Source organism: Parafrankia elaeagni (assembly GCF_000374165.1).
In the GTDB taxonomy this organism is placed as follows: domain Bacteria; phylum Actinomycetota; class Actinomycetes; order Frankiales; family Frankiaceae; genus Parafrankia; species Parafrankia elaeagni.
Genome location: NZ_KB893705.1, coordinates 57,672 through 115,342, shown reverse-complemented (window position 1 = coordinate 115,342; position 57,671 = coordinate 57,672). Strand labels below are relative to the sequence as shown.

The window sequence follows — 57,671 nt, the reverse complement described above, 5'->3', positions numbered from 1 at the left end:
GCAGGACGATGCGCCGTGGTCGGCCTGTCGTACCGGCTCGCGGAGAGCACCGTTGACATGGTCAACAGCCACGGACCTGTACCCACGGTCTCCGACAACCCGCACCAGTAACCCGCGCCAGCGGTCCTCCGCGACTGTCGCCGCGGACCATGGTCAAGCGGTCCTCGAAGCCTGGGACATCCGCGCCGGGTCGGGCCAGCCGGCCCCGACCACGAGCATCCGCCAGATCTCCCGGGGCGGCCCGCTCCACGTGCGGCCCGCCCCGGGGCGACGGCGGGAAGGTGCCTCAGCCCTTGGCTGGCGCCTCCTGCTCCTCCCCCTTGTTCGGGCCGAGCAGCTTGAAGACGGCCCCGGTCGGGTCGGTCGCGATCGCGAGACGCCCGTAGGGGGTGTCGGTGGCCGGCTGGACGGTGGCGCCACCGAGCTTGCCGGTAAGCGCGAGGGCGGCGTCGGTGTCCTCCACCGCGAAGTACACCCCCCAGTGCGACGGCACGCCCTCCGGGAGGAAGGCCGACGCGTCCATGATCCCCGCCTGCTCGTCGCCGGAGTCGTCGACCTGGACGGTGTACCGGAAGTCGTCGCCGTCACCCATGATCTTGGTGTGCCACCCGAAGACCTCCTGGTAGAACGGCACGGAGCTGCCGAAGTCGCGGGTCATCAGCTCGAACCAGCCCGGCGCGCCCGGTTCGGCCAGCAGCTCGAAGCCGCGGTGCGCTCCCGGCTGCCACATACCGATCACCGCGCCGGCCGGATCCGTCACCACGGCCATGGTGCCGAGATCGGCGACCGCCATCGGCGGGATCATGACGCTGCCGCCGTGCTCGGGAACCGCGGCCACGGTCTTCTCCGCGTCCTGCGTCAGCAGGTAGACGGACCAGACGTCGGGCAGCTCGGGCTGCTGCTTGGGCATCCCGCCCGCGACGCGGCGACCGTTGCGGGTGAAGTTGAAGTACCCACCGAACTCGGCGTTCGGCTCCTCGGCGGTCCAGCCGAACAGCTCGCTGTAGAAGCGGCGCGCCCCGTCGACATCGGCGGTCATCAGGTCGACCCAGCAGGGGGCTCCGGTCAGGGTGGTCTCGTGAGCGGGCATCACGGGCTCCTTCGCCGTCGTGGCACATGGCGCGCGGGACGCGGAGTGCGCCCGTCGTTCGCCGTTCGCGTGCTGTCGACACCTTGGACCCGACCACCGACAGAAACTCATCGCCGCACGGCCGCCCCGCCCAGAAGCAGGCAGAAGAAGGCGGCAGCCGCGGGCGGAGGCCCGGTTCCGCCCGCTGTCACCCGCGGCGGGCGTCAGCCCTTCGGCTGTTCCTCCTTGTTCGGCCCGACGAGCTTGAAGACGGCGCCAGTCGGGTCGGCCGCGATCGCCAGGCGGCCGTAGGGGGTGTCCACCGGGGCCTGGGCGGTGAAACCGCCGAGCTTCTCGGCCAGCGCGACGGCGTCGTCGGTGTCCTCCACCGCGAAGTACACGCCCCAGTGCGACGGCACGCCCTCCGGGAGGAAGCCGGCGGCATCCATGACCCCGGCGTACTGCTCGCCGGCGCCGTCGACCAGCACGGCGTAACGGAACTCGTCACTGTCACCGACGACCTTCGCCTGCCAGCCGAAGACCTTCGTGTAGAAGGGCACGGCGGCCCTGAAGTCGCGGGTCATCAGCTCGAACCAGCCCGGCGCACCCGGCTCGGCGAGCACCTGGAACCCGCGGTGCGTGCCCTGCTGCCACATGCCGACCACGGCGCCGGTCGGGTCGGTGACCACCGCCATGGTGCCCAGGTCCGCGATGGGCATCGGCGGGACCATCACGGTGCCGCCGTGCTCGGTCACGGCCGCCGTGGTCCTCGCCGCGTCCGGGGTCAACAGGTAGGTGGTCCACACGTCCGGCGCCTCGGCTGCCTGCTTCGGCATCCCGCCGGCGATCATCCGGCCGTCCGGGGAGAAGAACATGAAATACCCGCCGAACTCCTCGGACCGCTCGCCGGGGACCCAGCCGAACAGCTCCGCGTAGAAGGCGCGGGCGCCGTCGACGTCCGAGGTCATCAGATCGATCCAGCAGGGGGCGCCGGTCAGGGTGGTGTCGTTCGCGGGCATCGCGGGCTCCTTCGCCGTCGGGCGCACGGTGCGCGGGGCGTGCAGGGTGCGCCCGCGCCGTTCGCGTGGTGTCGACACCAGGGACCTACCCACCGACAGAAACTCATCGCCGCCGCGGAGTCCTCCTACCCCGCGGGCGAGTCCTCCCCCGCGGCCTCCAGGTCACCTTCCAGCTCCAGGTAGGTGGCCTGCAGACCGGCCAGCGTGCTCTCCTCGGGCGCCTCCCACAGGCCGCGCTCGGCGGCCTCCAGCAGACGCTCGGTCATGCCACGCAGAGCCCACGGGTTGGACGTCCGGAGGAACTCCCGGTTCTCCGGGTCGAACACGTAGGAGGCCGCCAGCGACTCGTACATCCAGTCCTGGACGACCCCGGCGGTGGCGTCGTAGCCGAACAGGTAGTCGACGGTCGCGGCCAGCTCGAAGGCGCCCTTGTAGCCGTGCCGGCGCATCGCGGCGATCCAGCGCGGGTTCACCACCCTGGCGCGGAACACCCGGTGGGTCTCCTCCTGCAGGGTGCGGGTGCGCACCGCGTCGGGCAGCGCGCTGTCCCCGACGTAGGCGGCGGGAGACGTCCCGGTCAGCGCCCGCACGGCGGCGACCATCCCGCCGTGGTACTGGAAGTAGTCGTCCGAGTCGACCAGGTCGTGCTCGCGGGTGTCCTGGTTCTTGACCGCGATCTGGATGCGGCGGAACGCCGTCTCCATGTCGGCCCGGGCCTCGGCGCCGTCCAGGCCGCGGCCGTAGGCGTAGCCGCCCCACACCGCGTACACCTCGGCGAGGTCGGCGTCGGAGCGCCACTGCCTCGAGTCGATCAGGGGCAGCAGGCCGGCGCCGTAGGCCCCGGGCTTCGACCCGAAGATCCGCGTCGTCGCCCGCCGCAGCGCCGCCGGATCGACCGCACCCGAGGAACCAGGCGAACCGGGCGAACCGGAGGAACCAGCCGGATCCGCCGAGCCGGGCGGGCTCGCCGGGCGCAGGGCGCCGGGGAGGCCGAGGGCGGCCAGGTCCGCACGGACGTGCGCGGCCAGAGCGTTGACGTCGTCCGGCTCGTCGAGCGCGGCCACCGCCCGCACCGCGTCGTCGAGCAGGGCGACGACGTGCGGGAACGCGTCGCGGAAGAACCCGGAGATCCGCACCACCACGTCGACCCGCGGACGCCCCAGCTCCGGGCCCGGCACGATCTCGAAGCCGGTCACCCGCCGGGACGCGTCGTCCCAGGTCGGGCGGCAGCCGAGCAGCCAGAGCACCTCGGCGATGTCGTCGCCCTGGGTACGCATGGCGGAGGTCCCCCACACGGTCAGCCCGACGGAGGCCGGGTAGCCGCCGGTGTCGGCGAGGTAGCGCTCCAGCAGCGAGTCGGCGAGCGCGCGGCCGGTCTCCCAGGCGAGCCGGGAGGGGATGGCCTTCGGGTCGACGGAGGCGAAGTTGCGGCCGGTGGGCAGCACGTTGACCAGACCGCGGGTCGGCGAGCCGGACGGGCCGGGCGGGACGAACCGGCCGTCGAGCGCCCGCAGCGTGTTGCCGATCTCGTCCGGGGTGCGGTCCAGCCGGGGGACGACCTCCGTCGCCGCGAACGCGAGGACCCGCTCGACCTCGCTCCGCGCCGCGGCCGGCACCCCGACACCGCCCCCCGGCTCGCCGGCACCGGCACCGGCACCGGCACCGGCGTCGGCGTCGGCGTCGGCGTCGGCGTCGGCGTCGGCTGGGGAGATCACATAACGGGCCACGACGTCGCGGACGGCGTCCGGCGACCACGCGGCGGACTCCAGCGCGGCGACCAGCGAGCGGGCCGTCTCCTCGAACGCGTCCACCTGTGCCCGGGACGCGTCGAGGTCGCCCTCGGTGTGCCCGAGCGCCGTGCGCAGCCCCGGAACGGCGCCTGCGCTGCCCGCCCACATCTGGTTCGCGCGCAGGATCGCGGTCACCAGGTTCGTCTGCGCCTCCCCCGCCGGCGCCACCCCGAGGATGTGCAGACCGTCGCGGATCTGGGTGTCCTTCACCTCGCACAGATAGCCGTCGACGTGCAGCAGGAAGTCGTCGAAGTCGTCGTCGCTGGGCCGGTCGGCCTGGCCGAGGTCGTGGTGCAGCTGGGCGGACTGGATCAACGTCCAGATCTGGGCGCGCACCGCCGGCAGCTTCGCCGGGTCGAGGGCGGCCAGCGTCGCGTACTCGTCCAGGAGCTGTTCCAGCCGGGCCATGTCGCCGTAGGAGTCGGCCCGCGCCATCGGCGGCACCAGATGGTCGACGATCACCGCGTGCGCGCGGCGCTTGGCCTGGGTGCCCTCCCCCGGGTCGTTGACCAGGAACGGGTAGACGAACGGCAGGTCGCCGAGGACGGCGTCCGGCGCGCAGCCGGCCGACAGGCCGAGCCCCTTGCCGGGCAGCCACTCCAGCGTTCCGTGCTTGCCGAGGTGGATGACGGCGTCGGCGCCGAAGACCTCATCCAGCCAGCGGTAGGCCGCCAGGTAGTGATGGGACGGCGGCAGATCGGGGTCGTGGTAGATCGCCACCGGGTTCTCCCCGAACCCCCGAGGCGGCTGGATCATCACGACGATGTTGCCGAACCGCAGCGCGGCCAGCACGATCGCCGGCTCCGCCGCCGGCGTCCCCGACCGCGCCCCCGCACCGTTCGCGGCGCTGTTCGCCGCGCTGTTCGCCGCGCCGGTCCCGACCAGCGGGCTGCCGTCGTCGACGTAGAGCGAGCCGGGCGGCGGGCCCCAGTGCCGGGACATCGCCGCGCGCAGCGACTCGGGCAGGCGGGCGAACCAGCGCTCGTAGGCCGATGCGGGCACCCGCGCGGGCGCGGCGGCGAGCTGTTCGGCGGTCAGCCATTCGACGTCGTGGCCGCCGGCGGCGATCAGCGCGTGGATCAGCGTGTCCCCGACCGAGGCGTCCGGCCTGGTGATCTCGTCGGTGGCGGCGCGGCGCAACTCCTCCCCCGGGTAGCCGTCACCGAGGTCGTAGCCGGCGACGCGCAGCGCGTCGAGCAGCAGCACCGCCGAGGCGGGGGTGTCCAGGCCGACGGCGTTGCCCACCCGCGAGTGCTTCGTCGGATACGAGGAGAGCACGATAGCGATCTTCTTCTCGGCGGGCGGGGTGTGCCGCAGCGCGGCCAGCCGCGCGGCGATCCCGGCGACCCGGGCGGTGCGCTCCGGATCCGCCGCGTACACCGGGACACCGCCCGGCCCCTCCTCCTTGAACGAGAACGGCACGGTGATGATCCGGCCGTCGAACTCGGGGATGGCGACCTGCATGGCGGCGTCCATCGGCGACAGGCCGGCGTCGCTGCCGTCCCAGACCGCCCGGGAGGACGTCAGGCACAGCCCCTGCACGACCGGGACGTCCAGCGCGGCGAGCGCACCGACGTCCCACGCCTCCTCGTCACCGCCGGCGGAGGCGTCCGCGGGGCGGGTGCCGCCGGCGGCGAGCACCGTCACGACCAGGGAGTCCACCCCGACGAGATCGCGCAGCACCCCCCCGGCGGCCGCGCCGCGCAGCGTGGAGCAGAACACCGGACGCGCGTTCGCACCCGCGCCCTCGAGCGCGTCACACAGGGCGTCGACGAACGCCGTGTTGCCGGAGGTCGCGTGCGCCCGGTAGAAGACGACACCGACGGTGGGCCGGTCGGCCTTGACCGCCCACTCGCCGTGCCTGCCGTGCTCGGGCAGCACGACCGGCGCGGCGAAACCGAGGCCGGTGAGCAGCAGTGTGTCGGAGAGGAAGCGGTAGAGCTCGGCGAGGTTGGCGACACCGCCCTCGACCAGGTAGGCGAGCGCCTCGGTGGCGACACCGGCCGGCACCGTCCCGCGGGCCATCAGCGCGGCGTCCGGGGTCGCCTCGCCGCCGAGGGCGACGACCGGCAGCCCACTGGCCACGACGGCGGCCAGGCCGTCGGGCCAGGCCCGCTCCCCGCCGAGGAGACGCAGGACGACCACCTCGGCACCGGCGAGGAACGCGGGTACCGCCTCGGCTTCGAGCCGTGCCGGGTTCGCGACCCGCCAGGGCGCTGGGCAGGCACGCGCGGCGAGGAGCTCGGTGTCCGCCGTCGAGATCAGAGCGATCACCGGATCCACCTGCTCGGCAGGGCTCAGCTGCTCGGCAGGGCTCGGCTGGTCTGCCGGGCTCGGCTGCTCCGTCGACATTCAGGGTGCTCCCGGGGGGACGAAGGGAAGACCGGCCGGTGCGCCGCGCTCCAGCAGTGTGCGCACCGCCCGCAGGTCAAGATGGTCGGCGACGAGGTCGCCCAGGGCATCGAGGCGGCGGGCCCGGACATCGGCGAAACAGGTCTCGGCCGGGCGGAACGACCGGCCGGCAGCCGCCGCCACACCGGCCAGGTAGGCCCGCCGGAACTGGTCGTTCTCCAGCAGCCCGTGCCAGCTCGTCCCATGGACGCCGCCGACCCGCGCGCCGTCGACGGCGAACCGCTCCACCGCGGTGAGACGGGAGCCCGTCCCGCCGGGTCGCAGCGACTCGTCGAGCACCGGTCGGCCGTGCCGGATCTCGTAGCCCGTGACGGGATGGCCGTCCGCGCTGACCCCCGACCGCTGCCCGAGCACCTTGTCCGGCGCGAAGCGGGTGATCAGTGGCAGCAGACCCAGGCCGGGCACCTCCCCCGCCCGGGACTCGACGTCGTCGTCGATGCGCACCCCGAGCATCTGGTAGCCGCCGCAGATCCCCAGCACGGGCAGACCCGCGGCGGCCCGGGCCACGATCGCGTCGGCGAGCCCGCGCCGCCGCAGCCAGGCCAGGTCGGAGACGGTCGCCCGGGTCCCCGGCAGCACCACCAGGTCGGCGTCGGCGATGTCGTCCACGCTGGTCGCGAGCCGCACCGACACCCCCGGCTCGGCGCGCAGGGCGTCCAGGTCGGTGATGTTCGACAGGCGCGGGAAGCGGATGACAGCGACCCGCAGCCGGTCCGGGCCGGTGTCCGCGCCGCCACCCGCGCCCGGCCCGGCCGACCCGTCGGCGGGGCCCAGGTCCGGATCCGGATGTGAGCGCAGGTCCAGCGAGTCCTCGACGTCGAGCCACAGGCCCGCCAGCCAGGGCAGGACGCCGAGGACGGGACGTCCGGTGAGTCCTTCGATCTGGCGCAGCCCGGGCTCGAGCAGCCGGGCGTCCCCACGGAAACGGTTGATCACCCAGCCGGCGACAAGGGCCTGGTCGGCCCGGTCGAGCAGGGCGAGTGTCCCGAACAGGGAGGCGAACACACCCCCACGGTCGATGTCGCCGACGACCAGCACCGGCAGGCCCGCCGCGCGCGCCAAGCCCATGTTGGCGATGTCGGTCGCCCGCAGGTTGATCTCCGTCGGCGACCCCGCCCCCTCGCAGATCACCGCGTCGAACCGGCCGCGCAGGTCGGCGAGGCAGTCCAGGACGATGCCGAGCAGACGCTCCTTGTACGGCCGGTACCCCAGCGCGTCGACCTCGGCGAGGGGACGTCCGAGCACCACCAGCTGGCTGTGGCGGTCGGAGCCGGGCTTGAGCAGCACGGGGTTCATCGCGGCCTCGGGCGCGACCCCGGCGGCCGCGGCCTGCATCGCCTGCGCCCGGCCGATCTCCGCGCCGTCGGCGGTCACCACCGAGTTCAGCGCCATGTTCTGGGCCTTGAACGGGGCGACCCGCACGCCCTCGCGGGCCAGCCACCGGCACAGCCCGGCGGTGAGGATGCTCTTGCCTGCGTCCGAGGCGGTCCCGGCGACCAGCAACGCCCCACCGACCGCCCCACGGCCGGCGCCACCGCCGGCGCCGCCGCCCGTGGCCGCGATGCGGCCGGTCACCGTGCTCTGCCCGCGGCGGGTCGGACCGCCGCCAGCCCGGCGGCGAGCCCGGCGCTCAGCCCGACGGCGGCCACCGTGACGGCGGCCGACAGGCGTGCTGCGACCTGCAGGTCCCGGGCACCCGGCCGGCGCCCCGACCCCAGCTCGGGGCGGTGCTCGACGCCGTGGGCGTACCGCAGCTCACCGCCGAGCCGCAGCCCGGCCGCTCCGGCGAACGCCGCCTCCGCCATGCCCGCGTTCGGGCTGGGGTGGCGGCGGCCGTCGCGACGCAGCGTCCGCAACGCCCGCGCCGGCGAGCCGCCGACCACCGGCGCGCAGGCACAGGTCAGCAGCGCGCAGACCCGGGCAGGCAGCAGGTTGGCCAGGTCGTCGGCGCGGGCCGCTGCCCAGCCGAAACGGCGGTAACGCGCGTTGCGGTAGCCGACCATCGCGTCGAGGGTGTTCACCGCACGGTAGGCGACGAGGCCGGGCAGACCGCCGACCGCGCCCCACAGCAGCGGGGCGACAACGGCGTCCGAAGTGTTCTCCGCCAGTGACTCGACGCCCGCCCGGGACAGCCCGCCGGTGTCGAGGACCGACGGGTCCCGGCCGCACAGCGAGGGCAGCCGGCGGCGCGCGGCAGCAAGATCCGACCGGGCCAGCTCACCGCCGAGCGCCCGGCCCTCCCGGCGCAGCGACGCGCCACCCAGCACCGACCACGTCACCACCGCGGTCAGCGCCGTCGCGGCCAGCCCGGCCCCGCGCCTCGCCCGGTGCTCGCCGCGGGAACCGGCCGGTGCGCGCGCCAGCCCGCGTTCCACCCGCCCGGCGACCACCGCCGGACCACCGACCAGGACCGCCGTGTACGCCACGCCGGCGAGCCGGCTGTCGCGGTAGGCGGCCCGCTCGAGGCGGGCCGCGACCCGCCCGAACCCCGCGACCGGATGGCCCCGGGCCGGATCGGCGAACAGCGTGTCGAGGACGACTCCGAGCAGCAGCCCGTACGCCCGTGCGCGGCCGCTCGCCCTCACCCCGCGGACGGGCTCGGTGACGCCGCCACCGCCGGGGTGCGCCGTGCGGGCGCCGGGTTGAGCACCCGGTCGGCGAGCGGCCCGAAGCCAAGCCCCAGCACCGCCCACACAAGAGTCTGCGTGCCCAGCGAGGACAGCCGGAAGCGCCACAGCAGCTCCGGCGGGAAGGAGTCCGGCACCTCGTTGACGACGGGGAGGAGGACCGCGGCCACCACGACGAGGACGGTGAACACCCCGGTCGCCGCCAGTGCCGCGTTCCAGGCACCGACCCGGGCGGCCACCGCGCGGCCGGCCTGCGCGGCGAGCAGGGCCGCGATGACGGCGACGAGCACCATGACCACGTAGAGGCCGGTGCGCCGGTCGATCGTGTCCGGATTCCCGACCGCCGGCGGGTTCGCCGGGTACTTCAGGAACGGGATGACCGCCACCACCACGAAACCGACAGCCGCGACCACCGCCGAGGTGGACCGCATCCCCGACGTGCCGACACGGCCGTAGGCGACGGCGCACGCGATCGCGAACAGGCCTCCCATCGCGACGCCGTAAAGGCCCGTCGCGACCGCCAGCCCGATGCCCTTCTGCGTCCCCCGGGATACCTCCTCGGGCTCGACGGGCTCACCGGGGACCGGCGGCGGCGCCGCGGCCTCCTCGATGGCGATCGCCGCGTCCACCTGAGGTTCGCCGGTGACCGAGGCGAACCCGAAGCCGACCAGACCCGCGACCAGACCCGCGAGCATGCCAAACACAAGAAGTCTGCGCATCATGAAAGAACGGCCTCCGCCGCCTGCCGGTGAACGATCCGCCGGAAAATCAGTGGATCAGTGGCAGGGGAAACCCAGCAGGTGCCGGCCGTCGTGCACGAACTCGTGGATCCAGGTGCCGCCCACCATGGAGAAAGCGCCCTCTTCCGAGCCGATGAAATAGATCGCCAGAAGCATCAACGCGCCCATGAGCACCGCCCAGGGGGCGATCTCACGCAGCGGAAGCTTCACCGGGCTGGCGGCACCGCCGACCAGCGGAGCAGGAACGGCGGACGGAGCGGCAGAATCGGCCATGCGAGGGTCCTCCCAGGGATCACGCGTCCAGCTGGTTCACTCGCGACGAAACGGGTCTGGCTTCCCGGCGAACCCTTGTGGTTCCCCTGGACACAGTGGCGCGGCCGCGCCGGAATCCCACCGGCTTCCTGTCAACATCACGACTAACGGGAGTCAGGCTACGAGGTGACCCAACTCATCGTCAACAGCGAGTTCCACCCATCACACCGGCACCCCGCTCACACCGACATCGAGTAGGCCACCACACCGCGGCGCACGGCGTCCATCGCCGCCCGCGCCACCCGGCCGACCTCGACAAGCCCCGCGCCACCCGCCGAGCCGCCGGCTCCCCGGTCGGCAGGCCCCTCGGCCCTCTCACCGCCGGGTCCTCCGCCCACCTCGCCTCCAGCCACGCCCTCCGCCTCGCCGCGCGCCCGGGCGCCGGCGGAGGCGACCGCGAAGGCCGGCGCGATCTGGGCTATCTGGTCGAGGAGATCGATGAGCTGACGCATCCAGCGGACGAAGTCGCCGGCCGTCAGGTCGGCGCCGGCCTCGGTGAGGACCCGCTCCAGCCCACGACCGGACGCCCAGCCGAAGGCCGCCGGCACGAACCCCAGGTCAGGCGCGCGCAGGAAACCGAGCCGGTGCTCGTCCTCCACCTCACCGAGACGGGTGTACACACCGGCCATGTCCGCGAGCGCGTCGCGCAGCGCCGGCCCGCCGGGAACGGCGGGCGGCGCCACGTCGTCGCCGCGCGGCTCGAACAGCAGCGTCGAGACGGCCGCCGCCAGCTCAGGCGGAGTCAGGCCCACCCAGACCCCGGTCCGCAGGCACTCGGCGACCTGGAGGTCCTGCTCGGTGTAGATCCGTGCCAGCATCGCGCCGGCCGGGGTCACCGCGTCGCCGTCCGCGCTGAGATAACGCAGCTCGGCGAGGGTGTCGCGAACGCGGTCAAACGTGCGAGCGACGGTGTTCGTCCGCCCCTCGACCTTGCGTTCCAGCCCGGCGGTCTCCCGGCGCAGCCGGTCGATCCGCTCGGCGGAGCGCAGGTGCTCCTCCCGCCGCGGGCAGTCGTGGACGGGGTGGGCCCGCAGCGCGCGGCGCAACCGGGCCAGCTCGGCGTCGTCCGCCGCGAGGGAGCGCATCCGCTCCCGACGGCCCGGCTCGTCCGGCACCCGGGTGTTGCGCAGCGACGAGGCCAGGTCACGCCGCGCCTGGGGCGACCTGGGGTTGAACGACTTCGGAATCCGCACCCGGGCGAGCGGCTCCACCGCCACCGGGAAGTCAATCATGGACAGCCGACGCACCTGCCGGTCGACGGTGAGCACCACCGGCCGCGGGCCCTCCGGCGAACCCGGATCGACACCGGCGTCCAGGACCACGACGAGGCCACCGCGGCGGCCGGCCGGCACCCGCACCACGTCGCCGCTGCGCAGCTTCGCCAGCGCCTCCGCCACCTCGGACTGGCGGCGCACCGTCCCCGCGCGGGACAGGTTGTTCTCCCGCTCCCGGATCTGCCGCCGCAGATCGTCGTACTCGAGGACAGCACCCCGGTCGCAGTCGAGCGCCGCCGCCAGCTCATCGATGGCGGTCTGGTTGCGGCGAACCGCCCGGGCGATGCCGACCACGGCCTTGTCCGCCTGGAACTGCGCGAACGACGATTCCAGGACGACCCGCGCACGGTCCGCGCCGAGGCGCCCGACCAGGTTGACCGCCATGTTGTAGGACGGCCGGAACGACGACCGCAGCGGATACGTACGGGTCGAGGCGAGACCGGCCAGCGCCAGCGGGTCCAGCCCCGGCTGCCACAGCACGACCGCGTGCCCCTCGACGTCGATGCTCCGACGGCCTGCCCGCCCGGTCAGCTGGGTGTACTCGCCGGGCGTGATGTTGGCGCGGGTCTGGCCGTTGAACTTCGTCAGGCGTTCCAGCACGACGGTGCGGGCGGGCATGTTGATGCCCAGCGCGAGCGTCTCGGTGGCGAACACCGCCCGAACCAGACCCCGGACGAACAGTTCCTCCACCACCTCCTTGAAGGTGGGGAGCATGCCGGCGTGGTGCGAGGCGATGCCGCGTTCCAGCCCGTCCAGCCACTGCCAGTAGCCGAGGATCTCCAGGTCGGCCTGCGGGATCCCGGCCGTCCGGGCCCGCACGTGCGCGTTGATCTCCCGACGCTCGTCGGACGTCGTCAGCCGCAGGCCCGCCTGGACACACGACGTCACCGCGGCGTCGCACCCGACCCGGCTGAAGATGAACACGATCGCGGGCAGCAGCCCGGCCCGGTCCAGCCTGACGATCACGTCCGGGCGGCTCGGCGGCCCGTAACGCCGTCGCCCACCGCCACCGCCGGGCCGTGCCCCCGGCCGCGACGACGACCGGGGGCCGCGCCCGCGGTCGTACACCGACTGGGACTCCTCCCGGGCCAGCCGCAGCAGATCGGGATTGACCGTGCGGCCGCCGGCAGCCTCCCCGTCGCCGCCCCGCCCCGTCGCCCCACCACCACCGGCGCCACCACCACCGGCGCCACTGCTGCCGGCACCACTGCCGCCGGCACCGTTCCGAGCACCCACCCGGCGACTGCCGTCCGCCCCGGGCCCGGCGCCGGCACCCCACCGGGCAGCGGGCCCGGCACCAGAGCCACCGCCCGCGCCCCGGCCGGGAAACGCGTCGGTGGACGCGGGCCCGCCTGGGCGCACACCCCTGCCGCCACGCGGGCCGGCGCGGTCCGGCTCGAGGACCAGCCCCGACGGCCCGAGCCCCCCGGTGCTGTCGACGAACAGGTCGTGCAGGGTGCGGTCAGCCAGGACGTGCTGGTAGAGCGGCACCGGGCGATGCTCGCTCACGATCACCCGGGTGTGGCCGCGCACGGTGACCAGCCACTCGGCGAACTCCTCGGCGTTGCTGACCGTCGCGGACAGCGAGACCAGCCGGACGTGGTTCGGGAGATGAATGATCACCTCCTCCCAGACGGCGCCGCGCTGGCGGTCCGCGAGGTAGTGGACCTCGTCCATGACGACATAGCCGAGATCGGCGAGCCGGCTGCTGTCAGCCGCCTCGGAGTACAGCATGTTGCGCAGGACCTCGGTGGTCATGACCACCACCGGTGCGTCCCCGTTGCGTGAGGTGTCGCCGGTCAGCAGACCGATCGAGGCGGCCCCGTAGCGGGCGACGAGGTCCGCGTACTTCTGGTTCGACAGCGCCTTGATCGGCGTGGTGTAGAAGCAGCGGGTGCCGGTCGCCAGCGCCAGATGCGCCGCGAACTCACCGACAATCGTCTTGCCGGCACCGGTCGGGGCCGCCACCAGCACACCTTCGCCACGGGCGAGGGCCTCGACGGCCTCGGACTGAAAAGGATCAAGCCCGAACGGATACCGGGCCACGAACTCCTCGACGGCGCCGGGCGCGGACGACACGTCACTCACCCTACGCTGCCCTGGCGCGGCGCAAAGGGCGGGTATCCGGCGGGGTCAGGTGATGTCGCCGTGCGTGCTGTCGGACGACGCCGACCCAGCCGTGCCGGCGCCCGCGGCGCTGCCGTGCGCGGCCCCCGAACCGGCCCTCGCGGGCTCGGCCGTCACCCGCGGCGCCGGCGGTACCTGGTCGGTACCGGTGTCGTCGAGATCGAGCGGGGAGGCCTCGTCGTCCGCGAGGTCGGCGTAGGGCGAGGTGTCGCCCCGTCTGGCCTTCCGTCGGTCGTTGACCCAGCCGATGACCAGCGCCACCTCGTAGAGCACGATCATGGGCAGGCCGAGGGCGAGCATGGTGAACGGATCCTGGCTCGGGGTGACGACCGCGGCGAAGACGAACACGAGGAAGATCTCGGCCCGCCGCCAGGACCGCAGCTTGGCGGTCGTGACGAGGCCGGCCAGGTTCAGCATCGTGACCAGCAGCGGGATCTCGAACGACAGCCCGAAGACCAGCAGCATCGCGATGACGTAGCTCAGGTACTTGCTTCCGTCGAGAACGCTGACGAGACCGTCACCGCCGAAACCGAGCAGCAGGTTCAGGCCGGTCTCGAGCGTGAGGTAGGAGAAGAGGCCACCGACGGCGAACAGCACCAGCGAGGCGCAGACGAAACTCAGCGACCAGCGGCGCTCGTGCCGGTGCAGGCCCGGCGTGACGAAGGACCAGAGCTGGTAGAGCCAGATAGGCGCCGAGAACACCGCACCCGCCAGCATGGAGATCTTCAGCCGGATCGTGAAGGCGTCCAGGATGCCGAAGAAGTAGAGCGTGCAGGAACCGTCACCGTCGAGGTCACCACGTTTGTCCGCGGGCAGCGCGCAGTAGGGCTCGATGAGCCACTGGAAGATGTCCGGCTCGACGATGAAACAGACGATCGATGCGACCGCGAAGGCGATGAGTGCCTTGGCCAGCCGGTTGCGCAGTTCACGCAGGTGCTCGGTGAGGGGCATCCTGCTGTCCTCGACCGTGCGGGCACGCCGATCGTGTACCGACGAGGCAAGCCTGCTCGGCGTTGGCAACCGTGGCACGGGGTGCGGCTCCTGCTCGATGAGGACGATGGATGCGGACGGCATGCGGACACGGCCGCAGCCAGGTGGGCACCGGCGCGAGAGACCCACAGCTACTACACACCGGGCCACGGGCGGAACCCGCGGACCGGCCCCGGACGGGCGGACCCCGTACGGGCCTGGTCGGTCGACCCAGACCACTGCCAACGCTGATCAGCCAACGCTGATCGGCGCGCGGCCGGTGCGGGGAACCCGCCACCGGCGTGCGCGGCGATCAGCGCGGCGAGTCAGCCCGAGCAGATGGCCTGGAGCGCCCCGGCACGGTCAGCGGCGCTCGGCGTCCACCGGCGCGGAGCCGTTGACCGAGGTGCCCGGCGCGGCGGCGGGACGGCCCTCGATCGGCAGCGGTGCGACCGGTGCGGCGGCGGGAGCCGTCGGGGCCGCGGCGGCCGGAGCAGCGCTGGAGGTGGCGTCGTCGTCGCGCAGACCCTTGGTCTCGGCCTTGAAGATGCGCAGGGACCGACCGAAGGAACGGGCCGCGTCCGGCAGCTTCTTCGAGCCGAAGAGCACCAGAATTACCAACGCGATGATAATGATCTCGGTCGTACCCAGGTTAGGCATGGCAGGCGTCCTCCAGTTACCGGTCCGTTCGGGAGACCGTGCGGCTCGATGCTACGTCGGCCAGCCTAGGAGGGTATAGACAGTAGCCGGGTATCCCACAGGTGACGTGTTCGCGAACGGGCCGGGGATGGCCCGTGTCACCAGTGCTTCTATGCCCCGCCCCTGCCGGCAGCGCTGCTGCTCGGGACACATTCCGGGCACGGTTTGAAGCCCTCGGCGCTCCTCCTGCCGGGGCTGGGAAGCGACTGCAGCGCCAGGCCCGGCACAGCGTGGGTGCCGGCACCGCAGAGCCGGGCCGGCCTGGGCCGGGCCGCGGCACGGCTGATGGCGGTGTGCGGCGGGCCGGGCGACACGCCGCGACCCGGACCCGGTCACCTGGTCTGGCTGGCGAACCGGGTGGCCACCTCCGCGGACTCGATGCGCCCCGCCAGCTCCCCGGACTTCGTGGCGAGATCGGCTGCCCGCTCCTTCAGCTCGAGCGCGGCCGTCTTCGTCGCCCGGACCTGCCCCCACAGCCGCAGCGCGCACAGCACCAGCACACCGAGCGAACCGACGATCAGGACGAGGTGAACGAGCAGCAGGGGCACACCGGTCACCTTACGAGCTCTCGGGATAACCGGCGAGCGCGCGGGCCGCCAGATCGTGGACACTCGCGGCCACCGAGGCCGGCTCCACCCTGCGCACCAGCTGCCCCAGGCCCAGGACCAGGCGGTTCAGCCACGCGAGGTCGGCTACCCGGAGGAGTACGGAGACCCCTCCGTCGGGCAGCTCCCGCACATCCGACACCGGGTAGTAGTCGACGACCCAGCGGGCCAGCGGGTCCAGGTCGAGGCGGACGGGAATGTCGTCCGGCCCCGGCTGGTAGATCCCCTCGGCGGTGTCACGGGGGGTGGCGTCCGGTGGCGGCTGCGCGGCGACGTCCAGCACCGTCACACCGTCCCGGCCGTCGATCCGATCGAGGCGGAAGAGCCGCACCGCCGCGGCCCGGTGGCACCAGCCCTCCAGGTACCAGTAGCCGCCACGGACCAGCACCCGCATCGGGTCGACGTCCCGCTCGGTCATCTCGTCCCGGGCCCACACCAGGTAGCGCAACCGCACCCGCCGCCGCTCCCGGATGGCGCCCTGCAGCACGGCCAGCACCTCGTCGTGAGCGTCGAGGGCGACCCGCACGTGCCGCGCCGACTCGTGGCCGACGGCGTCCTCGACCTTGCGCAGCGCGCGGTCCAGCGCCTCCCGACCGGACAGGCCCTGGATGTCGGTCAGCGCGCGGGCGGCGACGAGCAGCGCCATGGCCTCGTCCGCGGTCAGCCGCAGCGGGCGGTCGAGGGTCTGCGGGTCGACGACGGTGACCTGGTCACCGGAGTAGCTCACGTCGATCAGGTCGCCGGGCGCACCTCCCGGCAGCCCGCAGACGAACAGCAGGTCGAGGTCGGCGCGCAGCTGCCGGACGGTGAGGCCGAACTCGGCGGCGGCGGCCCCGAGGGACACCCCCGGGTGCGCCCGCAGCCACGGGACCAGCGCCAGCAGCCGGCTGAGACGGTCCGCCGACCCGCTCATCGCGGCCCGGACCCGGCCAGCGCGCCGCTCTGCCCCGCCGGCACCGGCGGGCCCGACCTGACGGTGGCCCCGGGTGCCGTCGCGGCGACAGTGGCCCGCAGCCTGCGGACGACCTCCCGGCGCAGGTCGGACGGCTCCAGCACGGTCACGTCGGGGCCATAGCCGACAACCCAGCGAGCGAAACGCTCGAGATCGGAGAACTCGACCTCGAGCAGATCGCCGTCACCGGACCGGCCGCGAGCGGTGGCGGACGCCGTGGTGGCGGACGCCGTGGTGGCGGGAACGGCCGACCCGAACCGGCCGGGGTCGGCTACCGACCGGGCCCGCCGCCGCAGCGCGTGCCCGCAGCCGCGCCGCACCCAGAGCACCGCCGTCACACGGGCCTCGGCAGGCTCCGTGGCGGAGATCATCGCCCGCAGGTCGACATCCGGCGGGACGGTGAAGGCCCCGGCGGGGCCGACCTCCCGTACCGGACCCGTCACCCGGGACAGCCGGAACACCCGCGGTGCCTCCCGGCGCAGGTCATGGCCCACCAGGTACCAGCGCCCACGCCACGACAGCACACCCCAGGGCTGCACGTGCCGTTCGGTGTCCTCGGTCTGCCCGGGGCGGCGGTACGGGAAGCAGACCTCGCGGCCCGCCTGCACCGCGGCGAGCGCGGCCTCGAACGCCGGCTCGGTCGCGTCGACACGGGGCTCGAACCCGTCGAAGCCCTCCGTACCGGAGGAGACCACAAGGGGATCCGGCCCGCCGAGCGCCACCGGGCGCACCGGCGCGCCGGCGGCGGCGAGCTTGCGCAGCGCGCTCGCCGCCGGCGCGGCCAGGGTCTCGGTGGACCACAGCGAGGCTGCCAGTGCCAGCACCGCGAACTCGTCCGGATCAAGCGCGATCTCTCCGAGGGCGTAGTCGCCCCGGGGGATCCGGTAGCCCTGCTCGTCACTGAACGCGGAATCCGACCCGACCTCGACCGGGATGCCGAGTTCACGCAGGTACTGCTTGTCCCGTTCGAACATCCGGCGGAAGGCCTCCTGGGAGTCCTCGGACTCCCCCGGCTCGTAGCCTTCCACCATCTCCCCGATCTGGGACACGGTGAGGAAGCGCGATGTGGCCATGAGGCACATCGTCAGGTTGAGCAGACGCTCCAGCCGTCGGCGGGACACATCGGATCAGGCTAGCCGCACTCGCCGTGAACGCGGTAACCGGCCCCGCCTGCCGCGATGCCAGAAAGCAGGCACTCAGAGCGATCCGGCAGGGGATTCCGCACCCCCCGCGGCGCCGTCACCGCCGCCCGCCTCGCCGCCACTCTGGCCGTCGTCACTCTGGCCGTCGTCACTCTGGCCGTCGTCACTCTGGCCGCCGCCGACTTCGAGCAGGTCGACGACGAACACCAGCGAGTCGTCGGCGAGGATCAGCGGCGGCTGCCCGCCCTCTGGGCCGTAACCCAGCTCCGGCGGGATCACGATCAGCCGGCGCCCGCCCTCCTTCATCCCGCTGATGCCCTGGCCGAAGCCGGGGATGGTGTTCAGGAGGGGGAACGAGTCGGGTGCGCCCCGGTCCCAGCTGGCGTCGAACTGCTCGCCGGACTTCCAGATCGTGCCGACGTACTGGATGGTCACGGTGCTGGTGTCGCTCGCCTCGGCCCCGTCGCCGGTCACCAGATCCTGGGTGACCAGCGTCGGCGGCGCGAGGCCGTTGCCCGCCGCGGCGATCGGCTTGCGGGTGAGATCAGTGGCGTTCTGCACCGCCGGCGGAGTGCCGACCTGCGAGGCCTGGGCCGCCGCGCTGGGCACGGGCGCGGCGGCGGTGCCGTCGGGGGCGACCGACGAGGAGCAGGCGGCAAGCGGCACCAGGAGTACGGCGGGCAGAACCAGGCCGACCAGCCGGCGACGATGACGGGCGGTGACACCATGGGAGATACAGGTCACGGAAACTGAGATCCTCTGGTTGCGCGCGACGCCGTCACGACGGCCGGCGCGGCCGCGACGCCGGCGTCACGCTCTCGACGAGCCAGTGCAGACCGACTGTAGAGGACCACATAGCGGGCATCGCCCGGGACACCGCCGCACTCCCCGAACACCCCACACCGCCCCGGACACCCCACACCGCCCCGGCGACATGACGCACCGTCCGTTCGCCGGACACGGGCGTCCCGTCCCGCGCTCCTGCGAACGGGCCGCTACATGCTCGCGATCAGCTTGTCGACACGGTCGTCGACCGAGCGGAACGGGTCCTTGCACAGAACGGTGCGCTGCGCCTGGTCGTTGAGCTTCAGGTGGACCCAGTCCACGGTGAAGTCTCGCCGCTTCTCCTGCGCCCGCTTGATGAACTCCCCACGCAGCCGCGCCCGGGTGGTCTGCGGCGGCAGTGACTTGGCCTCGAAGATGTCGAGGTCGCGCGACACCCGCTCGACCAGACCGGCGCGTTCCATCCGGTAGTACAGGCCACGGTCGCGGTGGATGTCGTGGTACTTCAGGTCGAGCTCGGCCACCCGCGGCGACGCCAGCGACAGCCCGTGGCGATGCCGGAACCGGTCGATCAGCACGTACTTGGTGACCCAGTCGATCTCCCGCGCGACCAGTTCCAGATCCTCGGTCTCGATCGCCAGCAGTGTGCGGCCCCACAGGTCGAGGACCCGCTTCGCCACCGCGTCCCCGCCGCGCCGATCCACGAACTCGACGGCCTTCGTGTAGTACTCGCGCTGGATGTCCAGCGCGCTCACCTCCCGGCCGTTCGCGAGCTTGATGCGACGCTGGCAGGTCATGTCGTGGGAGACCTCGCGGATGGCCCGGATCGGGTTCTCCAGCGACATGTCCCGCAGCACCACACCAGCTTCGATCATGCGCAGCACGAGGTCGGTCGAGCCCAGCTTGAGCAGCATCGTCGTCTCGCTCATGTTCGAGTCACCGACGATGACGTGCAGACGCCGGAAACGCTCGGCGTCGGCGTGCGGCTCGTCCCGCGTGTTGATGATCGGCCGCGACCGGGTCGTCGCCGACGACACCGACTCCCAGATGTGCTCGGCACGCTGGGAGATGCAGTAGACCGCTCCGCGCGGGGTCTGCAGCACCTTCCCCGCGCCGCACAGGATCTGGCGGCTGACCAGGAACGGCACCAGCACGTCCGCCAGCCGGCTGAACTCGCCGTGCCGGCCCACGAGGTAGTTCTCGTGGCAGCCGTAGCTGTTCCCGGCCGAGTCCGTGTTGTTCTTGAACAGGTGGATGTCGCCCGCGATGCCCTCTTCCCGAAGCCTGCGCTCGGCCTCGACGAGCAGACCCTCAAGGATGCGCTCGCCCGCCTTGTCGTGCGTCACCAGGTCGGGAACCGAATCGCACTCCGGCGTCGCGTACTCCGGATGGCTCCCGACGTCCAGGTAGAGGCGCGCGCCGTTCTTCAGGAAGACGTTGCTGCTACGCCCCCAGGACACGACACGCCGAAACAGGTACCGAGCCACCTCGTCCGGTGACAGCCGCCGCTGCCCCCGGAACACGCAGGTGACGCCGTACTCGTTTTCCAGGCCGAAAATGCGGCGATCCACGAGACCGACCCTATGCTCGGAAGCCCTCCTCGCGTGGCGAGACGCCAGGGCTGATCTCGAGTCCACCCTCTCGGGGGCGTGCGATCCGCCCGCTATGGGGCGGCACCCCCGTCTCCGCGACACCGGAATCACCCACGGCCGCGGCCTGCTGAGCGGGTACGGCCACGGCCACCGGGCGGCTGCGACCCCGACCGGTGATCAGCAACGCGATCCCGGCGACCGCCCAGATCGCCAGCACCGCGGCAGCACGGCCACCACCGGCCCCGTCGAAGTACAGGGTGGACCGCGTCAGGGTCACCCCCGCCCCGGGCGGCAGCAGCTGGCCGAGGCCGCCCCACGGCGTCGGCAGCATCTCCGGCGCGGACGACGCCCCGGAGAACGCCGCACCCAGCACGGCGACGGCGACCGCGGCCACCAGGCCGCGCGCACCGGCCACGGCGCCCAGCCCCAGGACCGGCGCCGTCACCGCCGCGGTCACCACCGCGAGCACGACCATGCACCGCAGAGCGTTGTCGGGCAGCACGTCGAGCCCGCCGCTCAACGCCACCGTGCCGGCGACGCCGCCGGCGACCATGAAGCAGAACAGACCGACGAGGCGTTCCTGGATCGACCGCACCCGGCGCGCCAGCAGCACACCGGCTGCCGTGGCGATCAGCACCAGCGGCAGGTAACCCGCCGACACCCCGCCGCCCTGGCGGTCCGCCACCACGTTGGGGACGACGTCGACGACCGGGATGCGCACGTCGGGGTAGGTCATCGCCATCCCGCGGACCAGCGCCTCGGCGACGGCGGGGCTGGCCGCGGAGGCCAGCCGCAGGGACAGACCGTCGTCGGTGAAGACGAAGGCCGCGTAGGCCTCGCGGTCCTTCAGCGCACGGTCGGCCGCCGCGATGTCCGCGACGACGCCGATGTCCATCGCTCCGGGCGATATCCGCTCGACCTCGGCGGCGAAGGCTTTGGCCGGCTCCGCGGGGCCGGCGACGACGACCGGCAGCCCGCGGGGGCGCACCGAGGTGACCGTCGAGCCGTAGAGGCAGACGACCAGCCCGAGCAGGACCGCCATCCCGACGGCGATGACTCCCGCCTGACGGGCCGCGATCACCTGCCGCGGGATGCGCGATCCTGCGCCCGGCCCCGATCCCCCGCCCAGGCCCGACGACCCGTCCGGGGCCGGCAGGGGGCCCGCGGAGGGCCCACTCCCGACGGCGCCGGAGCCGTCTCTCCCCGCGCCGCCTCCGCCGCCATTCGTTCGCCGGCGTGGCCATCGCCCGCGCTCCGCCGTCAGCATCATCGGCCCTCCCCTACGACTGGCCCCCGATCACGATCCCCACCCGGTCGCCACGGAGTGTCGCCACCTGAAGACACATGGCGACCGCCACCCAGCGTCGCGCAGGTCGGGGCACCACCGCCGGCTGGGGACCCGACGGCGGCGTGTCCAGGTGAGACCACCCGTCCGCGCCTATCGCCCGCATCACCCCCGACGGCGTCGGCACCCGGGTGAACAGGACGGTGGACCGGGCCACCCGTCCCGCTGAAGCGGCCCGGACGTGCCAGGAAGGCGACGCCCGGGCATCGCCCGGACCGGCCCGGAGAGCCCGGTGACAGGTCGGCACGCGAACATTCGCCCGGATGGTGATGCGTTCCCCTGCGCGGGGGAAGGATGGCCGTCATGACAGCAGAGGCCAACGAGAAGCACTCCCGCCACCTGCGCACCGAGGTGTCGGCCAGGGACCGCACCCCGGCGACGGTGATCGCCCCCGCCGCCGACGACCCGCCCCGCGGCGGCGTCGTGGTCGTCCAGGACGCCCGCGGGATCACTCCCTACCTGCTCTCCGTCAGTGAGGCCCTGGCCGACGCGGGCTACCTCGCGATCGCCCCGCACCTGTACCACCGTGACGGCATCGCCGAAGTCGACCCGAGCGACTCCTGGGCCAGCGCCATCCCCCGGATGGGCACCCTGACCGGCCCGGGCATCCACGCCGATGTCGACGACAGCCTCGGCCACCTGGCCGACGCCGGCATCGGCCCGGGGCAGACCGCCGTCATCGGCTTCTGCATGGGCGGGACGGTCGCGCTGGTCACGGCCACCCGCCACCCGCTGGCCGCAGCAGTGTCGTTCTACGGCGGATCGGTCAGCTCCGCGACCTGGCCCGGGGTGCCCCCGCTCCTCGACGTCGCGCCTTCGCTGCGGAGCCCCTGGCTCGGACTGTACGGCGAGGAGGACACCATGATCTCGCTGGCGGACATCGACAGTCTGCGGGCCGCCGCCGCCCGTTCGGGCCAGCTGACCGAGCTCATCAGCTACCCCGGAGCCGGCCATGCCTTCCACAGCCACGACCGGCCCGCCATCTACCGCCAGGAAGCCGCCGACGACGCCTGGAAGCGCACCCTGGCCTTCCTGGACGAGCGCCTGCGCCCATCCTGACCGGCGGCGTACCCGCTGGCCGACCGGCACGCACGCTGAACGACCGGCACGCACGCTGAACGACCGGTGCCGGGGCTGACCCACCAGCGGCCGTCGCGACCAGGCGGCGACCGATCTGCGGGCCCGACCCGACCCGGCTGAGCCCGACCCGGCCCGACCCGGCCCGGCCCGGAAAACCGGTTGGCCGGGGCGGGGCGCGGCGGTAGCGTCCCGCCCCGTCGCACCGGATCAGCCCACGCCCACGGACCACCAGGTTCCGGCGGCGGCCCCCGCGGCAGACGGAAACATCGACCAACGTCTGAGACGACAACCAGGAGAGGTGGCCATGGCCACGCGGACTGTGCCTGTTCCCGCTGACTCGTTCCGTCCCACCAGCAGGGCCTCCGCCTGACCTCACCGCCCCTTCACCCGCCCGCCGCCACCATCCCGGTACGGCCCCGCGGCGCTGGCTCCACGGGTGGAGAGGTCCCAGGAGGCCCCGAACCGAGGGTCTCCCAGTGTCTTCTCACCGCCCAGAACCGTCTTCTCCCCCAACGACATCGCCGTCCGCTGCACCGGCCCGCCCAGGCGCGCCGGAGATACCCGCGACGCTCGGCCATCACGGCTGGACCACTGCCGACGAGGCCGCCTTCGCGCCGCGGCGCCAGGCCGGGCTCTCGCCGGCCCGGGTGGTCCGACGTGACCGGGGCCGCTGCGAGCTGATCACCGAGCACGGCCCGCGCTTCGCCGAGATCGATCGGGCGATCCCGGCCGACCCGGTCAGCTCCCCCTGCACCGGCGACTGGGTCGCCGTGGGTTCGGCCACCCTCCTGGAAACGGCCCCAGCCCCGGGCGCGGCGGCGCCCGACGCCGTCACCCGCCCGGCCGAGCCGATGGTCATGGAGGTGCTCCCCCGACGCAGTGCACTCGTCCGATCCACCGCGTCACGCCGCTCCACGGGGCAGGTCCTCGCCGCGAACGTCGACCTCGTGCTGGTCGTTGCCGCACTCACCGAACCGCTACGGCCGGCCCGCCTGGAACGGCTGATCGCGCTGGCGTGGGAGAGCGGAGCCAGCCCGCTGATCGTCCTGACCAAGGCCGACCTCGCACCAGCGGGACACCCCACCGCCGGGCCGGATCCGTTCTGGCACACCGCGCTGGCGGCGCTCGCCCCGGGCGTCGGCGTCCGCACCGTCAGTACCCAGGACGGCCGCGGCCTGGACGAGCTGTGTGACGAGCTGGCCGGCCCGTCACCGGGCGGACGGACCGCCGTACTCGTCGGGCCGTCCGGGGTGGGCAAGTCCACCCTCGCCAACACCCTGGCCGGAGCCGACCGGCTCGCGGTCGGGGCCGTTCGCGGCAGCGACGGGAAGGGCAGGCACACCACCGTCCGGCGGGAACTCATCCCGCTGCCGTCCGGGGGTGTGCTGATCGACACGCCCGGCGTCCGCGGCATCGGGCTGTGGGGGTCCGGTGACGGGGTGGACACGGCGTTCACCGAGATCGTCGACCTCGCGGCGACCTGCCGGTTCACCGACTGCGAGCATCGCACCGAACCCGGGTGCGCCGTACTGGCCGCGGTCGAGAACGGCACGCTGCCCGAACGGCGGCTGGCAAGTTACCGGAAGCTGCAGCGGGAGAGCCACTGGATGCAGACCAGGGAGGACGCCCGGCTGGCCGCCGGCCAGCGGGCGCGATGGAAGCGCATCCACAAGGAGCAGCGACAGCTGTATGCCGACCGGGAGCGGCACGGCCGGCACCGGTAGGCGCCGGTAGGCACCCGTAGCGCCCTCCGCCTGGCCGGCAGGCCTGCGAGCAGCAGGCCCAGCAGCCAGGCGGAGAGGCCACAGAACGGCCCCGGCCACCACCTGCCAGGGTCAGGAGGCGGCGGGCGCCGTCTCCGTGAGCAGGCCGTCCAGCTGACTGCCGACGATCCGCTTGAACATCCGCCGGGTCCGCGTGCGGTCCAGCATGGCGACCTCGAGGTTCGCCGCGGTGAGGGTGCGCTCCCCGTTCTGCGACGAGCCGGGGGGCACCCCGGCGGTCAGCGCGTCGACCGCCACCCGCAGCGCGGCCGACAGCTGCTGGCCCTCCACGTGGTGCTCCCGCAGGGAGGTCATCACCTGCTCGGACTGCCCGCCGATGGCGATGAAGCCGCGCTCGTCGGCGATCGAGCCGTCGTAGGTCAGCCGGTAGATCTGGTCCTCGGCCACGGTGTCGCCGACCTCGGCCACGACGATCTCGACCTCGTACGGCTTGATGCTCTCGGTGAAGATCGCACCGAGCGTCTGCGCGTAGGCGTTGGCCAGCGCACGGCTCGTGACGTCCCTCCGGTCGTACATGTAGCCGCGAGTATCCATGATCCGGATCCCGGCGGTACGGAGGTTCTCGAACTCGTTGTACTTGCCGACCGCGGCGAACCCGACGCGGTCGTACATCTCACTGATCTTGTGCAGGGTCGTCGACGGGTTCTCGGCGACGAACAGGATGCCGTCGACGTAGGTGAGGACGACCACGCTCCGACCGCGCGCGATGCCCTTGCGCGCGTACTCGGACTTGTCCCGGACCTGCTGTTCGGGGCTTGCGTAGCCGAACGGCATGGTCACGTCAGCCTCCTGAGTTCTGGGCGCGGTCGGCGATGATCGACTCGACCACCGGCGCGACCTCGTCATCGGTGAGGCGACGGTATCCGTCCGCGGTCACCGAGGCGACGATCGGATACAGCTTGCGGATGAGGTCGGGGCCACCGGTCGCCGAGTCGTCGTCGGCGGCGTCGTAGAGCGCCTCGATACTGATCCGCACCGCGTCATCCGCGGTGTGGTCCGGCCGGAAGCGCTTCTTGAGCGAGCCGCGGGCGAAGACCGAGCCCGACCCGATCGACTCGTAGGTGCGCTCCTCGGACTTCGCGGCGGCGATGTCGTAGGAGAAGATCCGCCCCTGGCCGGTCTCGGTGTCGAACCCGGCGAACAGCGGAATGACGGCCAGACCCTGCATGGCCATCGGCAGGTTCCCCTTGACCATGAACGCGAGCCGGTTGGCCTTCGCGTCCAGGCTCAGGGTCGAGCCCTCGATCTTCTCGTAGTGCTCCAGCTCCACCTGGAACAGGCGGATCAGTTCGGCGCCCACCCCGGCCGTGCCGGCGTAGCCCACGCAGGAGAACTCGTCCGCGTGGTGGACCTTCTCGACGTCCCGCTGGGCGATCATGTGGCCCTGCGTGGCACGGCGGTCGCCGGCCATGATCACGCCACCGGGGAAGGCCACGGCAACGATGGTGGTGCCGTGAGCAGCGTCGGTCACCGGAGCGGGCAACGAGCCCCGAGCGCCCGGAAGCAGATCCGGCGCCGCCACGGACAGGAAATCGGCGAACGACGACGTTCCCGGTGTCATGAACACAGCCGGAAGACGCCCGACTCCCGTTGGATCAGGCACGCATCCCCCTTCAGATACTCGATCATCGACTGGCAGCGCGGGATGGCCCTGAAGGCCCAAGCCCATGCTGCGGGTGACGCACAACATGCCACGTGATGCCACGCGCCGGGTCGCTGGTGTGGCTGTGGCCCCGCCCCGTCCGGCGCGGGGCCACAGCGAGACCCAGGGCTGCCCCCTTGCAGCACCGGCCAGGACGGCCGGCAGCCGGGGCACGCAGGTCAGCCTCGCTGGCACCCACCGCCCGGATCACCCGAGCGGGTGCCACCCGCACTGGCCCGCAGACGCCCCACATGCCCGCCACAGCCGGCCCGGCCAGGCGGGGTGCCGCCCGACTCAGGCCACGGAGGACGCCAGAGCCTACTGGCCGCCCTTCTGGACGTATCCCTTCACGAACTCCTCGGCGTTCTCCTCGAGAACGTCGTCGATTTCGTCGAGCAGGGAGTCGACATCCTCCGAGAGCTTCTCGTGCCTTTCCTTCAGATCCGAGGAGGTCGATTCCTCGACCTCGGCCTCGCTCGTCTCGTCGTCGCGGCGGCCGGTGCGCTGCTGCCCGCCTCCGGTGTCCCTCTGGGCCATGGGAGCCTCCTTCGATCGCCTGGGGCGACACTATCCCGCTCCGCCGACTACTTCCGGTGGACCGGTGCGTGCTCCACTCCATCACGAACCAGGGACCACGTCGCGGCGTCCGCCGAGGGCGCAAAACACGCAGGTCCGTGGTGGCACCGTCCGCCATCCCCGGACGAACCGCCACTCCCGAGCGAACTCCGGGAATGCCACACCGAGGAACTGTCGATGTCAGTTTCCCGACAGGGCGTCCACCAGATCAGAGGCGGTCCGGCATCGGGCCAGCAGCTCACCCACGTGGGCCCTGGTGCCGCGCAGCGGCTCCAGGGTCGGCACCCGTTGCAGCGAGTCCCGGCCGATGTCGAAGATGACCGAATCCCACGACGCCGCCGCGACCTGCTGCGGGTAAAGCGCCAGACAGCGCCCACGGAAGTAGGCCCTGGTGTCCTCGGGGGGCTCCGTCATCGCCCGGACGACGTCGTCCTCGTCCAGCAGCCGGTCGAAGCGACCACGCTCCACCAGGCGGTTGTAGAGGCCCTTCTCCGGCCGCACGTCGTGGTACTGCAGATCGACAAGCTGCAGCCGGGGCGAGTCCCAGGCGAGCGAGTCCCGGGAGCGGTAGCCCTCCAGGATCGACAGCTTCGCCACCCAGTCGAGCTCGCGCGAACAGGACATCGGGTCGACCTCGAGCCGCCCGAGCACCGATTCCCACCGGGAGAGAACATCGGCCGTCTGCGGATCGACATCCGTGCCGAGCCGGTCCTCCACGAACTTGCGGGCCTGCTCGAAATACTCCATCTGCAGCTGGACGGCCGTCATCTTCCGGCCGTCCCGCAACGTCAGCAGGCGGCGCAGAGACGGGTCGTGGGAGATCGCCCGCAGCGTCGCCACCGGCGCGTCCACCGACAGGTCGACCTCCAGCCAACCCTCCTCGATCATCGCGAGCACCAGCGCGGTCGTGCCCACCTTGAGATAGGTGGCGATCTCGCTCATGTTCGCGTCACCGATGATCACATGCAGGCGACGGTACTTCTCCGGGTCGGCGTGGGGCTCGTCCCGCGTGTTGATGATGGGGCGCTTGAGAGTGGTCTCGAGGCCCACCTCGACCTCGAAGAAGTCGGAGCGCTGGCTGATCTGGAAGCCGGACTCCCGCCCGTCCTGGCCGATGCCGACCCGCCCCGCGCCACAGATCACCTGGCGGGACACGAAGAACGGCGTCAGGTGCCGCACGATCTCACCGAACGGCGTCGACCGGTTCATGAGGTAGTTCTCATGACACCCGTAGGAGACACCCTTGTTGTCGGTGTTGTTCTTGTAGAGGTGGACGGGCATCGTCCCCGGAACGGCGAGCGCCCGGCGGGCCGCCTCGGCCATCACCCGCTCCCCCGCCTTGTCCCAGAGGACGATGTCACGCGGGTTCGTCACCTCCGGAGTCGAGAACTCCGGGTGCGCGTGGTCGACATAGAGGCGTGCGCCGTTCGTCAGGATGACGTTGGCCAGCCCCAGGTCGTCCTCGTTCGCCGGCGCGCTCGGATCGACCGCGGGTTCCCTGGGCAGCTCGAAGCCGCGGGCGTCGCGCAGTGGGGACTCCTCCTCGAAGTCCCATCTGGCTCGACTTCCCCCGGTCGCCGCCCGGTTGGCGTATGAGTTCACCACCAAAGACGAAGCCAGCATCTGGTTTGTATTGGGCTGACCAGGCACGGACACGCCGTACTCGGTCTCAGACCCCATGATCCGGCGCACGCTCACACTGCAAGCGTAGGTGCTGGCGAGCCACAGGGTCGGCCGGACGCCGTCCTTGCTCCCTCCGACCCTGTTGCCGGGAAGCTCCCGGACGGGGCCGCGCGGGTCGCCCGAGCCCTGTACCGCCTCGTTCTCAGCGTTTCCGTGCGCCGGGTGACCAGATGGCCGGATCCGGCCATTCCATGATCGTTTCCCTGGTGAACTTGCGTCAACAGCGTTGACTATCTTGGATGTCGCTTCGGGCGGGCGCGTCGAACGATCCCGCCAGGCCTCGATGGACGGCCCCCGGGATCGGACCGGCGCCGCCCGCCGACTCTGGGCGATCAGGTCGCCCTGGTCGGAACAGCCGCCGGCCGGCTGCCCGGCTCCGCGCGGCAGCCCGACAGTGCGCGGAAATGGCGCGGCGGCCGCCTCGCAGGTGCGAGGCGGCCGCCGCGTGGGTCCGCCGGACGAGGCCGACAGTGGCCTCGTACCGCCTACAGGTACTGGCCGGTGTTCGCGATCGTGTCGATCGAACGGCCGGCTTCCGTACCCTTCGTCCCGGTGACCAGCGTGCGGATGTAGACGATCCGCTCGCCCTTCTTGCCCGAGATCCGGGCCCAGTCGTCCGGGTTCGTCGTGTTCGGCAGGTCCTCGTTCTCCTTGAACTCATCCAGGCACGCCGACAGGAGATGCTGCATGCGCAGACCCCGGACGCCGCTCTCGATGAGATCCTTGACCGCCATCTTCTTCGCCCGGGCGACGATGTTCTCGATCATGGCTCCGGAGTTGAAGTCCTTGAAGTACAGGACCTCCTTGTCACCGTTGGCGTAGGTGACCTCGAGGAACCGGTTCTCGTCGCTCTCGGCGTACATCCGCTCGACGACCCGCTGGATCATGCCCTGGCAGGTCGCCTCCCGGTTGCCGCCGTGCTCGGCAAGATCGTCGGCATGCAGCGGCAGTGCAGGCAGGACGTACTTGGCGAAGATGTCCTTGGCCGCCTCGGCGTCCGGACGCTCCACCTTGATCTTCACGTCCAGCCGGCCCGGCCGCAGAATCGCCGGGTCGATCATGTCCTCCCGGTTGGACGCGCCGATCACGATCACGTTCTCAAGCTGCTCGACGCCGTCGATCTCGCTGAGCAGCTGCGGAACGATCGTGTTCTCCACGTCCGAGGAGACACCCGAGCCACGGGTCCGGAAGATCGAGTCCATCTCGTCGAAGAACACGATCACCGGCATCCCCTCGGACGCCTTCTCGCGCGCCCGTTGGAACACCAGCCGAATCTGCCGCTCGGTCTCGCCGACGTACTTGTTGAGCAGCTCCGGGCCCTTGATGTTGAGGAAGAAGGCCCGGCCGGAGCCCTGGCCTGTCTGTGCCTCGACCTTCTTGGCCAGAGAGTTCGCCACCGCCTTGGCGATCAGCGTCTTGCCACAGCCGGGCGGGCCGTAGAGCAGCACACCCTTCGGGGGCTTGAGCTGATGCTCGAGGAACAGCTCCTTGTACAGGAACGGCAGCTCGACGGCGTCGCGGATCGACTCGATCTGACCCTTGAGCCCACCGATCTGCTCGTACCCGATGTCGGGCACCTCCTCCAGGACCAGCTCCTCGACCTCGGACTTCGGGATCCGCTCGAAGGCGAAGCCCGACCGCGTCTCGATCAGGAGCGAGTCACCGGCTCGGATCGGCCCGTCGAGGAGTGGCTGGGCCAGCATGACGACCCGTTCCTCGTCGGTATGACCGATCACCAGCGCCCGGTCACCGCTCTCGAGGACCTCCTTGAGCAGGACGATCTCGCCCTGCCGCTCGAACGCGCGGACTTCCACGACGTTGAGCGCCTCGTTGAGCATGACCTCCTGACCGGGCTGCAGGAGCTTGGCCTCGACGTTCGGCGACACCGTCACACGGAGCTTTCTGCCCTGCGTGAACACGTCGACCGTGCCGTCGTCGTACCCATGGAGGAAGACGCCGTACCCGCTCGGCGGTTGCGCGAGCCGGTCGACCTCCTCCTTCAGCGAGATGATCTGGTCACGTGCCTCCCGAAGGGTGGCGACGAGCCTGTCATTCTGACCGTTGGCAGCCTGTAGCTCCGCCTGGATCTGCGCCAGCCGCTCCTCCAGGACACGCGCCTGTCGGGGCGATTCAGACAGTCTCCGCCGCAGCATGGCCACTTCTTCCTCCAGGAAGGTGACCTGAGTCGTGAGTTCGTGTACTTCCTTCTCGGACGCCGACCGATGAGAATCGGCGTCGTCAGGACGACCCGTGCTCCCACCGGAGCCAGAGCCCGAACGGGGACCGGACACCGCGCCTCCACCTCCCCCGTGCCGACCGGGACGCACCCAACACTACCTTTGTCAGAGCCGCTGGCAGGCCAGTCGCGCGAGGACGACCCGGCTTTACCGTAAACAGCGGGTTACGGTGCCATGGTGACAGAAGATCGGAGCCCTGTGGCAACACCAATGAAGCCGGGCGATTCGCCTGGTCTCCGGGTCCGCATCGATCAAGACTCCTGCACTGGTGACGGATTGTGCGTACAGTATGCACCTTCCGTGTTCGAGTTCGACATCGACGGGCTCGCGTACGTGAAGGACACCGGCGGAGAGCTCCAGACCGATCCCGGAACCCACGTGCCGGTGCCCCTCCCCCTGCTGACGGAGGTCCGCGACGCCGCCGAGCAGTGCCCCGGCACCTGCATCTACATCGAGCACGCGGACGGCACCCTGGAGGCGGGCGGCCCGCAGGAGTAGCAGCCCCCACGCGCGGGACGAGCACGGTCACCCGGCAGACCTGTCCACCCACCACGCCAGGCAAACACCCGCCGGCCGCCGGCCGCACCCCGCGACGCGAACGCGCCCGGCCGGGGGCCCAGGCCTGGGCAGCGCTAGACACCTGGCAGCGCTAGACGGAGGTGCCGGTCGGCTCCCCGGACTCCTTCGGGTGGTCCTCCTGGCCGGATCCCTCGACCCGGCTCCCCCGCCCGGTGTCCTCCGGCCCGGAGCCGGACTGGGCGGCACCGGGCTGGGCGGCACCGGGCTGCTCGCTGACGGCGTCCGGGTAGGAGCCCTTGGCCGGCCGGCGGCGCCGCGGCGGTGCGGTCACCCCGTCGGCGAGGCGGCGGGCCGTCACCAGGAAGCCGGTGTGGCCGACCATCCGATGGCCGGGACGCACCGCCAGTCCTTCCACGTGCCAGTCCCGCATCATCGTCTCCCACGCCGCCGGCTCGGCGAAGGCTCCGTGCTCCCGCAGCGCCTCGACCGTGCGGGAGAGCTGGGTGGTCGTCGCGACGTAGGCGCACAGCACCCCACCGGGGACGAGCGCCGCGGCGGCCACGACGAGGACGTCCCAGGGGGCGAGCATGTCGAGAATCACCCGGTCCATGCCCCGTTCGGAGGAGTCGGCCAGGTCACCGACGTGGAGGGTGTGTGCCGGGTGCGGACCGCCGAAGAACGTCTCGATGTTGCGGCGGGCCACCTCGGCGAAGTCGGGCCGGCGTTCGTAGGAGACCAGCGCACCGCCGTCACCGACGGCGCGCAGCAGTGCGCATGACAGCGCACCCGATCCGGCACCCGCCTCGAGCACCCGCGCGCCGGGGAAGACGTCCGCGTACATGACGATCTGCGCGGCGTCCTTCGGATAGACCACAGTGGCGCCACGCGGCATCGACAGGACGAAGTCGGACAGCAACGGCCGCAGCGCCAGGTAGTCGGTGCCGCCGGTGCTGTGGACGACGATCCCTTCGGGGCGGCCCAGCAGATCGTCGTGCAGGACGGCGCCGCGGTGCGTGTGGAACTGTCGGCCGGGCTCCAGCACGAGCGTGTGGCGGCGCCCCTTGGGGTCGGTCAGCTGCACCCGGTCGCCGACGGCGAAAGCTCCGCGGCGAAGAGCGGCGCCCGTCGGCACCGCCCCCACCGGCTCGGCATCCGCCGTCGACTCCGCTGGCAGCGCCGCCTCGACGGCCTCGACGGGCTCGACGGGCTCGACGGGCTCAGAGGCCACAGCGTCCGGGCCGGGCCGCGTGGCAGCCTCGGGGGGCGCCTGCAGCGCCAGAGGGTCACTCGCGGCGTGCTCGCTCAGGGCCAGGTCGGCACGGGCGCCGAGCGTGGCCGTCGACGGCCTGGTCGGGTCAGTAATGATCGCGATGTCCTCTCGGCGCGCTGCCGTGACCTCGTCCGCGGGCCGGTGCGCGCCCTGTTCCTCGGGTGCAGTGGTCGCCAGGAGCGACGGGGCCCCGGCAGGGACGGGCCCCCACGGACGGCCGCCGGGCCGCTCTCGGACGGGTCGTCGGTTCGCCGGGCGGGCCGAAGCGGCCTCAGCCGCGGGGCAACGTCACCGAGATGAGACCATACGGGCCGCGGCCGCGGGGTCGATCCTCGCCACGAGATCAACCATCGCGAGCACGCCGACGGGACGCCCATGCTGGACGACGAGGTACTCCGGGGCGGGTACCCGCTGGACGGCGGCGAGCAGATCCTCCCCCTCCAGCTCGGCCTGCAGGGTCATTCCCGGGCTGATCGTGCGGCTGACCTCGTCCACGGTCGTCCACGGCCGGCGGTGCGGCGGCATGGCATCCACCGACAGGCCGTTCATGATCTTGACGGGTGTGCCGCCGCGGTCGATCACCGCCACCGCCGTCGCTCCGACCTCCTGCGCCCGGCGCAGCGCCTCGCCGAGTGGCACGGCGCCCTCGACCGGCAGAGTGCGGCGGGCCAGTCGGCCCGCGGACAGCCCGGGCAGCCGCTCCCGGACCTTCGCGAGCCGCAGCGACTGGTAGGCGCCGAAGGCCAGGAACCCGGCAAGGACGTAGGTGTACAGGACCCCGAAACCACCCGAGCCCGGCATCGAGCCCCACACCACCAGCCCGCCGGCGACGACGAAGCCGCCGTAGGCACCGGCCCGCAGACCACGCAGCCGGTCGCGCCCGAGCGCCCACACCGCGGCGACCACCAGCCGCCCGCCGTCGAGCGGCAGGCCCGGGGCCAGGTTGAACACGAACAGCACCAGGTTGGTGAAGCCCAGGTAGAACAGCACCGTGCCGACGCTGCCGTGCTCGGGTACGGCCAGCAGCCCCAGGTAGCAGGCACCGGCGAGGACGCCGTTGACGGCCGGGCCGGCAAAGGCGATCAGGAACTCGCGGGCGGGGGTGGCCGGTTCGGGCTCGAACTCGGTGAAACCCGCGAAGCCGTGCAGCGTCACCGACCGGACCCGCAGCCCGAAGTACTGGGCGGTCAGCGCATGCCCGATCTCGTGCGCGAGCAGTGACAGGAGGAACCCCGCCGACACCAGCAGGGCCAGCGCGAGCACGTGCCCGTCGGTGACGGGGGTGCTCGTCGCCGCGCGCAGCCGGTCGCCGATCGCGCTGACGAGCAGCGAGGTGATCAGCGCGGCGAAGACGAAGGCCAGCGGCGAGACGAAGATCGGAACACCGTGCACGTTCCCGACCCGCATCCCCTGCGGGCGCTCGGCCGGACGCCGCTCAGGCGGCTCCGTCCCGCCCGCCGCCGCGGGGTACCCCGGACCGGGCTGATCCTTCATAGGTGTAGATGCTACGGACCATCCGGCGCTGTGTCTGTCGCGGATGGTGCCACTGCCCGGGATTACCCGGCATCGCCGTCCTGTCGGTGGCGGGTTCTAGGGTCTGGGCCATGAGCACGCTGCCAGCCACCGCCGCCTCCCCGCCTCCCGCGGGCCCGGGCGGCACGGACCCGGCGGACACGGGCCCGGCCAGCACGACACCGGCCAGCACGACGCCGGCGGGGAAGACGCCGGCAGGGAAGACGCCGCCGCCGGGCACGACGCCCGAGTCGCGGGCGGTGCCCCCGCCGGCCGGTGAGGGGCACTCCGGGCCGGTCAGCGGTGGGCGCGGCTGGCATGAGGGGCCGGTGGTGGCGCAGCCCCAGGGCACGCAGGTCGTGGCCTCGCTGTCCCCGTCCCGGGCGGCCGACTTCGTCACCTGCCCGTTGCGCTACCGCTTCCGGGTCGTCGACCGGCTGCCCGAGCCACCGAGCGAGGCCGCGACCCGCGGAACGGTGGTGCACGCCGTGTTGGACCGGCTGTTCGACCTCCCGGCCACGGAGCGCACGCAGCCGGCCGCGGCCGACCTGGTGGAGCCCGTCTGGGCGGACCTGCTGACCCGCGATCCGGCGCTCGGGGGCCTGTTCGACGACGACGGGGCACGCAGTGCCTGGCTGGAGAGCGCCCGCGACCTGCTCACCGGCTACTTCTCGCTCGAGGACCCGCGGCGCCTCGCTCCCGCCGCCCGGGAGCTGTACGTCGAGCACGTCCTGGAATCCGGCCTGCGGCTGCGCGGCTACGTCGACCGTCTCGACGAGGCCGAGACGCCGCAGGGCACGGCGCTACGGGTCATCGACTACAAGACGGGGCGGTCGCCCGGCCCGGCCTTCGAGGGCGCGGCGATGTTCCAGATGCGGTTCTACGCCCTTGTCCTGTGGCGTACCCGCGGCGTCGTGCCGCGGGAGCTGCGGCTGTACTACCTGGGCGACCGCACCTGGCTGCGGGCCGCGCCCGAGGAGGCCGAGCTGCGGGCGACCGAGCGCCGCATCGAGGCGCTGTGGGCCGCCATCGCCCGCGCGCACCGGACCGGTGACTGGCGGGCGAGGCCCAGCCGGCTGTGCGACTGGTGCGACCACAAGTCACGCTGCCCGGCCTTCGGTGGAACGCCCCCGCCGCTGCCGGAGGCCCGGGCCGAGGTGCCGGTGGACGACACGGCCCCGGCCGTCTGCGAGGCGGACGGATAGCCGGCGCCGGGCCGCGACACCCGTCCTGGTGCCCGGGCCCGGCCACCAGGACGCCGCACGGGTGCCGGCGGAAACCCCGGGCCGTGGGACGAGGGCACCCGTTCGGGGGCCAACAAGCACTTTGGGACAGTGGTCCGGCCAGGCGCCCCGCGCAACGCGGACAGCTGGACACGCGGCCGGAAGATCCGGCGGCGCCCCGTCCGGTGCCGCCGGTTACCGTCGGCAGCGAACATGTCGGGCGGAAGGATGTTGATCGTGTCCTCCGCGTTGTCCCTTCGGAACCTCCGGCCCCGGACTCCGTGGGACACACCCGCCGGCTGGTGACATTGTTCGCGACTGGGAGGAACGACATGGCCCGACGCCCCGCATCGGACCGCCACGAGCCCCGTGGCGGTGCCGCCCGCAGGCGTGGGTCCGCCGCACGCGCATCCAGGCTGACCAAGGTCTACGGGTCGGGCGCCACCGCGGTCACAGCACTGCGCGGCATCGACCTGACCTTCCCCTACGGCCGGTTCACGGCGATCATGGGCCCGTCCGGCTCGGGAAAGTCGACACTCATGCACTGCCTCGCCGGGCTGGACCCGGTGACCACCGGCCGGGTCTTCATCGGTGACGTCGACCTCTCCCGGCTGGGCGACCGGCAGCTCACGCAGCTGCGCCGGGACCGGATCGGCTTCATCTTCCAGCAGTTCAACCTGCTGCCCACACTCACCGCGGCGGAGAACATCACGCTGCCGCTCGACATCGCGGGCCGCCGGCCGGACAAGAAGTGGATGCGGATGGTCGTCGACGCCGTGGGGCTGGAGAAGCGGCTGGCGCACCGGCCGCCCGAGCTCTCCGGAGGCCAGCAGCAGCGGGTCGCCTGCGCCCGCGCGCTGGTCACCCGACCAGAGATCATCTTCGCCGACGAACCGACCGGGAACCTCGACTCCCGTTCGGGCGCGGAGGTGCTGTCGTTCCTGCGCGACTCGGTGCGGGAACTGGGCCAGACCATCGTGATGGTCACCCATGACCCGACAGCCGCGTCGTACTCCGACGAGGTGATCTTCCTGGCGGACGGCCGCCTCGTGGACGCGATGGCCGACCCGACCCCGGACGCGGTGCTCGACCGGATGAAGAACCTCGACGCGCTGGCCCGCGGGGAGGCCGACGCCGGGCACGACCAGCACGACACCGAGGACGACTACGAGGACGACGACTACGAGCCGGTGTCCCCCCGGCCCAGAAACCCGCGCGACGCCCAGGCCCCGGGCTACACCGGCCGAGAGGGTTACGGAGGCGAGGAGGAGTACGCCGACCACGGAGGGTACCCCGCCGGCACGGGCGGGTACGCGCCCGCGGGCTATGCCCCCGAGTACGGCGAGCACGAGGGCTACGCCACCGGCGGCTACCCGGCCGGGAGCCATCCGCAGGACGTCCCGCAGGCCCATGCCTACCGCGACCACGGGCAGGGTTCCGGTCGCCGCGGCGGCCAGGCACCCGGCCACGGCGGCGAGACCGGCCACCTCCATCGGGGCGAGTGGGCCTGACGGATGCTGCGCGCCACTCTGCGGAGCCTGCTGGCCCGCAAGATCCGGCTCATGCTGTCGGCCCTGGCGGTCGTGGTCGGTGTCAGTTTCGTCACGGGCACCCTGGTACTCACCGACACGCTCAACCGCACCTTCGACACCCTCTTCGCGGACATCAACAAGAACGTCAGCGTCTCGGTGCGGAAGGTCAACGCCGTCGGTACCGGTGGCCAGGCGGATCGGCTGCCCGTCCCGGCCTCGCTGATCCCGACCCTGACCGGTGTGGACGGTGTCGCGGCGGCGACTGGTGTGGTCCGTGGCCAGGCCGACCTCATCGACCCGGCGTCGGACGAGGCACTGGGCGGCGGCGGCCCGCCAAGCATCGGGACGAACTGGACCGGCGACTCCCCGACCAGCTCCGAGGAGATCGCGCAGGGCCGGGCGCCGACCGGTCAGGAGATCGCCGTCGACAAGGCGACCGCCGACAGGCACCACCTGACGCTCGGGCAGCGGCTGTCCGTCCAGACAGCCGCCGAGCCCGAGGAGTTCACCCTCGTCGGTACCTTCCGGATCGGCGGCCAGGACACCATGGGCGGCGCCGTCGTCACCCTGTTCGACACTCCGACGGCCCAGCGGCTGATGGGCGCCCCCGACCAGTTCAGCTCGATCAGCCTCGCGGCCGCCGGATCACTGACCCAGGAGGAACTGCGGAACCGGGTGGCGGCAGTCCTCCCGGCCGACGTCGAGGCGATCACCGGTGTGGAGCTCTCCGAGGAGAGCGCCAGCGTGGTGCAGGACGCGGTGGGGGGCTTCTCCACCTTCCTGCTGGTCTTCGCCGGCATCGCGATGTTCGTCGGCGCGTTCATCATCTTCAACACGTTCACGATGCTGGTCGCGCAGCGCGTCCGCGAGCTGGCGCTGCTGCGCGCGATCGGCGCCAGCCGGTTCCAGGTGCAGCTCTCCGTCCAGCTTGAGGCAATGATCGTCGGCTTCGTCGGCGCCACCCTCGGGCTGCTGCTCGGAGCGCTCCTGGCGGTGGGGCTGCGCGCGGCTGTGGGGGCCTTCGGAGTCGCACTGCCCTCCGGCAGCCTGGTGTTCCAGGCCCGGACGATCATCATCGCCTACGCGATCGGTCTGCTCGTCACCGGCCTGGCCGCGTTCATCCCCGCCCGCAAGGCAGCCTCGGTGCCGCCGGTGGCCGCGATGCGGGAGACCTACGTGTTGCCCAGCCGCTCGCTGCGTACCCGGGCGATCGGTGGCGGCGTGCTGACAGCGCTCGGCGCGCTCCTCGTGGTGGGCGGTCTCGCCCGGGGGGAGACACCGAACGCCAGCGCGGTCGGCGCCGGGGCGGCCTTCGTCTTCCTCGGCATCGCCACCCTGTCACCGCTCTTCGCCCCGCCGGTCAGCCGGCTGGTCGGCGTCCCGCTGCGCGCCGTGTTCGGGACCACCGGCCGGCTCGGGCAGGAGAACGCCATCCGCAACCCGCGGCGGACCGCGTCCACCGCCTCGGCGCTGATGATCGGCCTTGCCCTGGTGAGCGCGTTCGCCGTGCTCGGGCAGTCGATCAAGCAGTCCGTGCGCGAGACGGTGTCGAGCAGCCTTGGCGCCGACTTCTACGTGAGCCAGGCGAGCTTCGCCAGCTTCAGCCCGGAGGTCGCCGCGGGCCTGAAGGGGGCTCCCGGCGTGGCCACCTCCACCGGGGTGCGCAGCAGCCCGATCAAGATCGGGGCGGAGGACAGCTCCGTCCTGGCGGGCGATCCGGCCGGCCTCCTCCAGGCGCTGGCCGTCAGGCAGGTCGCCGGTGACATCCGTGCGCTGGGCGAGGGTTCGGTCCTGATCGACGAGACGACCGCCGAGGAGCAGGGCCTGCAGGTCGGTGCGCCGGTGCCGGTGACGTTCGCGGACGGGCCGAAGGACCTGACGCTCGTCGGCACCTACGAGGAGAGCCCGATCGCCGGGCCCGCGATCATCGCCACCAGCGAGTACCAGAAGCACTCCAGCAACAACCTCGACCTGTTCGTGATGGTCACGATGGCAGAGGGTGCCGACCCGGCCGCGGTGCGCGCGGAGATCGACAAGGTGACGGAGCCGTTCGGCAACATCCAGGTGCTCGACCAGACCGAGTTCGTCGCCGAGCAGGAGAAGCAGGTCGACCAGTTCCTCGGGTTCGTCTACGTCCTGCTGGCACTGGCGGTGGTGATCGCCCTGTTCGGCATCGTGAACACCCTGGCCCTCTCGGTGATCGAGCGGACCCGGGAGATCGGGATGCTGCGGGCGATCGGGATGACCCGGCCGCAGATGCGGCTGATGGTCATCGTCGAGTCCGTCATCATCGCGATCTTCGGCGCGGTGATGGGCGTGCTGGTCGGCAGCTTCTTCGGCTGGGCGCTCACCGGGGCGCTCGAGAGCCAGGGCGTGACGACCTTCGCCTATCCCGTCCGCACCATCGTCGCCGTGATGATCGTCGGCGCGGTGCTGGGGGTACTCGCCGCGGTCTTCCCAGCCCGCCGCGCCGCGCGGATGGACATCCTGCGCGCGATCGCCACCACCTGACCGGGCGGACCTGCTCGCTGACCGGCGGGCCTACTCGGACGCTCCACCCGGCGGCGTGGCGCCGCGGTGCTGGATCAGCGCCGCGAGAGTCTCCAGGTCGACGTCGTGCAGGCTGGCCACCCTCCCGTGGCTCACCGGCCCGCCGGCGGCGGTGCTCCCGCCCCCCGCCGGCAGCGGCATCGACGGCACCAGGACCGTCACACAGCCGGCCGCCATGCCGGCGGCCGCCCCCGTGAGGCTGTCCTCGAGCACGACGCAGGCCGCCGGGTCGACGCCGAGCAGGCGGGCCGCCGCCAGGTACGGGTCCGGGTAGGGCTTGCGGCGTGCCACCTCGTCACCGGCGACCGTCACGGTGAAGTGCCGGGCGCCGAGCACGGCGACGACGGGGTCGACGAGCGCCCGGTAGGACGACGAGACCAGCGCGGTCGGCACTCCGGCGGCGGCGACCACGGCCAGCAGCTCGGCCGCGCCGGGCTGCGGCACGATCGCCCCCGGCTCCCGGAACAGCTCCGAGGAGCGGCGGATCAGGAAGTCCGCGACGGCGGGCTCCTCCGACGCGGGACAGCCCAGCATGGCCACCATGATCGGGACAGCGGTGTCGATACCGTGCCCGATCATGGCTTCCTTCATCGCCGGGGTGAACTCCCGGCCCAGCCGGGCGGCGGCCTCGTGCTCCGCGATCGTCCACAGCGGTTCGGTGTCGACGAGCAGCCCGTCCATGTCGAACAGGACCGCCGCCGGCAGGTCACTCACGCCGATGTCCTCCTCCGGAGGGAGCCGGCCGGCCGCAGGTGCGTGACCGGCGCCGGGGCCGGATCGGGCGCACTCTGGCAGGGTACCGGGCAGTACTGCCGGCGCTGCCGGCGGTACGCAGGACGCCGTCCGGGCCGGGCCGCCCGGGGGGCCGATGGCCGGCTACACATACCCGACATCACCCGTGGGGGTCCTGCCCGGCATAACCTCTCCGACGGGACACCGACGTCACGGAGCGACCAGGCCCGGTAGACAGGTCACGGGGCCAGGGTTGTTCCTGCCCTTGAGGCGGAGGTTGCGATCACGCGGCAGACTGGACGGCAGACGTTCTCGCATTCGGCGAGGACGTACCGTTGCCCTGACATGGGGGCTGGGGGCCGCCACGAGGCGGCAGGAGGTGGTAGGTGATCGAGTTCTCCGGCGTCGGCCAGCTACGGTCGCCGGTCGTCGTGGCCGCCTTCGAGGGGTGGAACGACGCCGCCGACGCATCGTCGGCTGCCGTGGAGCACCTGGAGAACGTCTTCGGCGCTCGGGTGATCGGTGCGATCGACCCCGACGACTACTACGACTTCCAGGTCAACCGCCCGACGGTCAGCGGGACCGACGGCGCCTCACGCAAGATCGCCTGGCCGACGACGCGCCTGTCGGTCGCCCGGCCGGCGAAGTCGGACTCCGACCTGGTGCTCGTCCGCGGTCTGGAGCCGAACATGCGTTGGCGCGGCTTCACCGACGAGCTCATCGAGGCTGTGCACGCGCTGGGCAGTGACATGGTCATCACGCTTGGCGCGTTGCTCGCCGACTCGCCGCACACGAGACCCGTGCCGATCAGCGGCACCGCCGGGGACCCGGCCACCGCTGCCCGGCTGGGGCTGGAGGCGTCCCGCTACGAGGGGCCGACCGGCATCGTCGGCGTGTTCGCGGACGCCTGCTCCCGCGCGGAGCTGGCCTCGGTGTCGTTCTGGGCGGCGGTACCGCATTATGTGGCGAACCCGCCGTGCCCGAAAGCAACCCTCGCACTGCTGCGCCGGGTCGAGGACCTTCTCGACATGGAGATCCCGCTGGGTGAGCTGCCGGACAAGGCGAAGGCCTGGGAGCGGCAGGTCGACGAGCTCGCCGCCGGCGACACCGAGGTCGCCGAGTACGTCCGCTCGCTGGAGTCCCGCGAGCCGGAGACGGCACTGCCGGAGGCCAGCGGCGACGCCATCGCCCGGGAGTTCGAACGCTACCTGCGCCGCCGCGGCGAGTGACCGCCGCGGCGGGCGGCGGTCACCACGCCGGACGTCAGTCCTCCACGATCTCCGCGTCGAGGATGTCGTCCTCGCGGGGCGAGCGGTAGCCCGTGGCGGTCATGCGCGGCACGTGCACGGCCCCCGCGGGGGCGCTGGCCGCGGGCACGTACCCGTCGGCCGCCTCCGCCGCCGGGTAGGGCTCCGCCGCCGGGTACGGCTCGGCGTCGGGGACGTCGCGCTGCTGGCGGTGCCGGCCCGGTCCGCGCCGGTTCGTGTCAGCCGCGGTGCCGGCCGCGCCCGCGGCAGCGGCCCGCACGCCGCTGGCCGCGAATCCGTCAGCCCGCCAGCCGTTGCCTGCCGCGTCCGCCCGGCCGGCCGCACTGTAGCCAGCCGAAGGCGCACCGGAACCCTGCGGACCGACGTTCGGCGGACCGGAACTCGGCGGACCGGACTGCTGTCGGCCCGAAGGCTGCGGACCGGACTGCTGTCGGCCCGAAGGCTGCGGACCGGAATGCTGCGGACCGGCGCCCTGAGGGCCCAGCCCCGACACTCCGGTGCGCGGCGTGCCAGCGTGGGGCGCACCGGCACCTGACACACCGGCGTCTGGCACACCAGCGCCGGGAGTACCGGTGCCAGGAGTACCAGTGCCAGGAGTACCAGTGCCAGGAGTACCAGTGCCAGGTGCCGCGGTGGGGATGCCGCCTGAGGTGCCCGGGGGGCCGGCGTCATCGAGTCCGGCGGGTGTCAGCCCGGCTCGGACGAGGTCGGTCACAGCGCGGTCGATCTCGTCCTCGCCGAGGAGCCGGCGCAGCCGCAGGACGGCTCCGACGATCTCACCCTGCTGGCGGCGCAACGCCTCCAGCGAGTGCGTCCCGCGGGCGATCTCCGTCTCGACGTCCTCGTGCCGGGCCAGGGCGAGCCGGCGGCTCTCCTCGACCGCGTCGAGGAGCAGCTTCTCCGCCTGCTCCCGGGCCTCACGCACGATCGGGTGGTTGGCGCCGGCCTCGGCCACCGCCTCCTCCAGCGCTGACTGCGCGATCCGCCGCGCGCCGGCGATGATGTCGTCGGCTTCGCGCTGGGCGATCTCCAGCATGAGCCCGATCCGCCCACCGGCCTGGGTAGACGCTCCCCCGGCGAGCCGTGTCTCCGCCTCACGGCGGTCACGCTCGTGACGCAGCGCGGACTCCGCCGCCGCCATCCGGGACGTCACCTCGCTTGCGTACCGCCACAGGACGCCCAGGTAGTCATCGACCTGGCGGGGGTCGTACCCCTGGGCAACCTGGTCGAAGGCCGGCCGTTCCATGGCGGCGCCGGGCTCGTCCCGGCGGTGGTGCGCCCCCATCGGCTAGGTTCCTCTCGGTAGAACAGAACCAAGATCAATACCGAGCAACGCATCGACGATATCGCGGACGGTCACCTGTTCCGGCACAGCCGTACCGCCAGCCCTCCCGCCGCCCGCCGTGCCGTCCGCCGCGAGCGCGGCAGCAGCCCAGGCGTCGACGGCGGCGGCAGCGCCCGGAGCGTCGAGCCCGTCCGCGAGCCGGGCCCGGACGTCGGCGAGCACGGACCGCGTGTCCGGGGCGGACGCGGGCGGCAGCGCCGCGGCCGCCCGCCATCGCTCCAGGGCCTGCGCAGCCGCGGGCAGGGCGCCCGGTGTCCACTCCCATTCCTCGGTGTGATGGTGGCGCAGCAGGGCCAGCCGGATCGCGGCCGGCGCCACCCCGTTCGCCAGCAGCCGCGAGACGAACTCCAGATTGCCCCTGGACTTCGACATCTTGTGCCCGTCAAGCCCGACCATGGCGGCGTGCACGTAGGCGCGCGCGAACGGCCAGGCGCCGTTCGCGACCTCGGCGTGCGCGGCGCTGCACTCGTGGTGCGGAAACGCGAGATCGCTGCCGCCGCCCTGGACGTCGATGGTCGCGCCCAGGTAGTGCCGGGCGATGGCGGAGCACTCGACGTGCCAGCCCGGCCGGCCCGGCCCGAACGGCGACGGCCAGGACGGCTCACCGGGCCGTTCCGCGCGCCACAGCAGCGGGTCCAGCGGGTCCTTCTTGCCAGGCCGGTCGGGGTCACCGCCGCGCTCGGCGCAGGCGGTCAGCATCTGGGCGGCGTCCAGACCGGCGACCTGGCCGAAGTCCTTCGCGGCGGCGACGGAGAAGTACAGGTCGCCCTGCACCGGATAGGCGGCGCCGCGCTCGACCAGCTGGGCGACCATGTCGACGATGAGCGGCACGGCCTCGACGACGCCGATGTAGTGGTCCGGCGGGAGGATGCGCAGTGCGGTCATGTCGGCGCGGTACAGCTCGATCTCGCGGCGGGCGAGGTCCTGCCAGTCGACCCCGTCGCGCTCGGCGCGTTCGAGTAGCGGGTCGTCGACGTCTGTGACGTTCTGCACATATTGCACGGTGTGCCCAGCGTCACGGACCGTGCGCTGCAGCAGGTCGAAGGTCAGGTAGGTGAAGGCGTGCCCCAGGTGCGTGGCGTCGTAGGGGGTGATCCCGCAGACGTAGAGCCGGACCGTCGACCCGAGCGTCAACGGCCGCACCTCGCCGTGGGCGGTGTCGAGAACGCGAAGGTCGCGACCCTGTCCGGGAAGCCGGGGCAGCTGGGGAGAGGGCCACGCGTCCATGCGTGTCAGGGTAACCGGGGTGCTGGCAGCCGCGGGACGAGCTGCGCAGCCTGGACAGCCCGCGCAGTCGGGGCGAGCCGGCGGAGCCGGACGGGTTCGGACCGCCGGGAACGTCCGTGGGAAGCGGAGCCGGGGCGGGCCCGGCCGGGCCGCCGCCACGGCCTGAGGCGGCCCGGAGACGTCCAGGCGGGTCACGGAAGCTGCGGCCGGGCTGGTCAGGGCCTCAGAACGGCGGCCAGGGGATGGCGGGCCAGTCGGCTGAGGGCATCGGGAAGCGGCGGCGCCTCAGCAGACGCTCCACGCGGGCCTGGACGGCGGAGATCTCCGCGGTGGTGAGCAGTGGCGCCAGCCGCTCACCGAGGCCTGCTTCGAGGGATCCGCTCAGACCACGGAGCAGCGCGGTCTCCGCGTTGGTGAGCCGCTCGCCCCGCCACGTCCACAGCAGTGTGCGCAGCTTGTCATCGGTGTGGAACGTCACACCATGGTCGATGCCGTAGACCCGCCCGGACGGCGCGGGCAGCAGGTGGCCGCCCTTGCGGTCGGCGTTGTTGATCACCGCGTCGAACAGGGCGATGCGCCGCAGCCGCGGATCGTCCGACCGGGTGAGTCCGACGAGGTCCACGGTCGTGTCGACATCGATCCAGAGCTGGACCATGCCCTCGCCGAACGGGCCCGGCCGCAGGACGGTGGGCGGCACGATCCCCAGCTCCATCGCCTCGGAGACCTCGTAGGCGGCGAGCTCGCGGCCGGCGAGCGTACCGTCCGGGAAGTCCCACAGCGCCCGTTCCCCGCGCACCGGCTTGTAGACGCAGCGCGCCTCGGACCCGCCCGCGTGGATCTCGCACAGCAGGGTCGCGTTGCTCGCGTCCACCAGCCGCCCGGAGATGTCCAACTCGCCGCAGCGGAGCAGCTCCAGCGCCTCGACCGCGCCGAGCCCGCCCCCGTCGAGCGGGTCGAGCGGACCGGCTGGACCGTTGCTTCCCGGGTCGGGACCGGCCGAGGACAGGCTCACGCCTCCAGTCTGGACGTCGAGGACGGCACGGGTGGAACGGGGCCGCCCGATGCGGCCCCCGTCACCGGCACGACACCGGCGCCGCCGCCGACGATCTCGTCCTCGCTCGGGGCCCGGCCGGCACCGGCCCCACCGTTCCCGCCGGCACCGCTGTCCCCGCCCGTGCCGCCGTCACCGCCGTCGTCCGTGCCGCCGGGCGGTGGCGGAGCCGGCAGCAGGTCGGCTACGGACCCGCCGATGTCGTTGATCCGCCGGACGAACGGACGGTGGTCGCCGTACCGCACCACGGTCAGCGAGCAGGGATCGACCGTGATCCGGTGGTACATGTCGAGGTGCATGCCCAGCGCGTCGGCGACCACGGTCCGGATCACATCGCCGTGCGAGCACAGCAGCCAGGTCGCGTCGGGGCCGAGCCGCTCGTTCCACTCGCGCACCGCGGTCACCCCGCGGGCCTGGGTGTCACGCAGTGCCTCCCCGCCCGGAAAGGTCACCGCGCTCGGCTGGCTCTGTACGACCTTCCACAGCGGTTCCCCGGCCAGGGCGACGAGCTCCTTGCCGGTCCAGTCGCCGTAGTGGCACTCTCCCACCCGGTCGTCGGTGACGACGGCCTGGGTGCCGCCCGGGGCGGCGGGGCCCGCCGGCCGGCGGCCCGCGATCGCCTGGGCGGTCTGGTGACAGCGGTCGAGCGGACTGGACACGATCGCGGCCAGCGGGATCCCGGCGAGGCGTTCGGCCAGCGCCGAGGCCTGCGCGCGGCCCCGGTCGTCGAGGCCGACCCCCGGGGTCCAGCCGAGCAGGATCTTGCCGGTGACCTCGGTGAGACCGTGCCGCACCAGCAGGACTGTGGTCAACCCAGACTTCCCTTCACCCATGCACAGCAGACGGGGGCGCCCACCAGGCGACACAGTCGGACACACGGGCCGTCCTCGCCGGCCGTCCCGCCCGGCCGACGAAGGTCGGACCTGCATGCCGACCAGGCAGGACCTGCCCGTGAGGGCGTCCACGCACCGAGGTGACGGCGCGTGATCAGACCACCCGGGGACCACCCACCGCACCACGCTACCGAGCGGGCGCACCCGGGACTGTCGGAGGCGTCGTTACGCTTCGGCCATGCCCGAAGATGCCGTCGACATCCCGCTTGCACCCGCCTCCGCGCCCGGGGACCGGGGCGCGGCACCCGATGGCGCGGCAGTCTTCGCGGCGTTCTGCGACGCGGGCCTGTGGCCCGGGCTGGGGCGGACGACCGCCGGCCGGCTCGGCGAGGCGGGTATCGAACGCCGTGAGGAGGTGGACCTGGCCCGGCTGTCCGCCGTGCCCGGAGTGTCCGGGCCGCGGGCTCGCCGCCTGCTCGACAGCTTCCGCGCGGCGGAGCCGGCCTATGCGGCGGTGGAGCTCCTCGTCGCGGCCCGGATGCCGGCGCGGCTGGCCCGCGGGCTCACCGACGCCCTCGGTCCGCAGGCCGCCGAGGCGCTGCGTGCCGACCCATGGTCCCTGCTCGACGGCGGCACGGCCGAGCTCGGCGACGCCGACCGCCTCGCCCGCCACTTCGGGCTCGACCGCGGTGACCCGCGGCGCGGTCCAGCGGTCGTCACCCACCTGCTCGGCCGCGCGGCCAGCCGCGCGGGCGACACCGCCGCGCCACTGGAGGACGTGACCCGCGCCACAGCCCGCGAAGGAGTCGCCGATCCGGCGGAGGCGCTGACCGCCGCGCTCGACACCGGCCGCGCGGTGCAGGTCGACGACCGCGTCGCCCTGGAGCGGTACGCGATGGCCGAGCAGGCGGTCGCCGACGGCGTGGAACGCCTCCTCGCGACCGCGGAACCGCTGCGGCCCGGTGCGGACGGGCCGTCGCGGCGGGCCCGCCGCGACGGTGGCGGCGGTGGCGGAGCCGGGCCGGTGTCCGCGCCGCTGCCTCCGCCGGCGACCATGTCGATGTTCGACGACGACACCGATGACACCGACGCCGAGCCCGAGGACGGCGCCCGGCCGGGGGATGACGAACCGGTCGCCCTCGACGGTCGCGGCCCCTCGGCGGCCGGCGGCGACGCGGCGGGCGGGGAGGTCCCCGATCCCGGCGCCGAGGCGGACCGGGCCGTCGCCGGCCTGGACGAGGTCCAGCTCCTGGCCGCGCGCACGGCGCTGGAGGTCGGCGTCAGCGTGCTGACCGGCGGTCCGGGCACGGGCAAGAGCCGGACGGTCGCCGCGGTCGTCCGGCTCGCCGAGGCTGCCGGGGTGGAGGTGGCACTCGCCGCCCCGACCGGACGGGCCGCCAAGCGGCTCGAGGAGCTGTGCGGTGCGCCGGCGAGCACTCTGCACCGTCTGCTGGGTGCTCAGGGCCGCGGCGGCGGTTTCAGCCGGGACGAGCACAACCCGCTCGACGCCGACCTCGTCGTCGTCGACGAGACGTCCATGCTCGACGCCGAGCTCGGCGCCGCCCTGCTGGACGCGTGCGCCGACGGCACCCATCTGCTGCTGGTCGGCGATCCCGCCCAGCTACCCAGCATCGGCCCCGGCCAGCTGCTCGCCGATCTGCTGGAGTCCGAGACCGTCCCGGTGACGGAGCTGACCCGGCTCTACCGGCAGGCGGACGGCGGCGCGATCGCGACGATGGCCGCGGCGGTCCGCCACGGGGAGCTGCCGCCCCCGCCGCCGGGCCCGGGCCGCGAGGTGGTCGTCGTGCCCGCACGTTCGTCGGGCGAGGCGGCCCACCGGGTGGTCCAGCTCGTCAGCGACTCGATCCCGCGTGCGCTGGGCATCCCGTCGGCCGAGGTCCAGGTCGTCACACCGGTACACGGCGGGCCGGCGGGGACGACCGCGCTGAACACCGCGCTGAAGCGGACGCTCAACCCCGGTCCCGGCGAGGTCTCCGGCTTCGACGTCGGCGACCGGGTCGTGGCCACGGCGAACCATCTCGACCTGGGGTTCGCCAACGGCGAGATCGGCGTCGTCGTGGCGCTCGGCGAGCGTGGCGGGCTGCGGGTGGCCTTCCCCGGCGGCGAGCTGGACATCCCGTCCCACGGTGTCGTCGATCTCCGACACGGCTGGGCCGTGACGGTCCACCGCGCCCAGGGCAGCGAGTGGGCCGCCGTGGTCGGGGTCTTCCCGCCGGAGGCCGGGCGGATGCTGAACCGGCCGCTGATCTACACGGCGATCACCCGGGCACGCAGTCACCTCTCCGTCGTGTCGGTGAACGGCCCGGCGCTGCGCGCGGCCGTCCGCGACGCGGGCGGGCGGCGCCGGATGACCCTGCTGCCGGCGCTGCTCGCCGGCGGCTCCGCGGACCCGTTCGGTCTGGCCGAGGACATGGACGACGAGGACGAGATCGGTGCGGCCGGGAGCCACGGCGGTGAGCCGACCGACAGGATCATCGCGGCGGCCGCCCCGGCTCCCGCCAGCACGTGAACAGGACAATGATGAGACGACTGACGCTCCGTGCAGTGCCCCGCGGCAAGATCGCGTGTCGTGCGCATGGGTAGCGTTCGGGTGGTGAGCGCAGACGACCTGCCAGCCGGTCAGGTCGGGGAACCGTCCTCGGCACCGGAGGACCCGGGCACTCCCCCCCGGGAGCCACGGGCGACCCAGCCCGGCGGCGCCGAACCCGCGGGGGCACGGGCACCGATGCCGCGCACGCCGCCGGACGTGCCGGATCTGACAGATTCACCGGATTCACCGGATTCACCGGATTCGCCGGATTCGCCGGATTCGCCGGATCTGTCGGACGCACCGAGGGAGCCCCACCAGGACTCGTCGCCGGATCCGTCCGGTGACCCGACGTCGCTGGTCGAGCGGGTCTCCATGCCCGCGCCGGCGCCTCGGGCCCGCGGGCCGCTGGTCACCGAACAGGTCCCGATCGAGCGGGCGGGCCCGGCTGAGCAGATCGTGCCGGTCCACCAGGCCCCCACCCCCACCCCCGCTCCCGCGGACGGCCCCGAGGACGGTCCCGAGGCAGTGGGACCGGCCACGCCGGAGCAACCGACTCCGACGGAGCCGTCCGGGGAGGCGGAGCGCCCGCAGGCGGCCCCGTTGAGGCATCGCCTGGCGGCCGGCGGAACGCGCGTGCGGCGTTGGGTCGTCACCACGGCGCCGCAGCTGTTCCTGGCAGGGACGCTGCTGGCGGTCGCGGTGGGCGCCGTGCTGCGGTTCGCCACACCGAGCCATCTGTGGCTGGACGAGTCACTGACGGTCGGCATCGCCTCACGTTCCGTGCCGGATCTACTGCAGGCGCTGCGTCACGACGGGTCACCGCCCCTGTACTACCTGCTCCTGCACGGGTGGATCACCCTGTTCGGCGACGGGGACATCGCCGTACGATCGCTGTCGGGCGCGCTCTCCCTGGCCACACTCCCGCTGGCCTGGCTCGCCGGCCGTTTCGTGGGCCGCGCCGCGGCCTCGCTCGGCAACGGCGGGCCGACCACCGAGCACCGGGTCGGTCTCGCGGCCCTGTTGCTGTTCGCCTGCTCGCCGTACGCGATCCGGTACGGCAGCGAGACGCGGATGTACTCGCTCGTCGTCCTGCTGGTCCTGGTGTTCGGGTTCGCGATCGTGCGGGCGCTTGACCGCTCGAGCCTGCCCCGCCTCGCCCTGCTGACCCTCGCGACGGCCGCGCTGGTCTACACGCACTACTGGACGTTCCTGCTGGTGTTCACCGTCGCCGCGTTCCTGCTCGTGCAGGCACGGCGACGGCGGACCTACCAGCGCCCGGCACTGCGGGCGTTCGGGGCGATGGCGGCCTCCGCGGTGCTGTTCGCGCCCTGGATGCCGGTGTTCCTGTTCCAGATGCTGCACACCGGCACGCCCTGGGCGCCCCGGGTGCAGGCACAGGTGCTGCTCGACACCGTCTTCGACTGGGCCGGGCCGCAGTCGACCGGGGCCCTGCTGGGCATCATCCTCCTCGGGGGCGCCCTGATCGGGCTCACCGCCAGGCCGCTGGGCCGCGAGCTGCACGTCAAGATCTCCGGCCGGTCCCCCGGGCGGTACCTGGCCGCTATCTGGCTGGTGCCACTGCTGCTGGCCTACTTCGTCAACATGTTCGGCGGCAGCGCCTACGCCGAGCGGTACACCGGCATCGCGCTGCCTGCCTGCCTGCTGCTGGCATCACTGGGGATCGCGCAGGTGCCCGTGCACCGGGCGTTCGCGGCGGTGCTCGTGGCCGCCTCGGTCAGCGGTCTGCTGGGCGGGTACCAGCTCGCCCGCACCGAACGGACGCAGGCCGGCGAGATCGCCGACCGGATAGCGCGGATCGCCCGCCCGGGCGACGTCGTCGCCTACTGCCCGGACCAGCTGGGCCCGGCGGTGCACCGGGCGATCGTGCGCCGGGGGGACATCGACGTGCGGGAGATCGTCTACGCGGACGAGACCGGCCCGGCACTCGTCGACTGGGTCGACTACGCCGACCGGATGAAACGTGCGAACGGCACCGCCTTCGCCGCCGAGGTCAACGAGCTCGCCGGGCCGGACCATGCCGTCCTGCTCGTCCGCGCGGACGGGTACCGCTTTCTCGAGGGCGCCTGCGCCGTGCTCTCCGACCAGCTCGCGGCCCTGCGCGACCGCGCGCTCCAGGTGGAGAAGCGCAACCTCTACGAGGGTGCGTCCCTCGAACGGTTCTCGACGCTGCGCTGATCACCCGCCGCAGCGCACACCGCGAGCACCAGCAGCGCCATCGGCAGTGTGTAGTGGTTGAAGAAGGTCTGTTTGTTCATCAGGTCCAGGGCCAGCAGCACCAGGGCGGAGCCCGCGCAGAAGCCGGCGGCTCCGCCGCGGGCCCGCCAGGCCAGCAGGTAGCTGAGGGCGAGCACGACCGCGGTCACCCCGAATCCGAGGGTGATCCCGAAGTGGTGGGCCCAGCCGGGGACGGAGAGCGAGTGGTCCAGCACCTGGTAGTCGAGATTCGTGCGCACGGCGTCGTCGAAGAAATCCCGCGGGGAGGCGACCAGCCAGGGCAGGACGGTCGCCAGACCGAGGCCGGCCGCCCAGAGCGCCCGGCGCGGCCCGAACGCCGGCCAGCAGGCGGCCAGCGGGAGCACGAGGGCCACGTGCTGCTTGCTGGCCAGCGCGAGGGCGAAGGCCACCACGGCCAGCCGGGTGTGCCCGGTCGTGACCGCCCAGACGGTCCCCGCCAGCAGCAGCACGAGGAGCGGTTCCGTCCATGACTGCTGAAGGGCATACATCGATTCCGGGAACACGATGACCAGCAGCGGGAGCACGGGCGCGACGACCAGGACCCGCGACGGCCATCCTGCGGGCTCACCGTCACCCGCGGGCTCGGCGCCGCCGGGTGCGGCGCCGCCGCGGGCCTCGCCGGCCGGGCGGCCCGCGACGAGGGCACGCGCCGCGACGGCGGTCAGGACCAGCGCCAGCAGCAGGCCATGGCGAACGTCCCCGAAGACCCACCGGAACGGGGCGAGCAGCAGCGAGGTGCCGGGCAGGTAGGGGTAGACGTCGAACAGGCCACCGGCGGTGTAGGTGGCCCGGTCCGGGCCCCACTGCTGGCGGTACATGTTCTCGCCCCGGGCGAGACCGGAGGTCGACACCTGCAGCAGATGGAACACGTCGATGCGTGGTCGCGGCGCGGCGATGACCGTGGCCACCCCGGCGGCGGTGGCGAGCCCGAGCACCCCCCGGAACACGCCGTCCCCCGCCCACCAGGAGCCGCCGAGCCAGCGACCGAGACGATCGGTGCCCCCGGGGCGCGCGCGTGACAGGAACGGGCCGAGGAGGGCCGCGGCCGCCAGGGCGCCGGCGAGGGCGGCGAGGATGTCCGCGGCGAGTGCCGCCGGGCCGGTGGCGTAGTACCGCGGGTGCCGCACAACCGGGCCGACGGCGACCACGACAGCACACAACACGATCGCCACGCGTCCACTCGTCCCCACGGACGGGCCCGCCCGGCGATCCCTGCGCTCGGCGGGCCAGCCGAGGGCGGCGGTGACGGCGGCGGCTCCGAACAGCACCGCGGCAAGGGCCAGCGGGCTGTACCGCCCGTCGGACGCGCTGATCCCCACCGCGGTCCCGCACCAGCCCAGCAGGAGCAGATCAACCTGCGGTCGTCGAGGCGTGCCGGAACGGACGGATCGGCGGGTCGGCTCGGCCGCCGGCGGCTCGCGGGGGTCGGGCAGAGCGCGGAACATGTCCGCACGATCCCAGAGCGCCCCGCGTCGGCGGGTCACCGACCTTACCGGCCGGCGCCGGATCCGTGGTCTTCCCGCTCGCCGCGAACGCCCGGGAACCGCTGCGGTGGCCCGGCGCCGGGGGGTCCGGTGAGGCGACGGTAACAACCATGCGAGACTGCCCCGGAGGCCGGATGCGAAGGTTCCGGCACCGGGAGGGGTTCCGTCAGCCGCGGGCGTGAAACACGCCGCAGGCCTACCCCTACTGACCACGGACGATGTCGTTGAGGAGAGGTCCGGCACAGTGACCGAAAAGCCAGAGGTAGTCGTCATCGGAGCCGGGCCGGCCGGTCTGTCCGCCGGCTGGGAACTGATGAAGCGGGAGATCCCCGTGACGATTATCGAGGGTGACTCGGTAGTCGGTGGAATCAGCCGTACGGCCCAGCGGGACGGCTGGCGGTTCGACATCGGCGGCCACCGCTTCTTCACCAAGGTCCCCGAGGTCGAAAAGCTGTGGCACGAGATCCTGCCGGATGAGGACTTCCTGCTCCGGCCGCGATCCAGCCGCATTTACTACAAGGGGAAGTTCTTCGACTACCCCCTGAAGGCCGGCAACGCGCTGGGTAACCTCGGCGTTCTCGAGGCGGCCCGCTGCATCGGCTCGTACGCGGCCGCCCGGGTTCGCCCGCCCAAGGACCAGTCGGACTACGAGAGCTGGCTGGTCGCCCGCTTCGGCTGGCGGCTCTACCGCACCTTCTTCAAGACCTACACCGAGAAACTGTGGGGCGTGCAGGTCAGCGAGATGCCGTCCGACTGGGCCGCCCAGCGGATCAAGAGCCTCTCCATGAGCAACGCCATCCTCAATGCGGTGCTGCCGAAGCGGAACCAGAAGGAGATCACCTCCCTCATCGAGGAGTTCCAGTACCCGAAGTTCGGGCCGGGAATGATGTGGGAGACCGCCGCCGACAAGATCACCAAGCAGGGCGGGCGGATCGTCTTCGAGGAGAAGGTCCGCAAGATTCACCACGAGAACGGGCGTGCCACCGGCGTCACCACGGTGGTCACGGGCGGCTACGGGCCCGGTGCCGGGGCGCCCGAGTCGTCCCGCAGCGACCTCGGCACCGAGTACCAGTACACCGGCGACCACTTCATCTCGTCGATGTCGTTCTCCTCGCTGGTGCGCGTGATGGACCCGCCCGTGCCGCCGCGTGTCCTCGCCGCCGCGAACGCCCTCAAGTACCGCGACTTCCTGACCGTGGCGCTGGTCGTGCCCGAGTCCGCCGGATTCCCGGACAACTGGATCTACATCCACGCTCCGGACGTGAAGGTCGGCCGCATCCAGAACTTCGCCTCCTGGTCGCCGTTCCTGGTGAAGGACGGCAAGACCTGCCTCGGGCTCGAGTACTTCGTCTTCGAGGGCGACGAGATGTGGAACTCCTCGGACGAGGACCTGATCGCCCTCGGCACCCGGGAGCTGGCGAAGCTGGGCCTGGTCGGCTCGGCCAAGGTCGAGGCCGGTTACGTCGTGCGGATGCCCAAGGCCTACCCGTACTACGACATGGACTACAAGAAGAACGTCGACATCATCCGCGGGTGGCTCGAGGACAACACGCCGAACGTCCACCCCGTGGGCCGTAACGGCATGCACCGCTACAACAACCAGGACCACTCGATGCTGACCGCGATGCTCACGGTCGAGAACATCATCGACGGCAAGTCCCACGACGTCTGGGAGGTGAACGTCGAGGAGGATTACCACGAGGTTTCCTCCACGAAGCGCGCCTAGACCGCGGACGCGCGGTTGTGATCCCACCTCCGGTGAGGTGGGATCCGGATGTGTTCCGCGCACCCGGCGTGGCCGGTGCGCGACTGGGCGCGTCATCCTGGGCGCGTCGACGTTCACCTGCAGCAATGTGCCCGCGAGCGCGGGCCGGCCGGCCGCCCTGCGCGGAACGGCCGGCCCGCCCTGCGGCCCCTGGCACCGAAGGGACAGACCGTGACCGACGTCGCGGTGCGGCCGGCGGAAGACACGCCCGGGCCGGTCGACAGGGCCGGCACGCGGCCCGGCCGCGAGGAGCGGATCTTCCGGGCCGCACTCGTACTGATCATCACCGCGGCGGTGGTGGTGCGTTTCATCGCCCGCCAGCCGCTCTGGCTGGACGAGGCACAGAGCGTGGCGATCGCCCGCCTCCCCCTCTCCGGAACCGGCCCGACCATGTGGGACGGGCTGCTGGAGGACGGCTCGCCACCCCTCTACTACATCCTCCTGCACCTGTGGACGTCCGTTCTCGGGGACGGCACGAGTGCGGTGCGGGCCATGTCCGCGGTGATCAACCTCGGCTCGGCAGTGCCGTTGTACTACCTCGGCCGCCGGCTGGTAGGGCAGCGGGCGGCGAAGGTCGCGGTGGTGTTCTACCTGACCTCGCCGTTCGCGCTGTACTTCGGCACCGAAACGCGGATGTACAGCCTCATCGTGCTGCTCACCACGCTCGGTGGCCTGGCCCTGGAGCGGGTGCTGCGGGAGCCGCGCGCGAAGAACATCGCCGTGCTGGCCCTCTGCTCCGGCTGCCTCGCGCTCACCCACTACTGGTGCCTCTACCTGCTGGTCACCGTCGGCGCGTGGCTGATCGGCCTGGTCTTCCTGCGGCGGCGGCTCGCGGCGGCGCAGGCGGTGCGCGACGCGCGCTCCACCCGCCCCGGCGGGCGCGCGCGTGGCGGGCACCGGCCGGGCTCGGTCCGCGTACCGCGCACCGCGGCGACGGCTGCCAGTCCGGTGCCGCCGGGCGGCGCGCCGGCCGCGGGGCTGGCGGAGACCGCCGACCAGTGGGCCGGCGGCCGGCACCCGGCCGAGGTCCTCGCCGACACGGTGGACGCCCCCGGGCGGACGGTGCCGCCCTGGTCCCCGCGCGGTCCGCTGGCGGGCATTGTCGGCATCATTGCCGGCGGCCTGGTGTTCGCGCCCTGGCTGCCGAACTTCTTCTCCCAGCTCGCGCACACCGGCACCCCGTGGGGTGAGCCGGCGTCCTTCGCGGCCGTCAGCCACGCCTACGGCCAGTGGGCCGGCGGGCCCACCACCCTCGGGCGGCTGCTGCTGTTCCTGATCACCGGACTGGTCGCCGCGGGCATCGCCGGGCGCCCGCTCGGCGGCCGGTTCCTCCTGCTCGACCTGAGGGGGCTCGAGCCGGGCCGTACCCTCTTCCTGCTCGCCACCGGGACGCTGATCGTCGCCGTCGCCGCCGGCAAGGCCGTGGGCAACGCCTGGGCCGACCGCTACACCGCGACGGCCTTCGTCCCGTTCCTGCTGGTGGTCGGTCTCGGCGCCACGATGCTGGCGAACCGGCGAGTGTTCCACGGTGTGATCGCCATAGCCGCGCTGACCGGTGTCATCGCCGGCACGAGCGACGTCCGGCGGGAGCGTTCCCAGGCCGGCGAGGCCGCGGCTGTCCTCACCCGGCTGGCCAGCCCCGGGGACATCCTGCTGGTGTGCCCGGACCAGCTCGGACCCGGGCTCGCACGCACCGTTCCGTCCTGGCTCAAGGTGTACGTGGTGCCGACCTACGCCGGGCCGGACCGGGTGGACTGGGTCGACTACGAGGAACGGAACGAAAGCGCCAACGGGGTCGCGTTCGCGGAGCGGGCCCTGGCCGAGGCGGGGACGAACACGGTCTTCATGGCCGGCTCGGGTGCCTACCGGACCTACGAGGAGTTGTGCACCCAGGTCCGGACGACCCTGCAGGAGCGGCGCCCGAACGCCGACGAGGTGATGGAGCAGGGGCTGCCGACGCGGGTCTACGAGAACTACGCCCTGCTGCGCTTCCGGGCGTCATGACCGAGCCCGGACCACCGGGCGCTGCCGGGGGAGGTTCCTGGTTCGAGACCGCTCGGCCTGCGTACCCGGACCGGCGCCGCCCCACCCCGCCGCAACCGACGCCGACGCCGCACGGGGGCGCCGGGGCGGCGGTCTCGGACGCACCGGCGCCGGGGCAGGATGCGCTGGACGGCACGGCGGCGCCGGAACGCGCGGCAGCCCCGGCCTCCCGGCCGGCGCCTGCTCCCGTCCTCGAACGCGGAGCTGCTGCGGCGGCGGGTGCCTGGGCTCGGCGCTGGTACTTCCGGGAGATCCTGGTCGCCTGGATCGCCGCCCGCGTGGTGGTCGGAGCCGCGCTGGGCCTGACCCGTTTCCTCGCCGACAGCGTCCGGGAGGACAGCGCGGCCGGGCTGGAGACGACGGGCCTGCTCGGCTGGGATGCCGGCTGGTACCTCACCATCGCCGAGCACGGGTACGAGGCGTCCGGGGACGAGAGCCGCCGTTTCTTCCCGCTGCTGCCCCTGCTGGTCCGGGTGTTCACGGTCCTGCCGGGGCTGGGAGGTCACAGCGGCGCGGTGTTGGTGGCGCTGGTCAACGTGCTGGCACTCGGGTTCGCGCTGGCACTGGTCGGCGTGGCGCGTACGGAGGGTTTCGGCGAGGACGCGATCCAGCGGCTGATCTGGATCTCAGCACTGGCGCCGCCCGCCTTCGTCCTGGTGATGGGTTACGCGGAGGCGCTGGCCGGGCTGCTCGCCGCCGCCGTGGTCCTCGGGGCACGCACCCGCCGCTGGGAGATCGCGGCCGCCGCCGGGCTGCTCGGCGGCCTGTGCCGGCCGCTGGGCCTGTTGCTGGCCGTCCCGGTGGCGATCGAGGCGGCCCGGGGGCTGCGTCTGCCACTGGCCGGCCGGCTCGGGGCGGCGGGGGCGCCCGGGCCGCTGGTCCGTCCCGTGGCGGCCGGTGGGCCGACCGGCCGGGAGATGCTCAGCCGGTTCGCTGCGGTCATCGCCCCGATTGTCGGCGCCGGTGTGTATCTGATGTGGTCCGCCTCGGCGCACGGGGACGGGCTGGCACCGCTCACCATGCAGCGGGACGCGGCCCGGCACGGCAGCACGGGCAATCCGCTCGCGACCATCGTCGACGCGGCCCGCGGAGCGACGACCGGCGAGCTCGGCACGGCCCTGCACGTGCCCTGGCTGCTGCTCGCCGTGGCGGCCCTGGTGGTGATGGTCCGTACCCTGCCGGTGTCGTACGCCGTGTGGTCCGGGCTGGTGTTCGCGGCCGTGGTGACCGGCAGCAATCTCGATTCGTCCGAGCGCTACCTGTATGGCGCCTTCCCGTTCCTGCTGGTGGCCGCCATGGCCACAGCTCGCCGCGAGGTGTGGAATCTGGTGATCACGGTTTCGGCGGCGGCGATGACCGTCTATGCCACGCTGGCGTTCACGCTGTCCTACGTCCCCTGACCTGTTCCCCCGGGCAGGTCACCCGGCGCGGCCTGCCGACCCGCGGCGCGGTTGACCCGCGTCTTCCCGACGTTTTGTGGCCGCGATGCGGCCACACTCTTGTGCACGATCGGCCGCTACGCCAAGGTTTCCCCTCAGGACACCCGGCGTTCACAGGCCCACCGGGGCCGCGGCACCGATCCGCGGGCGCCGGTGCGGACGTCCGCGCGCGGGAGGACCGCCGGCGCACCGGGCCGGCGCAGCGGGAGGTGCACGCGTCTTGGCGGACAGGAATCTCGAGTACCAGAATCTGACCATGCCCCCGGGTACCGACCGGCGGACGGCGGTCGCGATCCTCACTCTGCACGCCGAGTTCGGCGACTGGGAGCTCGACCGCTCCCGGATCTACCCCGATGGGACCCGCCGAGTAGTGCTACGCCGGCGGCGCCGACCGGGCGGCCTTCCCGGGTATCTGCCCACCTGAGTCCGCCCGGCCGCTTCCGGCCGCCCGCCGGCCGCGGCTGCCCGGCGGTGGCGGCACGCTGCCTCGGTTCCGATGGGGGCAACACGTCCCGTCCGGGGTGCCGCCCGTCTGCGTGACAGCGGCGTCCCGTGACGTGAGGATCGCCACGATCTCCCTTCCGCTACGCGGCGGAAGATGGTGAGGCGGAC

Annotated in this window: 42 protein-coding genes and 1 pseudogene (1 of these 43 only partly in view); 14 read left to right on the top strand and 29 right to left on the bottom strand. The window is 72.8% G+C overall.

The genetic code is table 11. The annotated features are described in order from the left end of the window. Positions 1-111: pseudogene (locus tag B207_RS32870) on the top strand (carbonic anhydrase) (it extends 543 nt beyond the left edge of the window). A 175-nt stretch (positions 112-286) separates the two neighbouring features. Here B207_RS32870 and B207_RS0106565 read toward each other — a convergent pair. The 16 genes from B207_RS0106565 to B207_RS0106490 form a co-directional block, all read right to left on the bottom strand. Then, complete coding sequence (locus B207_RS0106565) at positions 287-1,090, bottom strand: VOC family protein (RefSeq protein ID WP_018635729.1); 804 nt, start codon at positions 1,088-1,090, stop codon at positions 287-289. 203 nt (positions 1,091-1,293) lie between these two features. Then, a complete protein-coding gene (locus tag B207_RS0106560) occupies positions 1,294-2,088 on the bottom strand; it encodes a VOC family protein (protein ID WP_026310756.1) in 795 nt (264 codons plus the stop codon). 125 nt (positions 2,089-2,213) lie between these two features. Then, positions 2,214-6,230, bottom strand: coding sequence for a cobaltochelatase subunit CobN (cobN, locus tag B207_RS0106555; protein WP_018635727.1), 4,017 nt, complete (start codon positions 6,228-6,230; stop codon positions 2,214-2,216). Continuing rightward, the gene (locus B207_RS0106550) at positions 6,231-7,865 is read right to left on the bottom strand and encodes a cobyric acid synthase (RefSeq protein WP_018635726.1); all 1,635 of its coding nucleotides are present in this window, start codon (positions 7,863-7,865) and stop codon (positions 6,231-6,233) included. Continuing rightward, on the bottom strand, positions 7,862-8,875 hold the full coding sequence (locus tag B207_RS0106545) for a cobalamin biosynthesis protein (protein ID WP_018635725.1): 1,014 nt from the start codon (positions 8,873-8,875) through the stop codon (positions 7,862-7,864). The genes B207_RS0106550 and B207_RS0106545 overlap by 4 nt, the downstream gene beginning before the upstream one ends. After that, on the bottom strand, positions 8,872-9,612 hold the full coding sequence (locus B207_RS0106540; protein WP_018635724.1) for a CbtA family protein: 741 nt from the start codon (positions 9,610-9,612) through the stop codon (positions 8,872-8,874). Before B207_RS0106540 ends, B207_RS0106545 begins: the two co-directional genes overlap by 4 nt. An 81-nt stretch (positions 9,613-9,693) precedes the next feature. Beyond that, complete coding sequence (locus tag B207_RS0106535) at positions 9,694-9,930, bottom strand: CbtB domain-containing protein (protein ID WP_018635723.1); 237 nt, start codon at positions 9,928-9,930, stop codon at positions 9,694-9,696. Positions 9,931-10,148: 218 nt separating this feature from the next. After that, positions 10,149-13,322, bottom strand: coding sequence for a DEAD/DEAH box helicase (locus B207_RS0106530; RefSeq protein WP_035740171.1), 3,174 nt, complete (start codon positions 13,320-13,322; stop codon positions 10,149-10,151). Between the two features lie 54 nt (positions 13,323-13,376). Next, a complete protein-coding gene (gene tatC / locus B207_RS0106525; RefSeq protein ID WP_026310752.1) occupies positions 13,377-14,399 on the bottom strand; it encodes a twin-arginine translocase subunit TatC in 1,023 nt (340 codons plus the stop codon). Between the two features lie 303 nt (positions 14,400-14,702). Continuing rightward, a complete protein-coding gene (gene tatA / locus B207_RS0106520; protein WP_018635720.1) occupies positions 14,703-14,999 on the bottom strand; it encodes a Sec-independent protein translocase subunit TatA in 297 nt (98 codons plus the stop codon). A gap of 371 nt (positions 15,000-15,370) precedes the next feature. Next, positions 15,371-15,586, bottom strand: coding sequence for a hypothetical protein (locus B207_RS0106515; protein WP_018635719.1), 216 nt, complete (start codon positions 15,584-15,586; stop codon positions 15,371-15,373). A 10-nt stretch (positions 15,587-15,596) separates the two neighbouring features. Further along, a complete protein-coding gene (locus B207_RS0106510) occupies positions 15,597-16,556 on the bottom strand; it encodes a helix-turn-helix transcriptional regulator (protein ID WP_018635718.1) in 960 nt (319 codons plus the stop codon). Next, a complete protein-coding gene (locus B207_RS0106505) occupies positions 16,553-17,668 on the bottom strand; it encodes a helix-turn-helix transcriptional regulator (protein ID WP_230204873.1) in 1,116 nt (371 codons plus the stop codon). The genes B207_RS0106510 and B207_RS0106505 overlap by 4 nt, the downstream gene beginning before the upstream one ends. A gap of 123 nt (positions 17,669-17,791) precedes the next feature. Continuing rightward, complete coding sequence (locus B207_RS32865; protein WP_018635716.1) at positions 17,792-18,481, bottom strand: FKBP-type peptidyl-prolyl cis-trans isomerase; 690 nt, start codon at positions 18,479-18,481, stop codon at positions 17,792-17,794. 251 nt (positions 18,482-18,732) lie between these two features. Beyond that, a complete protein-coding gene (pafA, locus tag B207_RS0106495; protein ID WP_018635715.1) occupies positions 18,733-20,091 on the bottom strand; it encodes a Pup--protein ligase in 1,359 nt (452 codons plus the stop codon). 10 nt (positions 20,092-20,101) lie between these two features. Then, a complete protein-coding gene (locus tag B207_RS0106490) occupies positions 20,102-21,193 on the bottom strand; it encodes a hypothetical protein (RefSeq protein ID WP_018635714.1) in 1,092 nt (363 codons plus the stop codon). A gap of 567 nt (positions 21,194-21,760) precedes the next feature. Between B207_RS0106490 and B207_RS0106480 the strand changes: the two genes are divergently transcribed. Together B207_RS0106480 and rsgA are read left to right on the top strand one after the other, a co-directional pair. After that, positions 21,761-22,516, top strand: a complete 756-nt coding sequence (locus B207_RS0106480) for a dienelactone hydrolase family protein (RefSeq protein ID WP_018635712.1) — start codon at positions 21,761-21,763, stop codon at positions 22,514-22,516. 668 nt (positions 22,517-23,184) lie between these two features. Next, positions 23,185-24,261 carry a ribosome small subunit-dependent GTPase A gene (rsgA, locus tag B207_RS32860; RefSeq protein ID WP_018635711.1) on the top strand — a complete coding sequence of 359 codons (1,077 nt, stop codon included), beginning with the start codon at positions 23,185-23,187 and terminating at the stop codon, positions 24,259-24,261. Between the two features lie 111 nt (positions 24,262-24,372). Here the strand turns inward: rsgA and prcA are convergent, their stop codons facing one another. The 5 genes from prcA to arc form a co-directional block, all read right to left on the bottom strand. Continuing rightward, positions 24,373-25,101, bottom strand: coding sequence for a proteasome subunit alpha (gene prcA / locus B207_RS0106470; RefSeq protein ID WP_018635710.1), 729 nt, complete (start codon positions 25,099-25,101; stop codon positions 24,373-24,375). A 1-nt stretch (position 25,102) separates the two neighbouring features. Next, on the bottom strand, positions 25,103-25,924 hold the full coding sequence (gene prcB / locus B207_RS0106465) for a proteasome subunit beta (protein WP_026310750.1): 822 nt from the start codon (positions 25,922-25,924) through the stop codon (positions 25,103-25,105). A 357-nt stretch (positions 25,925-26,281) separates the two neighbouring features. Continuing rightward, complete coding sequence (locus B207_RS0106460) at positions 26,282-26,500, bottom strand: ubiquitin-like protein Pup (protein WP_018635708.1); 219 nt, start codon at positions 26,498-26,500, stop codon at positions 26,282-26,284. 219 nt (positions 26,501-26,719) lie between these two features. Further along, positions 26,720-28,237 carry a depupylase/deamidase Dop gene (dop, locus tag B207_RS0106455; protein WP_407671374.1) on the bottom strand — a complete coding sequence of 506 codons (1,518 nt, stop codon included), beginning with the start codon at positions 28,235-28,237 and terminating at the stop codon, positions 26,720-26,722. A gap of 470 nt (positions 28,238-28,707) precedes the next feature. Beyond that, positions 28,708-30,513 carry a proteasome ATPase gene (arc, locus tag B207_RS0106450; RefSeq protein WP_026310748.1) on the bottom strand — a complete coding sequence of 602 codons (1,806 nt, stop codon included), beginning with the start codon at positions 30,511-30,513 and terminating at the stop codon, positions 28,708-28,710. Between the two features lie 120 nt (positions 30,514-30,633). Between arc and B207_RS41125 the strand changes: the two genes are divergently transcribed. Next, a complete protein-coding gene (locus tag B207_RS41125; RefSeq protein WP_026310747.1) occupies positions 30,634-30,957 on the top strand; it encodes a ferredoxin in 324 nt (107 codons plus the stop codon). Between the two features lie 151 nt (positions 30,958-31,108). Here B207_RS41125 and B207_RS32855 read toward each other — a convergent pair whose 3' ends face one another. Continuing rightward, on the bottom strand, positions 31,109-32,152 hold the full coding sequence (locus B207_RS32855) for a tRNA (adenine-N1)-methyltransferase (protein ID WP_407671375.1): 1,044 nt from the start codon (positions 32,150-32,152) through the stop codon (positions 31,109-31,111). Between the two features lie 384 nt (positions 32,153-32,536). Beyond that, a complete protein-coding gene (locus B207_RS0106435; RefSeq protein WP_018635703.1) occupies positions 32,537-33,742 on the bottom strand; it encodes a site-2 protease family protein in 1,206 nt (401 codons plus the stop codon). 110 nt (positions 33,743-33,852) lie between these two features. On the opposite strand from B207_RS0106435, the gene B207_RS0106425 reads away from it, so the two are divergent. The 3 genes from B207_RS0106425 (at position 33,853) to B207_RS0106415 (ending at position 39,026) form a co-directional block, all read left to right on the top strand. Beyond that, a complete protein-coding gene (locus B207_RS0106425; RefSeq protein WP_230204872.1) occupies positions 33,853-34,965 on the top strand; it encodes a RecB family exonuclease in 1,113 nt (370 codons plus the stop codon). 350 nt (positions 34,966-35,315) lie between these two features. After that, positions 35,316-36,494, top strand: a complete 1,179-nt coding sequence (locus tag B207_RS32850) for an ABC transporter ATP-binding protein (protein ID WP_018635700.1) — start codon at positions 35,316-35,318, stop codon at positions 36,492-36,494. A 3-nt stretch (positions 36,495-36,497) separates the two neighbouring features. Continuing rightward, positions 36,498-39,026 (top strand): ABC transporter permease, encoded by a 2,529-nt coding sequence (locus B207_RS0106415; protein ID WP_018635699.1) that lies wholly within the window; start codon positions 36,498-36,500, stop codon positions 39,024-39,026. A gap of 30 nt (positions 39,027-39,056) precedes the next feature. Here B207_RS0106415 and B207_RS0106410 read toward each other — a convergent pair whose 3' ends face one another. Beyond that, positions 39,057-39,779 (bottom strand): HAD family hydrolase, encoded by a 723-nt coding sequence (locus B207_RS0106410; protein ID WP_018635698.1) that lies wholly within the window; start codon positions 39,777-39,779, stop codon positions 39,057-39,059. 404 nt (positions 39,780-40,183) lie between these two features. On the opposite strand from B207_RS0106410, the gene B207_RS0106405 reads away from it, so the two are divergent. Continuing rightward, entirely contained in the window at positions 40,184-41,026 is an 843-nt protein-coding gene (locus tag B207_RS0106405) for a PAC2 family protein (protein ID WP_018635697.1), read from the top strand. A 34-nt stretch (positions 41,027-41,060) separates the two neighbouring features. Here the strand turns inward: B207_RS0106405 and B207_RS39555 are convergent, their stop codons facing one another. From B207_RS39555 to B207_RS32845, 4 genes are all read right to left on the bottom strand, one after another. Continuing rightward, positions 41,061-42,350, bottom strand: coding sequence for a hypothetical protein (locus B207_RS39555; RefSeq protein ID WP_026310746.1), 1,290 nt, complete (start codon positions 42,348-42,350; stop codon positions 41,061-41,063). A gap of 3 nt (positions 42,351-42,353) precedes the next feature. Continuing rightward, positions 42,354-43,637: a cysteine--1-D-myo-inosityl 2-amino-2-deoxy-alpha-D-glucopyranoside ligase gene (gene mshC, locus B207_RS0106395; protein WP_018635696.1), complete on the bottom strand. Its 1,284-nt coding sequence runs from the start codon at positions 43,635-43,637 to the stop codon at positions 42,354-42,356. 223 nt (positions 43,638-43,860) lie between these two features. After that, on the bottom strand, positions 43,861-44,649 hold the full coding sequence (locus B207_RS0106390) for an SCO1664 family protein (RefSeq protein WP_018635695.1): 789 nt from the start codon (positions 44,647-44,649) through the stop codon (positions 43,861-43,863). Then, positions 44,646-45,500 carry a histidine phosphatase family protein gene (locus B207_RS32845; protein ID WP_018635694.1) on the bottom strand — a complete coding sequence of 285 codons (855 nt, stop codon included), beginning with the start codon at positions 45,498-45,500 and terminating at the stop codon, positions 44,646-44,648. The genes B207_RS0106390 and B207_RS32845 overlap by 4 nt, the downstream gene beginning before the upstream one ends. 259 nt (positions 45,501-45,759) lie before the next feature. Here B207_RS32845 and B207_RS0106380 point away from each other — a divergent pair, with 259 nt between their 5' ends. Both B207_RS0106380 and B207_RS32835 read left to right on the top strand, forming a co-directional pair. After that, on the top strand, positions 45,760-48,051 hold the full coding sequence (locus tag B207_RS0106380; RefSeq protein ID WP_018635693.1) for an AAA family ATPase: 2,292 nt from the start codon (positions 45,760-45,762) through the stop codon (positions 48,049-48,051). Positions 48,052-48,444: 393 nt separating this feature from the next. Continuing rightward, entirely contained in the window at positions 48,445-50,268 is a 1,824-nt protein-coding gene (locus B207_RS32835) for a glycosyltransferase family 39 protein (protein ID WP_018635691.1), read from the top strand. Here the strand turns inward: B207_RS32835 and B207_RS0106370 are convergent. Beyond that, a complete protein-coding gene (locus B207_RS0106370; protein ID WP_018635690.1) occupies positions 50,226-51,773 on the bottom strand; it encodes a hypothetical protein in 1,548 nt (515 codons plus the stop codon). The genes B207_RS32835 and B207_RS0106370 overlap by 43 nt on opposite strands. A 283-nt stretch (positions 51,774-52,056) precedes the next feature. On the opposite strand from B207_RS0106370, the gene B207_RS0106365 reads away from it, so the two are divergent. The 4 genes from B207_RS0106365 to B207_RS0106350 all read left to right on the top strand — a co-directional run bounded on the left by B207_RS0106365 (position 52,057) and on the right by B207_RS0106350 (position 57,483). Continuing rightward, entirely contained in the window at positions 52,057-53,538 is a 1,482-nt protein-coding gene (locus B207_RS0106365; RefSeq protein ID WP_018635689.1) for an NAD(P)/FAD-dependent oxidoreductase, read from the top strand. 210 nt (positions 53,539-53,748) lie between these two features. Then, positions 53,749-55,581, top strand: a complete 1,833-nt coding sequence (locus B207_RS0106360) for a glycosyltransferase family 39 protein (protein ID WP_018635688.1) — start codon at positions 53,749-53,751, stop codon at positions 55,579-55,581. After that, positions 55,578-57,020, top strand: coding sequence for a mannosyltransferase family protein (locus tag B207_RS0106355; RefSeq protein ID WP_018635687.1), 1,443 nt, complete (start codon positions 55,578-55,580; stop codon positions 57,018-57,020). Before B207_RS0106360 ends, B207_RS0106355 begins: the two co-directional genes overlap by 4 nt. Positions 57,021-57,279: 259 nt before the next feature. After that, positions 57,280-57,483 (top strand): DUF5703 family protein, encoded by a 204-nt coding sequence (locus B207_RS0106350; RefSeq protein ID WP_018635686.1) that lies wholly within the window; start codon positions 57,280-57,282, stop codon positions 57,481-57,483. The last annotated feature ends 188 nt before the right edge of the window (positions 57,484-57,671 follow it).

Bases quoted from the DNA above. Each gene is read 5' to 3' on its own strand.
- B207_RS0106565 (WP_018635729.1), bottom strand. From the start codon at position 1,090: ATGCCCGCTCACGAGACCACCCTGACCGGAGCCCCCTGCTGGGTCGAC.
- B207_RS0106560 (WP_026310756.1), bottom strand. From the start codon at position 2,088: ATGCCCGCGAACGACACCACCCTGACCGGCGCCCCCTGCTGGATCGAT.
- cobN (WP_018635727.1), bottom strand. From the start codon at position 6,230: ATGTCGACGGAGCAGCCGAGCCCGGCAGACCAGCCGAGCCCTGCCGAG.
- B207_RS0106540 (WP_018635724.1), bottom strand. From the start codon at position 9,612: ATGCTCGCGGGTCTGGTCGCGGGTCTGGTCGGCTTCGGGTTCGCCTCG.
- B207_RS0106535 (WP_018635723.1), bottom strand. From the start codon at position 9,930: ATGGCCGATTCTGCCGCTCCGTCCGCCGTTCCTGCTCCGCTGGTCGGC.
- tatA (WP_018635720.1), bottom strand. From the start codon at position 14,999: ATGCCTAACCTGGGTACGACCGAGATCATTATCATCGCGTTGGTAATT.
- B207_RS0106510 (WP_018635718.1), bottom strand. From the start codon at position 16,556: ATGAGCGGGTCGGCGGACCGTCTCAGCCGGCTGCTGGCGCTGGTCCCG.
- B207_RS0106505 (WP_230204873.1), bottom strand. From the start codon at position 17,668: ATGGCCACATCGCGCTTCCTCACCGTGTCCCAGATCGGGGAGATGGTG.
- B207_RS0106480 (WP_018635712.1), top strand. From the start codon at position 21,761: ATGACAGCAGAGGCCAACGAGAAGCACTCCCGCCACCTGCGCACCGAG.
- B207_RS0106460 (WP_018635708.1), bottom strand. From the start codon at position 26,500: ATGGCCCAGAGGGACACCGGAGGCGGGCAGCAGCGCACCGGCCGCCGC.
- B207_RS41125 (WP_026310747.1), top strand. From the start codon at position 30,634: ATGGTGACAGAAGATCGGAGCCCTGTGGCAACACCAATGAAGCCGGGC.
- B207_RS0106435 (WP_018635703.1), bottom strand. From the start codon at position 33,742: ATGAAGGATCAGCCCGGTCCGGGGTACCCCGCGGCGGCGGGCGGGACG.
- B207_RS0106425 (WP_230204872.1), top strand. From the start codon at position 33,853: ATGAGCACGCTGCCAGCCACCGCCGCCTCCCCGCCTCCCGCGGGCCCG.
- B207_RS32850 (WP_018635700.1), top strand. From the start codon at position 35,316: ATGGCCCGACGCCCCGCATCGGACCGCCACGAGCCCCGTGGCGGTGCC.
- B207_RS0106415 (WP_018635699.1), top strand. From the start codon at position 36,498: ATGCTGCGCGCCACTCTGCGGAGCCTGCTGGCCCGCAAGATCCGGCTC.
- B207_RS39555 (WP_026310746.1), bottom strand. From the start codon at position 42,350: ATGGGGGCGCACCACCGCCGGGACGAGCCCGGCGCCGCCATGGAACGG.
- mshC (WP_018635696.1), bottom strand. From the start codon at position 43,637: ATGGACGCGTGGCCCTCTCCCCAGCTGCCCCGGCTTCCCGGACAGGGT.
- B207_RS0106380 (WP_018635693.1), top strand. From the start codon at position 45,760: ATGCCCGAAGATGCCGTCGACATCCCGCTTGCACCCGCCTCCGCGCCC.
- B207_RS32835 (WP_018635691.1), top strand. From the start codon at position 48,445: ATGCCCGCGCCGGCGCCTCGGGCCCGCGGGCCGCTGGTCACCGAACAG.
- B207_RS0106370 (WP_018635690.1), bottom strand. From the start codon at position 51,773: ATGTTCCGCGCTCTGCCCGACCCCCGCGAGCCGCCGGCGGCCGAGCCG.
- B207_RS0106355 (WP_018635687.1), top strand. From the start codon at position 55,578: ATGACCGAGCCCGGACCACCGGGCGCTGCCGGGGGAGGTTCCTGGTTC.